Here is a 57,671-nt window from a genome sequence, read left to right on the forward strand (position 1 = left end):
TAATCATCCTTTCCCCTTCGGGGTAAAATGGCGGCCGCCGGCCCCACGGGCGGGCGGTTTTCTGTTCATGCTTCCCAGGCGGTTTTCTGAAAAATGATTGATGTCATCGTGCTCGGCTCCGCGGCCGGCGGTGGTTTCCCCCAATGGAACTCCGCAGCGCCGGGTTGTGTTGCCGCCCGCACGCGACAGGGCGCACGCCCTCGCACTCAGGCCTCCATTGCCGTGAGTGCTGATGGAGAACACTGGTTTGTTCTCAACGCCTCCCCTGATCTCCGGCAGCAGATTATCGAGACTCCGGCCCTTCACCATCAGGGCAGTCTGCGCGGGACGCCGATCCAGAGTGTCATTCTCACCTGCGGCGAAATCGACGCCATTACGGGTTTGTTGACCCTGCGGGAACGTGAGCCTTTCACGCTCATGGCGAGTGACTCCACACTGGAGCAACTGGCGGCCAATCCGATCTTCGGTGCGCTCGATCCTGCGATTGTCCCTCGCGTTCCTCTGACGCTTGATGCGCCTACCGCTTTAAAGCTGAAGGATGGCAGCCAATCCGGCCTGACGCTGACGGCCTTCGCGGTTCCGGGGAAAGCCCCGCTTTACGCTGAGGCTGAAGGGTCGCGGCCTGATGAAACTTTGGGTGTTTCGATCACGGATGGGACTCAGACGGTTCTGTTCATCCCCGGCTGCGCCCACATCACACCAGAAATCATCGAACGTGCCTCTCAAGCGGATCTGCTGTTTTTTGACGGCACCCTATGGCGTGATGATGAAATGATACGTGCGGGACTGAGCCCCAAGACAGGTCAGCGTATGGGGCATGTTTCCGTCCGGGATAGTGGTGGGCCGGTGGAGTGCTTCGCGTCCTGCTCAAAACCGCGTAAAGTCTTGATTCACATCAACAACTCGAACCCGGTTCTGATGGAAGACAGTCCGGAACGCAAAGACGTCGAGAGCGCGGGGTGGACCGTGTCCGAAGACGGCATGACTTTCAGACTGGAAACACCATGACACTCCTGACCCCTGACCAGCTCGAAGCTCGCCTCCGCCAGATCGGGGCTGAGCGCTACCACAACCGTCATCCGTTCCACCGCAAGCTGCATGACGGTCTGCTGACGAAGCAGCAGGTGCAGGCCTGGGCCCTGAACCGCTACTATTATCAGGCGAAGATCCCGGCCAAGGACGCCACGCTTCTTGCCCGCCTCCCGACCGCCGAGCTGCGCCGCGAATGGCGTCGCCGCATCGAGGATCATGATGGTACAGAGCCGGGAACAGGCGGTGTCGCCCGGTGGCTCGTACTCACGGATGGTCTGGGTCTTGATCGGGACTACGTGGAGAGCACGGACGGCCTGTTGCCCGCGACGCGCTTTGCCGTGGATGCGTATGTGAATTTCGTGCGGGATCAGTCCATTCTGGCCGCTATCGCATCATCCCTGACCGAGTTGTTCTCCCCCACGATCATCAGCGAACGTGTCTCGGGGATGCTGCGGCACTACGACTTCATTTCTGAAGAAACGCTGGCCTATTTCACCCCACGCCTTACGCAGGCTCCTCGGGATTCCGATTTCGCGCTGGCCTACGTGCGGGAGAATGCTCGAACGCCAGAACAGCAGCGCGAAGTTTTGGGTGCTCTGGAGTTCAAGTGCTCCGTTCTGTGGTCCATGCTGGATGCGCTGGATTACGCGTATGTGGAAGGGCACATCCCGCCGGGCGCTTTCGTCCCATGAGCATGACGGAAGAGACCGTCCTGTCCTTTGCGCGTGGTCATCGGTTGCAACATGACCGTGTTCGGGATGTCTGGCTTGTTCAGGCTCCCGAAAAGGCTTTCATTATCGAAGGCGCCGCCCCACATATCCTGGGTCTTGTGGACGGGGAGCTGCCTGTTGGCTCTATTATAGAGAAGCTGACGGAACAGTTCTCCGCCCCGCGCGAAGTCATCTCCACGGATGTTCTCGCGCTTCTTTCTGATCTGACGGAAAAGGGCGTTCTGCGCGCATGACCTTGCCCCAGCCACCGATGAGCCTTCTGGCTGAACTGACCCATCGTTGTCCGCTTGCCTGCCCCTATTGCTCCAATCCGCTAGATCTGGAACGCAAGGCGGCAGAGCTGGATACGGCTGGATGGAGGCGGGTGCTTGAACAGGCGGCGGAGATGGGCGTCCTGCAGGTTCACTTCTCGGGCGGTGAGCCAATGGCCCGGCCAGATCTGGTCGAACTGGTGATGCTGGCGCGCAAGCTGAATCTTTATACAAACCTCATCACGTCCGGCGTCCTGCTGGATGAAGCCAAACTTGATGCGCTGGATAAGGCCGGACTGGATCATATCCAGCTTTCTTTCCAGGATGTGACGGAAGAGGGCGCCGAACGCATTGGCGGCCTGAAGGGCGCCCAGCCTCGCAAGCTTAAAGCCGCCCGGCTGATTCAGGCGTCCGGGATTCCCATGACGTTGAACTTTGTTGTCCACCGGGAAAATGTCGAGCGCATTCCGCAGATGTTGGAGTTGGCACGGCAGCTTGGGGCTGGCCGCGTCGAAATTGCTCATACCCAGTATTATGGCTGGGGCCTCAAAAACCGCGATGCTCTGCTTCCCAGCAGAGAACAGCTCGAAGAGTCCACGCGTGCTGTAGAAGCCGAGCGTGAGAAGGGAGGTCTGGCCATTGATTATGTCACGCCAGATTATCATGCAGACCGTCCCAAGCCCTGTATGGGCGGCTGGGGGCAGCGGTTCGTGAACATCTCCCCGTCTGGTCGCGTTCTTCCCTGCCATGCTGCGGAAATCATTCCGAATGTGACCTTCCCGAACGTCCGGGATGAATCACTGGCCGAGATCTGGAACAATTCCCACCTGTTCAACATGTTCCGTGGAACGGAGTGGATGCCGGAAGCCTGCCGGGCTTGTGACCGCAAGGAGATCGACTGGGGAGGCTGTCGTTGTCAGGCGCTGGCTCTGACAGGGAATGCCGCCAACATGGACCCGGTTTGCAGCCGCTCACCATTTCATGACATCGTCGAGAAGGCGGTGGAGCAGGCAGAAACGCCTGAACTGGTTTACCGCCGCTTCTGAAGTTTTGTACCGAGTTTCCCATGCCCGTTCCGGACATTGACCAGTTTCACGCTATCTCCATTAGTGCGCTTGCTCACGAGCTTGCGGCGGAGGGGCGAAGCATCATTCATATGGAGTTTGGTCAGCCTTCCACTGGTGCACCAAAGGAAGCCATTGAACGGGCACAGCATATTCTGGCGACAGATCCCATGGGATACTGGGAAAGCCAGCCGCTCAAGGAGCGTATTGCGCTGCATTACCAGGAGACCTACGGCGTCACGGTAATGCCAGAGCAGGTGATCCTGACCTGCGGCGCCTCCCCGGCGCTTGTCCTGGCTTTGACGAGTTGTTTTGTGCCTGGGCAGCGTATTGCGCTCGCACGACCGGGTTATGTTGCTTACCGCAATACGCTCCGCACACTTCATATGGTGCCGGTGGAAATGCCTTGCGGAGAAGCTGAACGCTTCCAGTTGACGGCAAAAGCGGTGGCCGAACTGGAGCCTGCTCCAGACGGTCTTATTATTGCCAGCCCTGCCAATCCAACGGGAACAATTCTTCCAGACAGTGAATTGCAGGCTATCATTGATGTCTGCAAGGCCCGTGGAATCAGAATTGTATCAGACGAGATTTATCATGGTCTGAGCTACGGGGAGCCCGCCCATAGTGTTCTGGAGCATGACCCGCATGCGCTGGTGGTCAACAGCTTTTCAAAATACTTCAGTATGGCTCCGTGGCGTCTGGGGTGGCTGATTGTGCCATCGGACAAGATAGATGCTGCCCGGGCGCGCATGGGAAATCTTTTCCTCACACCGTCGGCATTGAGTCAGCATGCAGGACTGGTCGCTTTTGATTGTCGGCAGGAGCTCGATGGCCATATTGAGACCTATCGGCGAAACCGCGATCTGCTTCTTGAAGCTCTGCCCGCGCTTGGCCTGACGCATATCGCACCACCGGACGGTGCATTTTATATTTATGCGGATATTGGGCATCTCACAGAAGATAGCCTGTCGTTCTGTCGTAAGCTTCTTCTGGAAACGGGGGTCACGACGGCGCCTGGTGTAGACTTCGACCCAGTCAATGGTAATCGCTTCATGCGGTTCAGTTTTGCCGTTTCCACTGATCGGATTGAAGAGGCTGTGCGTCGCATGACGCCTTGGTTTCGGCAGCAGGCCAACGAGAGGGCTTTAAGCCAAGACGACTGAGACCGTCTTGGCTTATTCGAGTTAGGCTACCGGCACGTTCCGAAGGAAAGCTACGCTTTCCACGCAGGCCGCGGCAGCTTCACGGCCTTTGTTCTCAGCGTCTTCGCGTGAACGGGCAACAGCCTGTGCTTCGGTGTAAGTTGTCAGGATACCGAACGCGACTGGTACTTCCGTTGCGAGCTGAGCCTGCATGATACCGATGGTTGCACCCAAGGAGATAAACTCAAAGTGCGCGGTGTCTCCCTTGATGACGCAGCCGAGGCAGATCACGCCTTCATATTTGCCCGATTTAGCCAGTCGCTGAGCAAGAAGCGGCAGCTCAAACGCACCCGGAGCATCATAGACGTCCACATCCGTGATGCCGCGCTCTTCCATCCATTCGAGCGCCCCATTCTTCAGGCCACCTGTAATGCCAGTGTTAAAACGGCTGACGATGATCGCCATTTTGGGGGCTGGAGAAAGGCGCAGGTCAGGGGCGACGGGGATATGCTTGCTCATGCGGGCTGTTCCTGAAGGAAATGGCCCATCCGCGTCCGCTTGGTGGCGAGATAGGCCCGGTTAAAAGGGTTGGCTTCAATTTCCAGTCGCTCGCGGGACTGCACATCAAAACCGAAGCGAACAAGATTGGATTCCTTGTCCGGATTGTTCGTCAGAAGGCGAAGGGACGTGACGCCCAGATGCCGGAGCAGGTCAGCGGCTGCATCCCATTCACGGGCATCCGCGGGCAGGCCCAGAGCCTCGTTTGCCTCCACTGTGTCCATGCCACCATCCTGAAGCTCATAGGCCCGGATCTTGTTGGCAAGGCCAATGCCCCGGCCCTCATGACCGCGCATATAAATCAGCACGCCACATTCAGACGCCGAGATCCGCTCAAGAGCCTCCCGAAGCTGAGCGCCGCAATCGCACCGCAAAGACCCCAATGCGTCACCCGTGACACATTCTGAGTGCAGTCGAACCAGCGGGGTTCCCTGAGACGGATCTCCCTTCACGAGGGCCACGTGTTCGACACCGTCTACGGCCCGGAAGGCATGAATCTTCAGATCATGGCCACCGAAAATGCTGGGAAGAGCAGACACAGCCACCATTTCACCGGCAGCAGGGACTGGTGTGCTGATCAGTTGAGCATCATCCACGGAGCCACGCCCGTGCTCGCGGCACCACTCCTGCAAGTCCGCAATACTGACGACTGGCATTCCATGCTTTGCGGCGAAGCGGCGTAATTCGGGCAGGCGCATCATGCTCCCGTCGTCCGCCATGATTTCGCAGATCACACCAGCAGGCTCGAGGCCAGCGAGGCGCGCAATATCGATCGACCCTTCGGTGTGGCCGTTACGGGCGATTACACCCTCTGGGTGCGCGCGCAGAGGAAAGATGTGGCCCGGCGAAATGACATCGGCTGCTGTTGCGTCAGGGCTGGCAGCAACAACGATTGTCCGGGCACGGTCTGCGGCCGAAATGCCAGTGGTTACGCCTGTGGCCGCCTCAATGGAGACCGTGAAGGCCGTGCCGCGCGGGTCACGGTTGCGGCTAACCATGGGGGGTAGACCAAGACGGTCCACCTGCTCAGCTTCCAAAGGAAGGCAGACCAGACCCCGCGCTTCACGCACCATGAAATTGATGGCTTCCGGAGTAGCGAACTGTGCCGCCATGACCAGATCGCCTTCATTTTCACGGTTCTCGTCATCAACCATGACGACCATGCCACCTGCGCGAATGGCTTCGATGGCAGCTTTCAGGGATGGCTTCATGACGCAACCTTTCCAAGTGTAGGCGAGAAGCGCAGCAGGTTTTCGACGTACTTGGAGAGTACATCGACCTCCACGTTCATGCGTGTTCCGACTGTGAGGGACGAGAGGTTGGTATGGTCCCAGGTATGTGGGATGATTGTCAGACCAACCTCAAATCCGGACTGGTTTCCCCGAACAACATCATCATGCAGTTCGTTAACCGTCAGGCTGATCCCATCGAACGTGATGGAGCCTTTTTCCACGACATACTGGCGCAGGGCCTGTGGGACGAAAATGCGGAGGGCGTAAGAATCTCCGGATTTTTCGACACTGGCAAACGTCGCAACATTATCGACATGTCCCTGCACGATATGCCCGGACAATCGGGTATTGGCTGCGACCGCACGTTCCAGATTAACGCGGGAACCGGCTTTGAGCTGCTCGAGAGGCGTCCGGGAGAGAGTTTCGCCGCTCAGATGAAATGTTGCCACCCCAGCCGCATCGAACGTTTCAACCGTCAGACAGACGCCATTCACTGCGACGCTTTCGCCTAGCTCAAGATCAGGAAAGCCTGTCTCGACAGTCAGGTCCATGGCCTTGTCACGGAGGGAGACGGCTTTGACAGTACCCAGACGCTCTATGATTCCAGAGAACATGCGCTTTCCCTCAGCAGTCGTAGCGGGCTCTCGTCCCGCGATTGAAGTTCGATGTGATCAGTGTCGCCGTCTTTGCGGATGGTCAGCCAGTCGTCCCATAGACCAGCGTCGGACACTGTTTTCAGAAGGGATGGACCGGCTTCCACCATGGCCCAGTTCACGCCGCGCTCGGCCAGCATGGCAGGGACGGAGAGAAGGTCAGGAGTGACCAGAACCGTGAACCCGGCCTGTTCCATCCCGTTTTTCCAGTCTGCGGGCAGGCGCCCTTTCCGGTCACACACCACAAGAAGGCGTGGGCCTCGATCCGCGTGATCCGCTACCCGACGCACTGTAAAGCGCGGCTTGTCAGCCAGAACCGTACCAATGCCCGTGATGATGGCATCGGTAGCGCGGCGAAGACGATGAGCCAGCGTCAGTGAGGCTTCGGACGTGAACGTCGTCTGTCCCATCGGCGGAATCATCGTACCATTTGAATCCAGAGCCTGCTTGACGCTGATCCACGGACGATGACGAACGACGCGGCTCAGGAAAGGCGCCAGAAGGGCACGGCAATCGCGCTCAAGATCAGCCATTTCCGGGACATCCGAAAGGAATGTCACGCTGCGCCCGTTTGGCATCTCCCGCAGCCGCTCTGCGCCGCCCGCAGCCTGCGGATTAGGATCAGCAACGCCGATCCAGACATGCTCGACGGGACTATTGCGGAGCGCTTCACTGCAGGGAGGTGTACGCCCCGTGTGATTGCAGGGCTCAAGCGTCACAATCGCGGTGCGCACATCGCCCAGAACGCCGGCATCGCGAGCCTGTGCAAGAGCCATTGCTTCTGCATGAGGCTGCCCGACCCTCGGATGAACGCCGATGGTGAGAACACGACCTTCTGCATCGAGCAGTGCGCATCCGACAGACGGATTGGGAGATGTTGCTCCCAATGTGTCGGCCGCACGGTCAATAGCCATCCGAAATCCTGCTCGGATCTGGCTGGCACTGACGGCACTGGAAAAGGCGGTTTGTTTCAACAAGGCTGCGGTCACGGTCCCATTATTCGGGACGTTCGCAGGGCGCACGCCACCCTTAACCGATGTTCGCAGTGGGAGAGTGCGAAAATGCACGGTCCTCCCACCCGAGCAATCGGGCAAGTGCTGCGTTCTCTCTCATCCGGACTATGACCGTCGGCTCCGGAGTCTCACCGGATCTGCTTGACCCTTCCTATCCGTGGATAAGAAGGCGCTCGCGGGCTTAGGAGGGACCGAAATCCCTTCAATACCGCCGGTGGGGAGTTTCACCCCGCCCCGAGAACGTCTGTTCAGTCAGGAATATGAGACCGGGAAATCACAGATTACAAGTGGAATCGCACACAAAGAGACGTGAAAACCGCTTATGTGTCATATTTCGTAATCTTGTAGGTTTCCTTAAGCACCATAGAAAAAGCCGCCAGAGAAGACTCTGGCGGCTTTTTCTGACTGTTCTCCCTGAAGAGAGACAGCAATCAGTGCGTGGAGGCATCCGTGTGACGCTGAATGGCATCCTGCGTTGCGTTCGCACCGCGAGACACATTGTGGCCCACGGAACTGACGTCCTGACCAGCACCCCGAACAGTGTTGCAGGCCGAGAGAGAGACGGCGGCACCAGACAGTAGCGTCAGGGAAAGTGCAACACGGGCGACGGACTTGATGGACATTGGGTATAACTCCTTGAAGAAGCGTTCGTTATCGAAACGCTATTCGCGGAGGAAAGTTCATCCGCGACAAGACGTTTGTGTGGCCCGATTGTTTCAAAATGAAACAGAAATCGAACATGCCTTCGAGGGGCTGATCCGGTTAACCCAGCGTAAAGTCCGCCAGTTCATCTGCAAGTTTCTCGGGGTCAGGAATCCGGTAGTTCATATGAAAGCCACTTCCTGCGCCAACCGGCTCCAGACCGGCGCTATCATACAGATAGCGGGCGTGATTGTTGTTCGTCTTATCGACCAGGCACTGGTTGACCCACATATCCGGACCATGTGCCAGTGTGACAACCCTTCGCCGAGGGAAGAAGAGGCTCGTATGCAGATAGGCGTCATTATACCCGATCACGAGGGGATTTGACGCCCAGAGCTTGAGCTGATCCCGGAAAGTCATTTCACTTGGATAAACGGTTCCAATTCCCTTCGCTCTCAACGCGGACGTCAAAAGGCTTTCATTTTCCACCCTGACATTGCCCTCGCGCAGCTTCTCTTGCGAGAGAAAGAGCACGCGCCCCGGGTGGTTCTGTTCGCCTTCGGGCAAAATCTTTCGCCCAATGCTGTGCGCCAGATCTGCAAAGACATCATAAATGAAGGAAAGCTCTTCAAATGCCGCTGCCGCAACAGTGATCCTTGGAAAGCGGACTGGGGATAAAACCTGCAGGAAATGATCTGCCGTCAGATCAAGGGCCGTCATGATCGTCCGAAAGTAGCTCTGCGCCATCAACTGAGCCACAGGCTGCGGACTGCTAAATACCAGTTTCAGGCGTGATCGTGCGTAAGGAGGAAGACCCCACAGGCGAGAGAAGACGTTGGCGAAGAAATAAGGATATGACGGATTCAGGTTCCCAAGGAAAAAATAATCAAACTCATTACTCAGAACCGGGCATGCCGGAATATCCGCACAATCTCTGGAACAGAGTGGTGTGTGAAGCGCACCTGCGCCGGTATAGAGCATTCCCTCAGGAACACTTCGGCCCGAGGGTTCGAAAAGTCCCCACTGTGGGGCAGTTCCAGGCGGGATAAAGACAGCATTTCTGACGTCCCGCTGGTTTGGGAGGTCCTGAATCAGAAGTCTCCGACCAACGAAACCCGTACAGTCTTTCAGGGCCATATCCCGACCTTTCCTGAAGCTTGAAGCAGCCTCCAGCAGGCCGCGCAGACAGTTCTTGAATGTGTTTCGCTTGCATCGGTCAGCACATCAAGCCCAACTTCCGTGCAAAGAATGGCTCAGAACTGATGACAGCAGGGGGGTGCGCTGTTAGAAAGCGCGCAATTCTCCCCCTGACGGATACCAGACGAGGCCGTTTCATGAAGATCGTTGCCTGCAACAGTAATCTGCCGCTGGCTCGTGCGGTGGCGAGTGAACTACGGCTGCCCGTGTGCAAAACCGTGGTCAAGCGCTTCGCGGATGGCGAAGTCTTTGTCGAAATTCAGGAGAACGTCCGCGGTGAGGACGTTTTCGTGGTGCAGAGCACCTGCATGCCGACAAACGATCACCTCATGGAACTGCTGGTGATGCTCGACGCGCTGCGTCGTGGGTCTGCCCGCCGGGTAACGGCTGTCATGCCGTATTTTGGATATGCCCGACAGGATCGTAAGTCCGGCCCCCGTACGCCCATTAGTGCAAAGCTGGTTGCCAATCTGCTGACAGAAGCGGGTGCGAACCGTATCCTGACAATGGATCTGCACGCCATGCAGATTCAGGGATTCTTCGATATTCCGACGGACAACCTGTATGCGGCTCCGCTCTTCGTGCGTGATCTTAAAACGCGCCTTCCGGACCGGGAACTCATGATCGTGTCTCCTGATGTTGGTGGTGTTGTTCGTGCCCGTCAGCTTGCACAGCGTCTGAACGTTGACCTGGCCATCATCGACAAGCGCCGTGAACGCGCCGGCGTGTCGGAAGTCATGAACGTGATTGGCGATGTCTCAGGACGGTATTGTGTGCTGGTAGACGACATTGTGGACAGTGGTGGATCACTCTGCAACGCGGCCAATGCTCTTATGAGCCGGGGTGCCGAAGGCGTGGAAGCGTATGTCACTCACGGCGTTCTGACTGGTAATGCCTGCGAGCGCGTGAAAAACAGTCCCTTGAACATGCTGACCCTGACGGACAGCATCCCTGCTACTCAGGCGCTGCTCGATACGCCAAACATTCGCCAGATTACGACTGCTAATCTTCTGGCTCGCGCAATGAGCGCTGTTGCAGACGAAAGCTCGGTTTCCTCACTCTTCGACTGAGCTTTCCCACTTCTGGAGGTTTCATCCATGCCGAAGATCCTGACCAAGCCTTACTGGTATCTCCGGCACGGTGAAACGGATTGGAACCTCAGAGGTCTCTCCCAAGGGCGGACGGACATTCCTTTGAATGCCACGGGGCTGACACAGGCGATCCGTGCAGGTCAGATTTTTGCGGACCTGTTCCAGAAGGGAGAAACACCCTTCGACCGGATTATTGCCTCCCCCCTCTGCCGCGCCCTTGTCACCGCAGAACACACTCGTGATGCCATTCGTGACAGCGGGGGCCCTGATCTTCCTCTGATCATTGATCCGGAACTCAAGGAAGTCTGCTTCGGGGTGCAGGAGGGGCAACCCATGGGAGAATGGTATGACCCATGGATCGAAGATGGCTATACGCCCGAAGGGGCTGAAAGCTTTGCAACCCTTCAGGCGCGTGCTGTTGGAGCGGTTAACCGCTCCCTGCAAACTGACGGAACACCCCTCTTTGTCGCACATGGCGCCTTGTTCAGAAGCCTGCGGGCGGGAATGAGTCTACCCGTCAATGTTCGTTTGCCAAATGCAACCCCGCTTTATCTGTCACCCTCAGAGGCGGGATGGTCCATTCTCCCTTACATTCCAGAAGACGCGTAATCTTCCTCTACCGCTTGGGTTCTTCATGGAATGGACCCCTGTTTCAACGAATGTTATGGTCTAGCTGAACCATAACTGTGCTACAGGCCATGAAGAATTTTACAATCAGAGTATCTCTGTACGGAAATACCGGGAACATCATGATGATGTATCTTTCGGCTCTGAAGCTTCAGTCGGATCTTGGTTATGGTACCATCTGCAATGTAAGAATTCCGCTTTTCGATATTTCAATTCCAGACATCGACACCAGAAATCAATTTGGCTTGCATGACACAGAGGTTATCAACTCTCGGGTTCATGGACGTGTCTCAACAGATGGTTACTGCCATATTGTCCCCCGCTCCAATGCGGCGTTTATCAGTCTGGAAGGGTATAGCCAGCATATCGACAATTTTCCTGATCGCAGAATTACGGACTATGATAAAATTTTCCCATACTGCTCCGATAATGAGCAGTATGGGGGGCCTGATGATCTTGTCATTAATATCCGTGGCGGAGAGGTTCTTACGGGTCTGCATCCGGATTATACAATGCTCCCTCCGGAATTCTATGAACACCTCATTCAGAAAACCGGTAAGAAACCAATTTTCTATGGTCAACTGACGCCATCACCTTATCTGGATGAACTGAAACAGCGCTTTCCAGATGCACGTTTTATTTCCTCCCGCGGGGAGGCGCTTGATTTTGATTATATTCGTCGATCACACTACATCGTTCCAGCATTGAGTACGTTCTCCTGGCTCGCTGCGTGGCTTTCAGATGCCAGAAAAATCTTTTTTCCGGTCGCAGGCGTGATGTCACCGCAGCAGCATCCTTCATCAATGCTGCTGCCTTTGGATGACCCCCGATACGAATTTTATGTCTTTCCTATTTATCACTCGCGAGCCATCGCGAACTATCGGGACTATCTCGATCCCGTACGAAGAACATGGCAATATGTTCCAGCAGCATCCATATTACAGAAACGCCAGAGCAACCGCCCCACACTGAATGACGCGCTCAGTGTTTTCAGTGTGGCAGATTACCTTGGAATGTACGGAGATATAGGGCTGTTTGGAACTTATGGAGCTGTAGGGTCAATCAACCATTTCTGTAGCGCCGGTTTCTGGGAAGGAAAACATCCCGTTCATTTGGACAACAAATACTACGCTACCGCTTACCCCGCTGCTGCCATGGATGTCGCAATGGGGCGCTACGATACGCTTCTGGATCACTATATTCTTGTAGGATCCAAGATGGGCTACACGCCACGAGCCTGAAAACCCGTTCGACACTATTACCCCTTGTGCATGCCTGCGAGGGCAATTAGGGCAGGAAGGACTTTGATTTACAAATCGGAACCTTCCTTATGATGCGTATGCGCTTTCTGGTGGCATTGACTGCATTTAGCAGCCTGGTTGCCCCAGCCTTTGCTCAGCCTCAGCCAGAACCGCTTCCTCTCCCTGCCGCCATCCCTGATCCGCAGGACAAACCTTTCCCGGGCGCTCTGACCGTTGCTGTGGATGCGACCGACACGGCCCACCACGTCATGTCCATCCATGAGACAGTACCTGTTCCGAAAGAGGCTGTAGAGAAAGGCGAACTGATCCTTCTGTATCCCATGTGGATCCCGGGCGATCATTCCCCAACGGGCGTCATTGAGCAGCTTGCCAGCCTGAAAATTCAATCGGGTGGCAAGACAATTCCCTGGAAGCGCGACACGGTAAATATCGCTGCGTTTCATATTCCCGTTTCGGCCACGACCCCCACGCTCGACGTCCATTTCCAGCTTCTGTCTCCGGTTACGCCGGGTCAGGGTCGTGTCGTCATGACGCCATCCATCGTTAATGTTCAGTGGGATCAGGTTTCTCTATATCCAGCTGGGTATTTCACGCGGGATATTACGGTCGAGCCAAGCGTTCTGGTGCCGCATGGATGGCAGATTGGCTCCGCTTTGCGCGCCTCTGCCTATGGCGATGAAACCCACTTCAATGCAACGACCTATAATACGCTGGTCGACTCCCCGATTTATGCGGGCCGGTATTTCCGTAAGTTTGATCTGACCGGACCGGATCATGTCCCTGTCGCGCTCAATGTTGTTGCAGACGATGCAGAATCCCTGAATGCAACGCCGCAGCAGATTGAAGCCCATAAGAACCTCGTCAAACAGGCTACGGCTCTGTTCGGCTCCCATCATTATGACCATTACGACTTCCTGCTCGCTCTGACGGAAGAGTTGGGCATGATCGGGCTGGAGCATCATCAATCCAGCGAGAACGCCGCTGCTCCGGGATATTTCACGGAATGGGACAAAACGTTCCCTGAGCGTGATCTGCTCGCGCATGAGTATACGCATTCCTGGAACGGCAAGTATCGTCGCCCGGCTGATATGTGGGCTCCGAACTTCAATGTGCCACAACGCGGGTCTCTACTCTGGGTGTATGAAGGTCAGACCCAGTATTGGGGAAATGTCCTTGCAGCCCGTTCAGGGCTTGTAACGAAGGATCAGGGCTTCGAAGCGCTGGCCTATATGGCAGCAACCTACGAAAACCAGACAGGCCGTCTGTGGCGCCCGCTGGAAGACACCACCAATGATCCCGTTATTGCTCAGCGTGCTCCTCTGTCATGGCGCGACTGGCAGCGTTCGGAGGACTATTATGTGGAAGGTCAGCTTGTCTGGCTCGACGCAGATACGCTGATCCGCAAGCTTTCCAACGGGCAGAAATCTCTGAACGATTTCGCGAAGGCCTTTTTCGGCACGAATAATGGAAGCTTTATCGTCAGCCCCTATCAGTTCGATGAGGTGGCTTCGACCCTGAACAGCATCCAACCCTATGACTGGGCCAAATTCCTGCATGATCGTCTGGACACTATCCGACCGCACGCTCCGCTGGATGGCCTGACAAACGGTGGGTACAAGCTTGTTTACACAGACAAGCCAACATCATTCATCAAAGCATCAGAAGCTGTTCGTCACAGTGTGGATTTGACGTTCTCGCTCGGTATGAGTGTCACACGTGATGGTAAAACAGCACGTGTTCACTGGATGAGCCCTGCATACAAGGCGGGTCTGGCGTCAGGAGAGACAATCCTGGCTGTTAATGACATGGCCTACACAGGGGATCGTTTGCGTCATGCCATCGCGGACGCACAAAAAGACCCGAAACAGCCGATCAGACTTGTCGTGAAATCTGGCGAGCACATCAGCACGATTTCTATCCCATATCATGATGGCCTGCGTTACCCGCGTCTGGATCGCGTGAGTGGCACCCCCGATTATCTGGGAGCAATTTACGCACCACTGTAATGCAAACTGTTGAACAGCCCCGTATTCCTCTAGCGGGGCTGCCAGTTTGTTAGATACGTGTTTAAATGCGTTGGAAAGTTTAATTGATTCAGAACGCGCAATATGGTAGAAGAAAAGAAGATAGCCGACATATGTAACGGCTGTTTCAAGTAAAAATAGCAATAAATTCACGGTGATGGCCTTTTCCTCTTCTGGGGGAAGGGCTTTTTTTGTGTCTCGTCGTTACAGAAAATCTAATTAACAGAGAATTCGATGACGAAAAAAAATCTCCTAATAATTTCATCATTACTAATTCCTCTGCATTCTTTTGCTGCGTCTCCTGCGGCTTACAAAGGAACTGATGGCAGCTACCAGCCGCTTAAAGTGGTGTCAGCCGTGGGAAACAACGAGAAACCTGTCGTTCCGGCATATAAAGGAACAGATAATCAATGGCATGCCACAACAGTGGTCATGATGACATGTGGGTTGGATGATGCAGGTCATCCTGTTCCGTGCCAGGCTCCTACGGGCGTAGAATCCAATGCCGTGGTACTGGACAGTTCAGGGTACATCACGGCACCGGTCAGTGGTTCTATCGACAAGGGTACTGTCGGAGGCACACAGCTTTCAGGTCTTCTGAATACGCTTTCCACAACAATGGATGCCTTTCAGGCGAGCAATCAGAAAGACGTTCCTAACGGGGTGGTCGGGCGCGACGCCGTTGGGAATATTCTTTTTGCACAGCAGCAAAATAATAGCGGACAGACGGAGGCAATTCACTTCCATCCGGGTAATCCCTATATCGCAAATAATGATGTCTTTATCTGGTGTGACACTGCCACTGGCAGCGACGGCCAGGGGCATTGTCATTTCGATAATTTATCATATGGAAATACCTGGGAGTTTAATAACAGAATTTCCACCGGGACGGGAATTTTTGGTGCAGACGTCACGGTTAATGGGCAAAGCGTTGCTGACGCACTTGCAAAGCTGGATCGAACTCTGGAAGTTGGATACGAAGGACAGTCTGTTTATCAGAGCGCGACCACTACTCCTTTTATTACCATGTCCCGCAATCACTGGGATGCAGTAAACCAAAACCCTAATACACTGATGTTGGGTGGATCTACGGCAAATTCTCTTGTGCATCTGAAAGCCTCGTGTGCAAACACCAGCGGTGGAGATGAAGGCGGGTCCTGCTATCAGTTCACGGATATGGGGGGGCCAGAAATCAACAACCGTTCCGGCGCAGGTATTACGGACGGAATTAATATTGATGCCCGGTCCAGCGATGTTTCCCCACTGGATGCCTTGGGAGGAAATACTCTGGCTACAGAAAGTGACGGATCCTATCGTGTTGTAGGAACCTCATACAGCATCGGGACAGATGCTGCTGCCGGCGCCTCAAGCTTTACGCTGGTCGGTGCTCTAGGGTGTGGAGTTCAGGCGGCGAATAGTTTGGCGGGCTGCCAGATTTCAGGCCTCTCGCTGGCAGGAGCATCCGGCACTGTGTCTTCTGAAACTGCAAAAATTACGCAGGCGGCTTATAACCCTTCGACCAACCTTACAACAGTCACTCTGCCATCCGGGTACACGTTGGCCTCCGCAGTTGCAGCCAACACAGGTGTAACGGCCCAGTATCTGGCATCTGACGGAATTGCTCATGCCATAAGGTTCCTTGGGGCGAACGAAGTGTCTGTGTATCCAGCGCTTAATACGCTTGAAATGAATTTGTTTCAAAATCGTATGGCTATTTGGACAAATTACGCAAAAGGAATGAATAGCACGGAAGGGGGGTACAATCCTGATGCTACGAATGTGGATCTCCCGAACTACTATCTGGCCTATTTTTCTGGTTGGGATGCGGCGAACACTGATAGTGCGCACAGCACATTTTTCGTAGAGAGCGGATACTATCCAGGGACATCGTCCGCCCAGCCAGGCTGGTGCACTGTTGGTGAATGGGGTGCCGCTGCTACCGCAGCTCCAGGGCAAAATAGTGGAGACCAGATAGACAATCAGATTACTTATACCCACCCTGCTACCGGACAGGAAACCCACACTAGCCAGTATCATAATTATAGCCAGCCCACGCTTTTTCTGGGCATGAACAACAAGAATTTCAACAACTACAACCTTCAGTATCGCGTCGGAAAAACCGATAGCGTTACCCGTTCCTTCGATAATGAGTGGGACTTCTGGGCAAACCAGGATCATCCAGGCGAAGTGTCCATGAAGGGGCTCACCCTTGCCTATAATGGCACCTCGGGACCCTTGGCTAATGACAGCTATATGCTGAGACTGTCAGGGGCCAATACTCTTGGTATCGGTCTTTGGGTAGGTGGCGTTATTCCAGGAGGCGAAACGATCAAGTCAGATAGTGGGTTCTTTGACGTCCGCAATCAGGCCAACATGTCTGCAGACGTTAATGCAACACAGCCAATCTCTATGATGGGTAATGGTGTTGTAAATGGGAAATACACAGAACTTTCGTTCTATGGTTCGCAGGATGGATCATCAGGAAACGGCTCCTTGCATCTTGGTGCGCTGGAAAGCAGTAACCCCAGTCTCCAGTACAACGCTGCTCCTCTTTGCGATGGAACGGCTTATATGCTGGATTCTGGAATCAGTGCCTCACAATGTGTGCAGGCTGGCCAGATCGTATTTGATCCTAGTGGGTATACCGGCGGTGTCGCTCTTGCTGTTGGCCAGGGCAGCAATACCAAGCTGGGACTTGTGACGGAATCTGATGGTACTGCGCGTGCCCCGGCCGGGCTTAGAGTTGGTGCAGGGAACGCTCCCAGCTTTTCTCAGGTAGACTCTCAGACGATCAGTCTGACCAATCAGGCAGGAGATACCAATGGGTTTCTGCGCCTTGCTGGTATCGTAACAACCGGGGTCAGCACGTTTGGTGGAGATACTGTTACGGCGACCACGGCAACAGCCAAGGCCTTCAGGGAAACGCTTTCAACACCATCATCCTCAACGGCGGATTGCACGCCTGGCGACTTCACAGATGACGCAAACTATCATTATGTCTGTGTTGCTTCGAATAGCTGGAAGCGCGTTGAACTTCAGAGCTGGTAACTGATTAACACCCCCTTTGCAGGGGATAAGGAAAATTGGGCTGTATTGTCATGCCTAATTTTTTATTGGCCAGTCATTGTGTGTGAGCAGATAGTCCCTGTCTGCCATACACAATGCTGAGCTCCCGTCGGTTAAACGGAAGCAATTCCAAAAGCGAGTTCCATGGAAATGGATGTTCTGAGGAATGCAGGAATTCCAATCCAGATTTCGCCCTTATGGTTCTGCGGACGCAGGAAATAGAAGTGGCGCATATTGCCTTCATCTTCCTGCATGATCAGCGGCCATGCAAAATTGGACCGCCCATCAGACCGCCTGACATTATGCATGAGTTGTTCATGGGCGTGTTCAAAAGGCCGGCGCAACGAAAGACGGAACACCTGAGCTTTTTCTCCTGCCAAGGGAGAAAGAAACAGAATAGCCCGTGTATCTCCCCACTCGTGCCGTCCAAAACCTTCGCCTTCTCGGCTCACCTGAAGAGAAAGGGTCGTATTGGAAGGCTCTTCTGCAACGACGGCTTCATATTGCAGACCATCGTGCATGGGGTCTGCGGAGAGAACCCACGCAGATGAGATTCCATCCTCCTGCATAGGGGTGCCCGGAAATGCGGGAGATACCTTTGTTTTTTCGCCCTGTGGAAGCAGAGAAGAGTAAATCCACTGAACGCGGCCCCACCGTGCATCGGAGCGCCAAAGGCGTGTCAAAGGCGTATAAACTTCATTTTTACGAACGGCATCAGAAAAGCTCTGGGTCAAAACACGGTTCAGAAACCGGTCATGATAAGCCTCCGGGGTCTCTTCATTGGAGAGTGTTTCCAGAAGAGCTCGGCTCCATGCGTGAGAAAGTGCGGCCGTTGGCGTGGAATCAGGATCCCGACTGAACCACTTGACCTGACACATATGAATAGGAAGTTTTCTCACAAATTCGAGAAGTTCCGGGAAGGCTACCTCTCGAATTGGCTCCCAAAGCATGTGGCAGATATTTGTAAATCTTCCCGAACCGAAGCTTCGGAAAAAAGTAACTGGCAAGAATTCTTCTAATGCAAGTGTCTTTTGGGTTGGATTTAAAAAGTATTCATCACATCTTTTTAAGATATTAATGCGTTCGTATAATGTGCCCCATTCTTCACTAGGGGCGAAAAGACCTTCAATCTGGTTAATGGACATGAAGAGAACATCCGCTTCCTTAATCAGATATTCTCTAAAATTTTCGGCTTCCTGAAGGTTGTCCCATACCCAGGCTTCTCCACGGGGAACGTCGTCTAGGGGAACGTCTATTAAATAGTGACGCGTCATGCCGACGGGCGCCTCGTCTTTTAATTCCAGACGTCGGACAGCTGCCGTGAAATCGAACGGGCGTACAAATAACCCGTTTGACGCGCAGGTGCAGAAATAATCAATTTTCCCCAGCGTGCGCAGTGCTTCGCCATAAGATTCCATATGGCCCAGCAAGAGGGTGCCACCCCATTTCTTGCGTTCAATGACACCATTAAAAACGTGGACACGTGGATTTGGTGTTAGAAGGTCAGTTGGTATCTGGCGTGATTTTGGAAAATTGATAAATATATGACAATTTTCAGAAGTAAAATTCAGAAAATTATAGATATAAACCGGTAGGAATCTGTCTTCTTCGTTGTAGTTGGTCGCGAATACTACGACCCCTTCAGGAGAAGATAAAAGCGTTTCAGGTGTGTTGGTAGACAGGGTTGCTCGACATGGCTCCCCATAAACGCGGACACTTTTCAGATGGAGATGGTCCCAGTTATCCAGTCGAACTCTTACGAAGCGTCCGATAACGGGCTCTGGAAACACGACCTTGTAAGCAGTGTCGTCGTTGTCACCGAAAACGCTGTGATCCGTTTTCGAAAAGACGTCTTTCCAGGTCTGGCCGTCTTGTGAGACCAGAATTGAAAACATGCGGGCCCGGCCCGGCCAGAAAGATGAATTGTACAACACTACATTTGAAATGATGCAGAGTTCTTCGAGATCAACCTGCCACCAGGGAAACCACTCTGCAGCCGTTTGGAAATGAGCATCAGAGCGATCTGGCCGATTTGCATTGGCAGCATCAACGGTCAGTGGCAGCAGAATATCTGGATGCTTGGAACTCTGGGTAGCTGGTTTGCCGAGCGCGAGGTCAATCATATCAGTGTCAGATCTCAGACGGATAAGCTGCGGTTGGTGCGATAGTCCGGGCCTACTGAGAGGCCGACTTCTACTGTGGCGTTGCAGTGAATAGGAAGACCAAGCCAGACCTGCCCCTCTGCTCCGCGCGCTTTGCGCACAAAATAACGTTTTTCAACATCATCAAAATGCTCAATACGATCGGCGTAATCGACCGTGTAACCGTGTTCATCATGAAAAACGGTTCGAGCCAGCGCATCATGTGGAAAACATTTCCCACGAGGGATGGAGAGACAAAAGACAGTGTCTCCCTGCAGGCCGGAAAGATAGAGATAGCCTTGCAGATGCACCCCTGAAACGGGCGCGCCGTCTTCTGTCAACGCGCTGCAGGATAGCCGTAAAATGGTTTCGGCCTCTGCAGTTTCCCGTACATTCAAGGCCACAGAGATACGTTGGTTTGTGGCTTCCATGAACAGATATGCTGGAGCCACCCGGGAAGGGGACCGCTCAGGGATATCCAATTCAATATGCTGGCGGTTGCATATCAGATCCCTGACGGACCAGTTAAAGCCCTTTTTCCCTTGTGCATCGGTCGGCCACCAACGGTTTGTCAGTGGTCCGAAATGTTCTGCTTCATACGCTTTTGCAAGCAGGGTTTTGGCAAGGGTAACTTTCTGGAACTGTTCGATATCACTGTGTTGGCTTTGACCCATTTCCAGAAGGCTGCGGCCCCAAGGTGTTGTCACCGCAACAGTGGATTGGGCAATCCGGGAGCGGTCAAACCACTTCAGTGCACAGAAATGATCCGGCATAGTGGGGACCATTTCCAGAAGGTCTGAAACCGTTGTCTGGCGGGTGCCTGACCAGAGAACACGACAGATATGCGTGTATTGGCCCGTTCCAAATCGATCGAAAATGGACGTTGGAAGCACTTCCTCGATAGCCATATAGTTTTCGAAGGAAATGAAGTCTTCCAGCCCTTCAATCAGGCTTTTGCGTGCATGGAGCTGGTCCCAGTCCTGCCTGCGCGCGAAAAGACCTTCGATCTGCGTCGCAGAGACCTTTTCTACGGCCAGTTTCTCCCGGAGATAATTTCCCAAACCGGTAGAGTTGCGAAAATGATGCCACATCCATGTCCCATGGTATGTCGGCTCCAGCACATCTACATCGAGATCTCTCTCATAGGCCCGCTCGCAGGCGACAGGAACACGACAGGCCAGCGGAAGCTGCTCGATTGCGGCGGCAACGTCCATTTTTCGGACCATGAGCCCATTGGAGGCCATGGTGGCGAAATAATCAAAATTGGGAAAAGCGGTTTGTGCTTCTTCAAAGGCTTCCAGATGCCCCAGAAGAAGCGTGTGCCCCCATTTCTCACGACGGATTTTCCCGTTGAAAACATGTACACGGGGGCTGATCGTCTTGATGTGGGGAGGAATTGCACGTTCAGAAGGAAAATTTAGCGCTACACAGACATTCTCAGGGGTGTAGGCCAGAAAATTGTCAATGTATTGTTCAAGGAACTCATCGCTTTCGTTGAAAAGCGTTGAAAGTACGACCTGTGAGTTTGCGGCAGTTTTTTTATAGCCGCGTAATGCCTCTTCAACTGTTTGTTCATGCCCTGTGAAAGCAGAAGTCTCAAAAACAGCTTTTTTAAAACTCAGGACGCCGAACGCATCATACCGAAGGCGGATGTGGCGAGCAGAAAATACCTGCTGAAAAGAGACTGAGGTTATTGCGCGAGTGTCAGGCTCGTAGAGAGGTTGTGTCCAGACAGGAAGCCAGTTTTGTCCGTCGTCTGAAATAAGAACCGTCATGAGAGGAGGCTGGTCCGTGCCTTCCAGAAAGCCTTCAAGCCTTATGCCTTCAACGCGAACGGGCTCTTTGAGGCTGATCTGCCACCAAGGAAACCATTCGCGCTGAGAGGAAAATTCTTCGTTTACCTGTGGAGAGGTCTGTGAGCTCGAAAGAATGCTGAATCCGGTAGTGATATTGCCCACGAAACTTGCTCCACCTTACCAAACGTCAGTACACGCGCCTGAAAGCATTATGCCTATTTTGACTATTCTTAAAGCGTCCAGCCAAAATAGGAAGAGGAGATCAGGGGGTAGAGACAGTTTTGATCTGCGTCTCCACATTCACGCTGCCATCAATCAATTTATCAACTGTATTGGGCAGAATGGCTGAAACAACGCAGTCTCCGGTCTCTAAAGAGACTGGCAATGTCTGTATGCCATTAGCCTGCTTCATTACTGAATCAATCCCGTTACCATCCAGAACAATATCGAGTATTTTCTGTGCTGTGGGCTTTAGCGCACGAGAAGGATTGGGTTCAGTGCCATTGCCGCTATGGTCATTCCACATAAACTTGTTTTCCGAATGGTGAGGAAAGGCTTGGTTACAGCTGCCCCGGCGGTAAACAGAGACAATTTCCCGAATGCTCCAGCGACCCGATTTTACAGGGGCTCCGGAAAATCCACTGGATGATGTGGCTGAGACGTTTCCGTAAACATCCAGGAGGAGCCCGGGGTGTAAGGGGCCCTTTTCTGAAACGGGAAGAACAGTATAGGCGTTGAGAACTGGGCCGCGTGCGGTGCTGGGCGTAACCACGAACTCTGCATCCAGTCCGTTGACGCTGTAAGACGGCCATTTTGGGGGCTGCGTGTCGTAAAGCAACGAGAGATTGCTGGTCATTGTATAAGGACGATTGGCAAAATCTGTTCCGTCAAAGCTCATGAACAGGCACCCGCCGGGTGGTAGGCGCATTGGAAGACCGGTGGGTAGTTTGATGGCCACAGGGATTGTCACGGTTCCTGGACCCGACTGTTTAACAATCAGCCCCGCCAGCCCCTGGCTTGGGAAACTGGAGAAAATTTCAGAATAGCTACCAATCTTCTGGCCAGATAACGGGCATACTGACCGTGTTGTATACGCCAGCCCAAAGAGCGTTTCTGACCAAACCGGCTTATGTGTTGTCTTGTCCGGGCTCGTGGTTGTGGAAAGTGTTCCAATCAGCCCGCGAAAGTTTGCGGGTGCGGGAAGGTTGGCGGGTAACTGGAACGAAAAAAGATTCTTGACCTGGAATGACGGGGTACTTTTCGTCAGTGTTGCCTTGAGCGGAAGAATTGATAGTTCTTCAGCACGGCTGGTGGGAAAGCAGGCAAAACTGCTGCCTGCAATCATGACTGCCGCAAAGAGTCTACCTGCCTTCAATACCGTTTTCCCACCTTTGATAGAGTAGCTGGACGTTCTCTGGTGTCAGTTCAGCGTCTCATGTCATAGTCTCTCTCGCAATAGACAATTGCGGTCACGACAGGGAGACGTTCTGTGTCCAGGTACTTATTAACCGATGCGTTACCTGCACGGCTATCACGCCGGTCTCTCATGGTTTCTACGGCGGCCGCTCTGTTTGGGTATTCTGCTCGTGCGTTGGGGAAAACGGGGCATTCCCCCCCAGCCTATCTTCTGATGTCTGATCCTTTCAGACCGCAATCCCATCTGCTACCACCTCATGGCTGGATGAACGATCCCTGTGGACCCGTCTTTGCAAATGGCACCTACCACCTTTTCTATCAGTGGAATCCTGATGCTGCCGTATGGGGTAATATGCATTGGGGACATGCGACCAGCCGTGATCTGGTGAGGTGGGAGAATCAGGTCGTTGCTTTGTCGCCACAGCCTGATGGTCCGGATTCAAGCGGTGTCTTCACAGGAGATGTCGTGCTGGATGGACAGCAGGCAATCGCTGTTTACACCGGTCTGAAGACAGGGCGGGCGCCGGATCAGGTTCAATGTATCGCTACATCTGATCTCACCATGACGCACTGGCGTCAGGAAGCTCATCCCGTACTGCCAGTTGGGCCGCCTGGATTGAAGATCCGTGGCTTTCGAGACCCGAAAATCTGGCGTGAAGGCGATACCTGGGTCATGCTTGTTGGAAGCAGCATTGAGAACCAGGGGGGCGTCATCTTACGCTATGAAGGCCGTGATCTTCGAGACTGGTCTTATAAAGGAATTTTTTACGGCCCATCGGATTTGCGGGGGGGGGATGATGCGCTGGAGTGTCCGGATTTCTTTCGTGTGGGCGCCCGACATGCTCTGATGTTTTCCATTAACTGGGTCGTGCATGTTGCAACGGGTGACTATGTGAATGGGAATTTTCACCCCTTAACGCTGGATGCGCTAGGCTACGGTAATTTCTACGCAGCTCGCAGTATGCTTGATGCTCAAGGGCGGCGTACGCTCTTTGGTTGGATTACTGAAAAGCCCTGGCAGGCAGGCGCTGCCGCGGATCGTGGTTGGAGCGGCGTCATGTCTTTTCCTCGGCTGCTTGTCGCCGGGCCAGATGGAAAGGTCCGTTCTCATCTTCATCCCTCGGTTGAGGCACTTCACGGTGAGATTCTGTTCTCCGGATCTCTCAAGGAACCTGTAACGCTTCCAGGGCCATGTGTTCGGATACGTGTCAGATTCGATGCGAGCTCAGCGGGCGAATTGGTCTTCAGTCGAACTGATCGTTTTCTGCACCTTGACTACAATCCGCAGAAAACCGGAGCGGAAGTGTCCTGCAATGAAGATACAGTTCCGTTATCCAGTTCACGCACGGCAGAGCTAGATATTTATGTGGATGCATCGGTCATCGAAATTTTCACATCTGATGGCTCTGCCCTTAATACAAGGGCTTATGGCGATCCGGGCGGCCCTTTTACGCTAAAAAACTCCGGATGTTTTCAAAATGCCGATTATGAAATCTGTCTCTTGAAGCCTGTATCAGGCAATCGGCTTACTGGTATTCTCTAGAAACCCAAGATAAAAGTGAAACTCAAATCCTCGGAGGCTGTGCTGAACTATGAAGCGTCTAGTTGTTGATCTTGATGATACTCTTACGAAAAACAACCCTGACCTCTCTTACAGTGATAAAGAGCCCAATCTTCCCCTGATCGAGAAGCTTCGGGAGTACAAGTCTGAGGGTTTCGAAATTCTGATCCAGACAGCGCGTAACATGCGCACCTATCAGGGGGCTGTTGGTAAGATCAACGCCAATACACTGCCTATCATCATCGAATGGCTGAAAAAGCATGACGTACCGTACGATGAGATTTATGTTGGCAAGCCGTGGTGTGGGACGGAAGGGTTCTATATTGATGACCGTGCCGTGCGCCCGTCCGAATTTCTCTCTTTGTCGCTTGAAGAGATCAATACGCTGATTGAGACGCACAAATGAGTGCCCCCTCCTCCATTGGTCTGATCACATCAGGCGCCTTCGTCGATCAAGAACTGGTTGCGGAGTTCGGCCTTTTACCCCCTTCATTTCTGCCGCTGGGCGTAGGCCGTCTGTATGACATGCAGATAGACTGTCTTCGGAAAAACTTCACCGAGACATTCCCTCTGTACATGACGGTTCCCGAGAGTTTTGACGTTCCGGCCTACGATACTCAGCGTCTGAATGAAAAGGGAGTTACCCTTCTTCCCGTTCCAGATGACATGCAACTCGGCGAAGCGATTGTTTACGCCATCAATGTGATCAACGCCTACAATACAGGCGTCCGCATTTTGCACGGTGACACCGTTCTGAGCCAGATCCCAACCCAGCTGGACGTGATTGCCAGTCACGCGGAAGGGGATGACTATTCGTGGGCTGCGATCAAACATAGCGACAATGTTATCGTCAGTCTGCAAACGTTTGAGGCCACAAGCGAGCAGAATACCGAAAATCCCGTTGCCTGCGGCTATTTCGCATTCTCCAATGGTGCAGAGCTTGTTCGCTCCATCAGCCAGGTGCGCGGTCGTTTCATTGACGGCATAAACAACTACTTGCAGCGCCGTCCTATGAAGATGGAGGAAATTCAGGACTGGTATGACTTTGGTCATATCCAGACTTATTTCCGCTCTCGTCGGCTCGTAACGACAGCGCGCGCGTTCAACTCCCTTCAGATTACCCGCAATACGGTTCGTAAGCTTTCGGCTGACACCTTCAAGATGAAAGCTGAAGCTGAATGGTTTGAGAGTGTTCCACCAAAGGTACAGCCCTACGCGGCGAGATTGCTGGACAAGGGGGACCAAGGGCAAAGGGCCTTCTATTCAACTGAATACCAGTACGCGCCGAATCTGTCGGAACTCTATGTTTTCTCTGCAATCGGCCGTGTCTCCTGGAAGAAGATCCTAACCTCCTGCGCAGAATTTCTGGAAATCTGTGCAGCGACACCTGGGGACAAGCCGAGAGACGATTACTCGCGGCAGCTTATGGGCAGCAAGACGGTCGAACGGCTGGAGCGGTTCGCTAAGGAAACCGGCTTCGATATAGAGCATGAACTGGTTTACAAGGGACGGAAGATGCCGTCTCTCTTAGAAATCAGCCGCCAGCTGGAAACGATGGTATCGTTTGATCCTGCGGCTTCATCTACCATGATGCATGGCGATTTCTGCTTCAGCAATATCCTTTACAACTCCAGAAACAGTCGTATCTCTGTCATTGATCCCCGTGGGTATGTCTTCAGCGAAAAACGCGAAATCTACGGTGATTGCCGATATGATATCGCAAAATATTCCCACTCAGTTGACGGGCTGTATGACTTCATTCTTGCCGGTCGGTATGACCTGAAGCAGGATGGACTTTACAATTTCGACCTGAATTTCGATACGTCCTCTCATCGTCAGTGGCTGCAAAGCGCGTTCTCTGAAATGAGCATTGCTGGTATTTCTGTTTCCAGCGCAGAAATTCGAGCAATCACGACGTCCCTGTTCATTTCCATGCTGCCTTTGCATTCCGACAGACCAGATCGACAAAAGGCGTTCATCGCCAATGCCTTGCGTCTGTATTCGACTCTTGAAGGAAAAATCTGATGATCGTCATCCCGATGGCTGGTCTATCCAGCCGTTTTACAAAAGCCGGGTATACCAAGCCGAAGTATATGCTGCCCCTGGCTGGGAAAAGCGTGTTTGCGCATTCCATCGAGAGCTTTTCAGCCTATTTCGAGACGATGCCATTCATCTTCATCGCTCGGACTGTGGCAGATACAGAAGCTTTCATCAGGGAAGAAACAGCCAAGCTTGGCATCAAGGATGTGCGTATCATCATTCTTGATCATGAAACGGCTGGGCAGGCTGAGACAGTTGAATTTGGCGTTAGGAAAGCCGGGCTGGATTTGGAAACGCCACTGACAATCTTCAACATTGATACATTTCGCAAGGACTTCCGGTTTCCGGATGCACCATGGTTCAAGACATCTGACGGGTATCTGGAAGTTTTCAAAGGCGAAGGGGCCAACTGGTCTTACGTTGGACCTGAAGAAAACAGCAATGAGCCCCTAGCAGCCAGAACAACCGAAAAGCAGCCTATTTCAGATCTGTGCTGTGATGGGCTTTATCACTTTGCTCGCGCTAGCGATTTTCTGAATGCTCTCGTGCAGGAGCGTCTGACGCCTTCCTCTCCGGAGCTCTATGTCGCACCGCTTTATAATCACCTGATCAACGAAGGGCGCAAGATCCACTACGATCTCGTGCCTCAGGACGTGATTACGTTCTGTGGTGTCCCTGCCGAATACACAGCTCTTCTGGATGCTGTGAAGGACTGAACGATTTCCCCTCTGTGGCGTACCCTAGAGGTACGCCACAGAAGATCGTCATATCAAAAACGACCTGAGTGGCGCTTCGTCACCATGGTAGCAACGATTTCCCGAGAGCTTTCTGTGCTGCAGGAGTCATCCCCAGGTCATTACGGTTCCACCAGCCGCCGCCAAGGGATTGGAACAGACCCACACTATCAGAGAACCTTGCGCCCTGTGCCTGAACATAGGCCAGGCGCGCCTGAGCATGAGATTGCTGGGCTTGAAGCACCATCAGCTCACTGACATCTCCCAAGCGAAGCTGAGCCTGAGCAATCTTCAGACTCTTCCCCGTAGCAGTATAGGCACTCTCATTCGCCATCAGCGCATCAGCATCAAAGTCCAGCGCATGAAGGCTGTCTGCGACGTCCTGAATGGCACTCAGGACTGTGGCCTTATAGGTCTCGTTGGCCTGTAGCAGGTTGTCGCGTGCCTGCCGCTCGGCATGCAGGAGGGAGCCGCCCTGGAAAATTGGCTGCATGACAGTCGCAGCGATCGTCCAGTTTCCATATCCCGGCTTGAAGAAGTCGCTCATGGTCCCGACGGCCTGCCCTGGGAGGGCACTAAGCTGCACGTTGGGCAGGCGATTGGCGATCGCCACACCAATCTGCGCGCTTGCAGACTGGATTTGTGCCTGTGCCGCCCGAATATCCGGGCGTTGATTCAGAAGATCTGAGGGCAGGGAGACCGGCAATGTCTGCGGAAGCGTAAACTGTTCCAGCCTGAAGGTCGGCAGCGGAGTATTGGGTGCCACCCCAACCAGAACAGCTAACTGATCCCGGGTTTGAGCCAACTGAAGATTCAGAGAGGGAAGGGTAGCTTCAAGCTGCGCCACCGAAGCAAGCTGCGCCACCATGTCCTGCTCGGACGCGTCTCCGAATTTCTGCCGGGCCGTAATCAGCTTGAGAGCCGATTTCTGGCTGGCAATCAGATCCTGTGTCGCTTCGAACTGCGCACGCAGCGTGGCCTCGTCAATTGTAGCGCTCACCAGATCGGAGATCAGGGTAAGAGCGGTAGCTTCAAGCTGAAATTTCTGAATTTCAGCCTGCGCGCCCGCGGCCTCAATCGCTCGCCGCGTCCCACCCCAGAGATCCGGAACATATCCGATCGTCAGCTGAGCGGTATGAACATTATACAGCCAGCTGTTGTTGTTCGGCACCGGAGAGTAGACGCGTGAGGTCTTATTGCGTGTTGGGTTGAAAGAGGCCGAGATCGTCGGATACAGACCCGCCCCTTCAATCCGCCGTTGCTCCCATGCAGACTTCAACCCTGTCTGCATGGCTTTCATGGACTGGTTGTTGGCCAGAGCCTGCTCAACAAGCGTATTGAGCTGCGGATTGCGGAAGACTTCCCACCACTTTCCAGGAATGTCCACGCCACTCTGGAAGTGTTGAGCCACTCCTGTCCCGCTTTGGGCATTGCCAACCGTTCCGGCGAGCGGCGTAGCTTGATAGTTCACATCCTTTGGAAGGTCCGGACGATGAAAGTCCGGACCGACTGCGCAGGCTGATATCAGAACCGATCCCAGAAGGGCGGTCGTATTTTTAAGAACCCGCTTCATGTCGGGGCTCCATTCTCTTCAGACGGGCGCGGACGACGGGCATCCCGACGCTCCACCCACATTTCAAGCTCACTGAAATAGACGGGCAATGCAAAGAGGGTCAGCAGTGTGGCAATCCCAAGCCCGCCTACGACGACTGTTGCAAGCCCACGCTGCACGTCCGTGCCAACGCCGGTTGCCAGTGCTGCCGGGAGCATGCCTGCACTGGCAACGGTTGCCGTCATAAGAACCGGTCGGAAACGCTCACCCGCTCCCATAATCGTAGCATCCCGCACAGAACGGCCTTCGGCACGGTGCCGGTTGATGCTGGAAATCATGATGATGCCATTCTGCACAGCCACACCGAAAAGCGCGATAAAGCCTACAGCTGTAGCGATATTCAGGGTCTCTCCACGCACATGCAGCGCAATCAGGCCACCCAGCGTCGCGAGCGGAACAACGCTGAGAATGAGCAGTGCCTGGCGGATTTTGCCGAATTCGATGAATAACAGAACCAGCATCATGGCAAACATGACGGCCAGAGCAACGGCAAGACGCTTCTGCGCGCGTTCCTGCTGCTGGAATGTGCCTGCCCATTCCAAAGTGTACTTCTGCTTGTCGTAATGCACCGATTGCTCAATGCGGGCCTGAGCATCAGCAAGATACTGTGACAGGGGACGCTGGCCATTATCGACCCGGATGGTGATCTGACGATGGCTCATCTCGTGAGCGATATTGCTCTCACCCATGCGCAGACCGACCTGGGCCACCTGGGAGAGCGGCACAAAAGCGCCCTGTGCAGTCAGTAGTGGAAGCTGCGAAAGACTTTGGAGATCCTGCGCGTCTTTCCGGGGAATCCGCAGTGTTGCGTCATAGAAGCGATCATCTTCATAGACTGTGGAAATAGGGGCATCCCCGATTGCGTAGGACACGATATCCGAAATATCGGAAATATTGATTCCGTAGCGGGCAGCCGCAAGCCGATCAGCCGTTACGTCGATCTGGGGAATTCTGGGCTCCTGAAAGATCGAAGCCTCAGCCGTACCAGGAACCTTATGGAGGACATCCACAATCTGCTGTCCAACGTGGCGAAGTTCCTGAAAGTCATTGCCATAGACACGAAGGACCAGCGGGCTGTGCGCCCCGCCAACAAGATCACTCATCTGATCTTCAATCGGCTGGCTGATACCGAAATCGATGCTTGGTATCTTCTGCAGCCGATCATGTAGCCGCTGGACGAATTGTGCCTTCGTTTCTCCCGAAGGCCATTGGTCATAAGGCTTCAGGCCAACTGGCATTTCGATGTGAGATGGCGTCCACGGATCCGTGCCGTCGTCAGAGCGACCCAACTGAGTGATGGCATAAGAGGTTTCCGGGAACTCTCTCACGGCATCCCGCAGTTCATTGGCGATCTGTTCGCCCTTCTCCATCGAAATCCCGGTCGGCATCTGGACCTGTAGCCACAGGGCGCCTTCATCAAGATCAGGCAGGAACTCACGGCCGATTGTTGCCCCCAGGAAGACCACAGCCACCAGAGCGCCCAGACCGGCTCCATAAGCAAAGAGGGGGCGATCAATGAAATGACCGAGCCAGTAGCTGTAACGACCATGCAGCCATTCGAGCGGGCGATTGCGCCAGATATGACGGGGTTTCTGAAGTGCCAGAAAGCTCAGCGACGGGATCAGGGCCAGTGCGCAGAGCAGCGCCCCCAGTAGTGCGAAACTGACCGTATAAGCCATGGGCCGGAACAGCTTCCCTTCGCTTCCTTCGAAAGCAAAGAGCGGGCTGTATGCCAGAATAATCACGAGCGTGGATGAGAAGATGGCATGCCCGGCTCGCTTGGCTACCGTCAGAACTTCAGAAGAGTCCAATGCTTCGGTGGGCTTTTCCTCACGAACACGCAGAATGGTCTCGGTAATGACGATGGCGCCATCCACGATCACGCCAAAGTCGACGGCACCGAGCGAAAACAGATTGGCGGACATGCCAAGGAAATGCATGAGCGTGAAGACGACGGACAGCGCAAGTGGAATGGTGATGGCCGTGACAACGGCGCTGCGCGGACTTCCCAGAAAGAGCGTCAGGATCACGACAACCAGCAGAATACCCTCAATCATGGTTTCCGTGACCTTGTGGGTCGTGGAGAGAACCAGATTGTCTCGGTCGATATAGGGAACGACGCGGATATGCTGGGGGGCAAGCTGCGTCTGAAGCTTCGCAACCGTCTGGTGCAGGTTTTCCAGAACTACGGAAGGGTTTTCACCACTCAGCATGGTGACGACACCCTCAATGGTATCGGGATTATGATCCTTCCCTAGAATGCCTTCGCGAACCTGATGCCCGAACTGCACCGTTCCGAGGTCCCGCACCAGCACGGGGACACCATTTCGCTGGGCTACGGCGATGTTACCCATATCTGCAAGTGAATGGATCATGCCGACACCACGAACGATGTAGGATTGCTCCCCTCGTGTGACGCGACCACCACCGGCATTGATGTTGTTATTGCGGATGGCTGTCAGAACATCTTCCAGGCCAATATTATAGCGGAACAGCGCGGAGGGATTGAGGACAAGCTGATATTCCCTCGTGAACCCGCCGAAATTATCAACGCTGACCACTCCTGGTACGTGAAGCAGGGCAGGAATAACCGTCCATTTCTGGACGTCCGACAACTGCATCAGGTTTTTGTCGTCTGACTCCAGCGTATAGCGATAGATCTCGCCCGTCGGGCCGGAAATTGGCCCTAGGGAAGGCTGCGCGCCATTGGAAAGCGGGTTGCTGGCAAGGATGGTTTCAACCTGCTGTCGGGCCCAGAACACATCTGTCCCATCCCGGAAAATCAGCGTGATGAGAGACAGCCCAAATGTGCTGGTGGAGCGACTGTCCGAAACACCGGGAACGCTGGCAAGCATGCGCTCCAGAGGAATCGTGACCTGCTGCTCCATTTCCTCCGCAGCCAGACCGGACTGCTGGGTCGTTACAAGAACGCTGACAGATCCAAGGTCCGGATAGGCTTCAACAGGCAGGACACGCCACGCAATGCTTCCCATGACGGCAAGCAGGACGGCGGCAAAGAAGACGATGTTCCGGCGCACGAAGCACCAGGAGATAAAACGTTCGATCATGATGGCTGGCCCGTTCCGGTCAGTCGTCGTTCAGCAGGATGGCGCCGCTGGTCACAACACGCTCACCCGCTGACAGGCCGGAGAGAACAAGTACATCGTCACCTTCGTCGTAATTGATGGTGACCTCACGCCGACGAAAAGTCCCGGGAGCAGTTTCGACGAAAACCGAAACCTGGTCGTTGTTCATCAGCAACGCGGATTTTGGCACCTGAACAGCATCGTTTTCCGAAACACTCAGATTGGCCGAAGCGAATATACCCGGGCGCAGCTGGGCGTTCCTATTGGGGCAAACAACGTAAACGTTGAGCCGCCGTGTATCAGGCTTCAATTCCGGGTCCAGTGTTGCAACCGGGCCGGAGCAGGTCTGACCGGGGAGGGCCGGGAACGTGACATCCAGTGTGGCTCCTGCCGTGATGTCAGCTATGCGGCTTTCCGGCACGGCCGCAGCGACCCACACGGAAGAGAGATCCAGCAGCGTCATCTGAATGGCCGTTGAGTCCGTGATGTTCTGCCCCACAGCCATGTTGGCTGCGGAAACAACACCATCAACGGGCGATACGAGAGGGACCTGCCCCTTCGCAGCATAATCGGAGCGCGCGCCCAGAACCTGTAGCCGCTGATGGGTTCTTAGGGCTTCTGCTTCTGCCTGAGCCAGATCATTGCGTGCAGATTCGAGGTCTTTCACGGCATTTCCGCCAGCAGCGAGCACGCCGCGCGCACGGTCATAGGCACGTTTGGAGAAATCCAGTGCAGCACGGGCCCGACGATCGTCGGCCCAGGCCTGATCCAGATCGCTGGCTGCAATTGTCGCCAGGACCTGCCCACGTGAAACATGCTGACCGAGCTGAACCGCCACACTCATGATCCGGCCTGTTGCTGGTGCCAGCACATTGACCTGATGATCGGGTATGGCAACCACCTGCGCAGGCAGAGTCACCCCGGCCATGGCATGCGACAGGGAAACCGGAGCGATCACAAGGCGTTTCTGCAAAGGGCTGCCATCCCGCAAGACGAGACTACCATTCTGCCGGGCAAACATAGGTTGCTCGGGGATAGCCGCATGAGGCGGAGCGAAGAAATAGGTTCTCAAGAAAAGAACAAGGAAAACCAGACCCAGCAGGCCGAGAGCCAGAGCGCTGGCGCGCGCAACACGCATACTTTTTGAAAACCCCGTATCTGCCAGACGACCAATGCCGCAAATGCGGCAGAAGCATGAACCGTCCTGCTACTTCAGAACCCCGACGATTTCATGGCAAGCGCTACGTGACATAATCATCGGTCAGCATCACTAGAAGCTGAAAACTTGGATTTTCTAAAGGCTTCCAGCAACATATTGCAAAAATTTTATCGTTTTGACCCAAAAATTACATAAAAAAAGCAGCTCACCCCCGGGGGATGAACTGCTTTGGCCGTCTTGAACTGCTGGAGCAGATCAGAAGCGGTATTCAATACCGGCTGCAACCGTGGTCGGGTTCAGGCTGTCACGGGCATGGATGTATGGGCCAGAAGTCCCGCCGCGCTCGTTGATGAAGGCCGGAACGGACAGCCACATCTGCTTGGCGTCAAAGTTGAAGAACCAGTTGCCGACGAGCTGATAATCAAAACCAACATTGGCAGCCGGACCAACCGTCGTACGCAGATCAAGCTTCTGAACCGCACCACCAGCCGGGCTGATGTTGTGGAAGAACGCCAGCGTCAGGCCGACACCCACATATGGGTTGAAGCGCTTGTGCGGGCGGAAGTGCCAGGCCAGCGTCAGCGTCGGCGGCAGAACCCACGTGCTACCCAGATCAACCTTGCCCAGTGCCGTGTCTTCAGCGGCAAGTTCATGACGGGTGCTGGCTGCGATCAGATCCAGAGAGATATGATCCGTGAAGAAATATTCGAACGTGAATTCAGGAGCCACCTGATTGGTTGCTTTTACGCGGCCACCGATCACCTTCACGCGGGAAGACGTATCCTGCGGAAGAACACCCAGAGCAGACAGACGGATCAGGAAGTCACCCTTGCCCAGACCGATCTTTGTGTTCGCGCAGGTCTCAAACAGACCGCAGTGGCCGGATGACGGGGGAATGATGTTGACCTGTGGTACCGGAGCCGCCGTCATCGGAGCGGAAACAGTAGCCTGAGGAGCAACGACAGGGGCCGTTGTCTGAGCGAAAGCAGGTGATGCCACCAGACCTAGGGCGGCGACCAGCGCAAGAGCTGAAGTCTTCATGTTAAAGAGGTTCCATCAACAATAGTTGACCTCACAAAGCACTCCTCCTCACGCCTCACCTTGACCTGGATCAAGTCTGGGGAATTATGTGCTATGGGTGTGGCGGCACAGCAAATGTTACAGGCCGGGAGAGTTCCAATCATCATGACATCAACGCGTATCCCGGACGAAGTCCACGATCGCTGTGCCCACTGCATTGGTCGCGAACATAGTATCTGTAGTGCAATAGACGATTGTGATCTTGCTATACTTGCCAGTGAATCTTCAAAAATGACTGTTCCGGATGGACGTTCATTTATAGAAGAGGGCGAGCCAGCCCATGATTTTTTCGTTGTGACTGGTGGGCGCGTTAAACTTTTTACACTTCTTCCAGACGGACGCCGCCAGATTACCGGTTTTGCTGAAGGTGGAGATTTCCTTGGGCTTGCAGCGTCCACGAGCTATGCATTCGGTGCAGAGGCGCTCGGCACTGCGGTTCTGTGTCGTTTTCCCCATGCGTCGATGCAGCGACTCACAAGTCGCTTTCCCAATCTGGAGCATCGGCTGCGTCAGGAAGCGTCCCGTGAACTGACCCTGATGCAGGCTCGTATGACCCTGTTGGGCCGAAAGACGGCCCGCGAGCGTCTTGCAACCTTCCTGATGGAGCGCGCCCGGCTGCTCTCAGCGCCAGTACCAGAACCTCATGCGCCGATTGAGCTGGATCTACCCATGCCGCGGACCGATATCGCTGATTATCTTGGACTGACTATTGAAACAGTCAGCCGTGTTCTGAGCGCCTTTAAACGGGAAGGTCTGATAAGCATTCGTGGCATTACTCACATTACAATTATGCAACCTGACCGCATCGCTATAATTGCGGAAGGCCTCGAATAGAAGTTTATTTACCGGGAAGCCACATTCCCGCCACGAAGTGCTGGTGTCTTCCTGCAAGATGATTACAGGAGACTTCATGAAAAACCGTATTTTCTTCCGTTCGCTTCTTGCTGTCAGCCTGCTGACCGGTTCGGTTTCAGTAGCCTCCAAGGCCTACGCAGCCGATCCGGCTGCAGCTACGCAGAGTACTCAGAATGACTTCCTTGGGAATCTTGCCCAGAAAGAAGACAATCTCAACAACCGCGTGAAGAACTACCAGACGCAATCTGCTGCGGCCCAAGCTGAACGCACCCAGAAAATCCAGGCACTCAAAGACAAGTACGCGAATGCACCGGCTAACGAAAAAGCCAACATTCAGAACAAGATCAACAGCGAGCGTGACAAGCTGAATACAGCCCGTACCGCACAGACGGAAAAGCTTCAGAAGCTGCGCAATGCGCCGCAGGAACAGAAGAACCGTCTGAATGCACTGGGCAAGAAGAGCCGCAGCGATGCGACGAACTTCCTGAACGGCGGTCTCTGAGACAGCCTCACCAGCCGGATTACTCCGGCTGGCATTCTTTCTTACGTTACAGAGAGCGAAACGCTTTCATAGCCCGGTCCCGACCGTCTTGAAGCTCGACGATCGGATGTGGGTAAGTCTTTCCCAAAATGACGCCAGCGTGGCGCAGTTCATCTTCCCGCGCGTTCCAAGGCTCGAGCAGTGCCTTTCCTGAGAGCTTTTTCAGCTCCGGCACCCATTGACGGATATAATCGCCGTCAGGATCAAATTTCACACCCTGTCTGGTCGGATTAAAAATCCGGAAGAACGGCGCAGCATCAATGCCCGTCCCAGCAACCCACTGCCAGTTCATGGCATTACTCGCCCAGTCCGCGTCGACCAAGGTGTCACGGAACCAGGCTTCTCCTTCACGCCAGTCAATCAGCAGATGCTTCGTCAAAAATGATCCGACGATCATTCTCGCCCGATTATGCATCCATCCCGTCACCCAAAGCTGTCGCATGCCAGCATCCACAACAGGAATGCCGGTACGTCCCTGTTGCCACGCCTCTAAATCTGTCTGGCTCGTGCGCCACGACATGGATGAAAATTTCTGATTCAGGCTGGCTTCGGGAAGAAGAGGCTGATGGAAAAGGGTGTATTTCGCGAACTCCCGCCACCCGATCTCAGAGAGAAAAATTCGCGCGCCTTCTTCAGAAGCCCCTTTACGCTGAATGGCAGCCCAGACCTGCCGCGGAGAGACCGCCCCGGATGCCAGATAAGGGGACAGCCGCGAGGTTCCTTCACGCCCTAACTCGTCCCGGCCGGTTCCATAACGGGTACAGTCGTGCTTCAGGAAGTCCTCCAGGTGCTCCTGTCCCTCCGTTTCCCCCGGCTCCCAGTTAGACCGCAACCCGGCGGCCCAGTCAGGCTGGGTGGGAAGGAGAGCCTGCTCATTAAGACGGTGATCTGAAAGCAGGTCGCTCTCAATAAAATAGAACGACAGGTGGGATGGCGCATCTACAGGATCCGGAACGTCCTGAAGCTGAAACGCTTTCCAGAAGGCCGTGAAAACGCGATAGAATTTTTCTTCCTTCGTGCGGATCCGTTCAGGATCCAGCAGGACTGTTCCCCATTCTGCCTTCGCCGAGACGCCATTTTTACTGAGCGCATCAGCAATACGGTCGTCCTGCTGCCGCTCTTTGGCATGAAACCGGTGATGCCAGAAAACGCAGTTAGACCCAGTTTCTTTCGCAAGCGCAGGGATCAGCGTCTCTGCGGAGCCATGAAGCGTCAGGAGCGCTCCATGGTGTTGAGCCAGAGATTTTCTTAGCTCGGCCAGTGCGCCATGAAGCCACCACCGGGATGCCGCTCCCAGACGGTGGAGTGCAGGTGTCTCATCATCAAGAACATAAACGCAGATCAGCGGTCGCCCGGTTTTCACAGCAGCCTGTAGGGCGGGGTGATCTGCTAGGCGAAGGTCATCCCTGAACCAGACGATGACAGGGGATTCTTTAGTCTGTGACGCGCGGGCAAGCATTCGGCTCTCTTTCCGAGGGCATGAAGGGCAGAGGATGAAAACCTCGAAAACAGGGCTCACAGAATGCGTGAGCTGAAATTAAGCGTGCTTTGCGTCAGATGGTTTCACAGTTTGTGTCGACGCGGGCAGCGGCTTGTGCTCCCGGCCAGAATAATTGGTGATGATGGTGCGTACAGCGCCTGCGGCTTCTTCAGCAGCCATGATCGCCGTATCACCCCACGCATTATCCAGCGAATGAGCCGGTACATCGTGAAGCTGTGTTGCTGCCCCGGCTTCCTTGCCGTCTGGTGTGATGACATGCCAGACGATTTCGATGTGCTGCATCAAAGTTTTATCGACTGTCCCCGCAGTTGTGACCTTCACGACGCCCTGAACCGTAAAATCCGCGTTCTTGGCGTTGGTCTGCACAGAGTTTGTTTTGTCAGGCAGCGATGCATAGAACGCCCGGGCTAGAGAGGTATTTCCGTCGCCGGGCGCTCCTTTAACGCCTTCAAAATAGATATGAGCGGCACGGCGCATGAGGCTGTGAGGGTCCTGCTGCATCATATCCGCCTGGATACCTGTCAGGAGATTGGCCAGTTCAGGAGCCTCCTGCATGGCGGCGCCCTTAATGGCCAACGGATCTCCCGCACTCCAGCCTGCCATATCAACCGGCGCGCCATCGCCTTCAGCACGTGCTTTCCCCTCAGGCGTCATGATGACGTAGTGCGGCACCACCGCTCCGTTGCGAGTGCTTGCGCTCAGTTTCAGCCACCAGTCACCAGGCTTTTTCGGTTGGGCAATAGCCGGAACCGACTGCGCCACCATGGCTTCCGCAACGTCATGAGCCCACAGCTTTGCAGCATCATCGGACAACAGGGACTCAGAAGATGTTGGAACGGCCAGTCGGGCAGGAGGCAGGTTTGCCGTTGCGAGCTGCCGGGCCTGTTGTCCCGGGTCCGAGAAGGGGCGGGGCATGCTGAAGCAGCCGGCCAGACAGAGGGGCAGCAGAACAGGCAGGAAACGGCGCATCAGGGCTCCGGAACAGTGATAAAGAGACCGGCGAAGTGTAAGGGATCACTTCGCCGATGTCGAAACTGCGGATCAGCGGCGGATCAGAATGTAATTGATCGTCACATCGATATCGAAGTGGTCGCCCTTCATGTCAGGCGGCACGGGCGGCAGTTTGGCCCCCTGGAACATGCCCGTCGTGGCAGCATCCAGTGAGTAGGAGCCGGACTGGCCCGTTAGCCGGACTGTTTTCACATGCCCGAATCTGTCCAGAACAACATGGACAGAAGACGGACCATCCTCTCCGGCGCGGGCGGCATCTTCCGGATAATACATGTGAGACCGGATCCAGCGATCAATCTCGCTGCCGTAGTCTTCACTGACGCCCTTCACGCTGGTGCGTGTCTGATAAGGCGCGTTAATGGCGCCATTCATGCTGAGCGGCCCTAGCGACATGTCAATCGGCCCGCCCGAGCCTGCCGCACGTCCACGACGATGCCGGTAGGGTGACGGCTGTTCACCGAAGGACAGATCCATCGGATGGGCGAGCGGATTGTTGTTCTGCGATCGGTTCGAGCGATGGGCACGATGACTGTGCGACGTCGTCTGCGTGCTTCGCTGGCTGGGTGCGGCGCCCGGCGTAACCTGCTGAGACGGCGTGGTCTTGGGAAGCTCGGACGACGACTCTTCGGGCACGGGCGGGGCCGACGGCGTTTCAGGCGTCGGTACGGCAGGTGTCGGGGCAGATTGCTGTTGCTCTGGCTGCTGCTGTTCCTGCTGGGTTTCTTCCTGGCTCTGGGCAGGTGGCGGTGGCGGAGCGCCCCCCTGATCATTGGCGCGCGGTCCCTGCATGCTGCTTTTTGAGGGGGGCTGGTCAAAGACCATCTCAACCTGTGGCTGCTCACTTCCTGCAGGTGAACCATGCACGCCCTGATGCTGCGTAAGCAGCAGGGCGAGGACTGCCGCATGAAGGCCAGCAGAAATGCAGAACGGAACAGTCGGCCCCGGTTCCACAATGGTCTGTGGGCGCATCATGGGCGTCAGGACGGGACGAACCGGGCTTTTCGCAGGTGGGACATAATCCTTCAGTCGGGACCGGAATCCCTTCGGTGACTGAAGATGTGCATTCACAGGGCGTAAGGACGCAGCGAACAGCTTTGGCTCGCGACGCTCCACCTTGCCATTGGCAGACGGCATTTTCCCGCTCATACGTTGCGGGCCTGCTCAAAAGAGGAAAGGTGGCGGCAAGTCATCGCCAGGCTTTATGCACCAGGGCGGGCGGGTTCGTCATCCGGCAGGCTGGTATCCGGTCTGGGGGTGGGCATTGCGTCTGTCACTATCATGGCAGTAATGGGCAGTTCACGAAAGAGACAAAGCGCCATGTTCCTGGCAGGAAAAACAGCTTCATGACAGGCAGTCTCATATCGTGTCTTTCCGTTGATCCGGATGTTGCAGCCGCAGTTCGCAGGATTGGTCCCTGTCGCCTTCAGGGAAGAGGCGATCAGGAGCCATATGACGCCCTCCTCCGTGCCATCGCCGGGCAACAGCTCCATGGTGTGGCTGCGCGCCGTATCTTCGGGCGGCTATGCCTTCTTGGCCCTGAGGCGTCCGAGGATGGCACGCCCCCATCGCCTGATGCCCTTCTTGCTTTGTCCGAAGATGCTTTGCGTGCCTGCGGCCTGTCTGCCAGCAAGCAGAGTGCCATGCGGGGCGTTGCGCAGGCTCGCTTGGATGGGCTTGTGCCCAGCCGACAAGACGCTGATGCACTGGAAGACGAGGACCTGATCCAGCGGCTCATAACCCTTCGTGGTGTCGGACGATGGACCGTCGAGATGCTGCTGATGCTGACGTTGAACCGGCCCGATGTGATGCCGGTGGATGACTTTGGTGTCCGGGAAGGCTGGCGCCGGATTAAAGGGCTGGACATTGCTCCGAAGCCCAAAGCCCTGAAAATTGAAACGCTTCCCTTTTCCCCACATCGCTCCGCGCTGGCCTGGTATTGCTGGCGCGTGGCGGAAGGAGGGCGAAAAACTGCTCCCAACGTGTTGACGGGTTAGTCTGGAGAGTTGGCCGGTTCGCTGAGGAACGCCATCATTTCAGCAATGAAAGGGCGGGGTTGCTCCGCATGCAGCCAGTGACCTGCGCCCTCCAGAGTTTGTATCCGGGCATGGGGAAACAGTGCCATGATCAGGGGATGGTGCTCCGGCCTGACATAGTCGGAATTGCCACCACGAAGGAACAGAGCAGGCCCTTCATAAGGAATAGCCTGAATTTCAGGCCAATCTTCGATCAGACGTATCCCGTGCGTAATATCATCAAACCCAATGGCCCAGCCCGGCGTGCCATCGAGGTGAACATTCTGAGCCATCAGTTCCGCAACGGCTCTGCTGCCTGTGACGGGTTCCAGCAAGTCCAGCGCACCACTCCGGGTCAGCTCTGGCGGAAACGTGATGGCATCCAGCCGGGTAATCATGTCGCCATGGCCCTGCTGGGTCCGCGCGGGGGCCATATCAGCGACCATCAGGCGGGCTACACGGTCTGGCTCTGCCAGAGCGAGCATCATTGCAACCTTCCCACCCATGGAATGTCCGACGACCGAAAAGGAATCGACCCCGAGATCATCAAGGGTTTCCAGAACATCCTGCGCCATCGCAGCGTAGCTAACGGGGCCGTGCGGACTGTCTCCGTGATTGCGAAGGTCCAGGGCAATCGTCCGAAATGTCTGGGCTGCCTCACGCTGAAGAAAACCAAGATTACGGGCGCGTCCAAACAGTCCGTGCAGGAAAACGACCGGTTCCTGTCCGTCTCCGCGTTCGATGGCGTTGAGTTTCATGCATGATCCTTCCATGACAGCGGTTGATCGCAAGCAGCGTTCCAGCCAAACAGAACTACACCTGCCGCCGGGGAGACCTCTTGTCCACCAGTCCCACCCGTAACGAATTGCGTTTTCGCGTGAATCGCCATCTGCGCGAGCTCGTTCGTCACCCCACCCAGGCTCCCGTGACGCTGCGTGCGATGGTGCGCGCTGACGAGATCTGGCTGACTGTTCTGGCTGCCGTGGTCGGGGGACTGTCTGGGCTGTGTGTTGTGATTGTTACAACCGTCACCCTGTTTCTTCACAGCGCACTATTCGGTCGCGGGAACACGGTGGACGGTCACCTTTCCGGCCTGACATGGCTCCCTCCATGGCGTCTCCTCCTCGTCCTGACACTGGGCGGCCTTGTCCTTGGAATATTCGGTGCGGTGGTTTCAAAAGTTATGCCACGCCGTCCGGTCGATCCCATTGAAGCCAATGCTCTGCATGGTGGTCGCATGTCTGTGCGAGACAGCATCTTCGTTGCACTTCAAACGATCCTGTCCAATGGCATAGGGGGCTCAATCGGCCTCGAAGCAGGTTTTACACAGATTGCCTCTGCTCTTGGGTCCCGCATTGGCCAGTCTTTCCGGGTCCGTCGTGAAGATCTGCGCGTTTTGGTGGGTGCGGCTGCTGGCGCGGCGATCGGTGCTGCATTCAACGCGCCCGTAGCGGGAGCTTTTTACGCCTTTGAACTCGTGATCGGCTCTTACTCTCTTGTCAGTTTGTCACCCGTCGCTGTTGCGGCTCTTGCCGGTGTGGGTGTGGCGCATCTGTTTGGTCACATGCCTGCCGCGGTTGTGATTGCAGATCCGGGGACCCTGACGTGGGATGGGAGTGTCAGTGTTGTTGTCATCAGCATTCTGTCTGCTCTGACCGCCATCGGCGTGATGTATTGTGTGACCCAGACCGAGGTTCTGTTTCGCAAGCTCCCTGGCCCCGTGTGGCTGAAGCCTGCTGTCGGCGGACTGATGGTTGGTGGGTTAGCAGTTATTCACCCGTCAGTCCTGTCGGCGGGACATGACGCCATGCGAGTGGTTTTTGCGGGATGGATTACGCCCCGTCTGGCTCTCGGCCTGCTGATACTGAAAGCGCTGGCCTCCTGCATTTCCATCGGCTCCGGATTCCGCGGGGGGCTATTCTTTGCATCTCTGTACCTCGGTAGCCTGGCCGGGACAGTGTATGGCGCGCTGCTTGAATGGGTCGGCTTGGCGCCAGTGTCCCTGACAGCTTGTGCTTTGATTGGCATGAGCGCCATGGCCGTGGCCATCATCGGTAGCCCCATGACCATGGTGTGCCTGCTTCTGGAACTGACAGGCAGTATTTCCATGAGTGGTGCAACATTCGTAGCCGCTGTTCTGTCGCTCCTCACTGTGAGACGTCTGTTCGGCTACAGCTTCGCCACATGGCGCTTTCATCTGCGCGGTGAATCCATTCGCTCTGCCGTGGATATCGGATGGATGCGCTCTCTGAACGTTCGGCGCATGATGCGTGGACAGGTACGAACCATCTCTTCTGACACCCCCCTGAACCGGGCACAGGCTCTTTTTCCGTTGGGCTCCGCGCAGAGAATTGTCCTACTGGATCGGGACAGCCGCTATGTGGGAATGGTTAATGTGGCAGAGCTCCAAGCCGTTCCTGCGGCCTCAACGCCCGTGCAGAGCCTCGCCCATTTCGAAAACGCCATGTTGACGCCTTTGCTGACAGTTCGTGAAGCCGTGGAACTGTTCGAACGTGCAGAAGCCGATGCCCTCGTTGTCGTGGAAGATCTTCAGTCCCGTCAGGTGGTTGGTATCCTGACGGAACAGCACGCTCTGCGTCGCTATGCCGAAGAGCTTGAGCGCAGTCGCCGAACACTTGCCGGCGAAGAGGGATCAGCCGTGTGACGGTTCACCCTTGGCATCGACGTCTATGCGCTTCAACATGACAGTCCATTCACAGGAGAACACTCATGTCCAACACCCCTGAAGATCGTCTCGCCGCCCTTGAAATCACACTGCCGGAAGCTGCTGCACCGGTTGCGAATTACGTTACGACTGTCCTGACAGGCAATCTGCTGGTCGTTTCGGGTCAGCTTCCTCTCGTGGATGGTAAGCTGCTCATTACCGGCAAGCTGGGCGACGAAGTCTCCAATCATGCAGGTGTAGCCTGTGCACGCGCATGCCTCATCAACGTCATTTCCCAGGCCAAGGCCGCTCTGGGCGGTGATCTGTCCCGCATCAAGCGGGTTGTGCGTCTCGGCGGTTTCATTGCCTGCACACCTGAATTCACGGAACATGCTGTTGTCATGAACGGTGCGTCCGATCTCGCGGTTGAAGTCTTCGGAGATGCAGGTCGTCACGCCCGTTCCACAATCGGCGTTCCAAGCCTGCCAGTGAATGCACCGGTTGAAGTGGAAGCCCTGTTCGAAGTCGTCTGATTTCACCGGACTGGATGGGCTTCTTTCCCATCCAACTTCATGGAAAAGACAGCAAAACGTTGTCTTTTCCATGCCTGATCAACACGTTTGCCCTATGGGTTATGTACGTTTGCAGGATCAGCCGTCATGAGCGCCTCTACTCCCCTACCATCAGAAACGACTGAGTGGACGCTGACGCTTCATGCGTCCATCCATGAAATCGGCCCGGCTGAATGGAATGCATGCGCCGGCGACGAAAATCCGTTTGTGTCCTTCGGGTTTCTTTCGGCTCTGGAAGACAGTGGATCCGTCGCAGACCGAACCGGATGGCTTGTCAGGCATGCTGCACTACGCGCTCCCAATGGAACAATTGCAGCGCTCGCTCCTCTTTATGGAAAAGCCCATTCCATGGGTGAATATGTCTTCGATCAGTCCTGGGCCCGGGCCTATGAGGCGGCTGGAGGGCACTATTATCCCAAGTTCCAGTGCGCGGTTCCGTTTTCTCCAGTCCCCGGTCCACGCCTTCTTGTCCGGCCTGATCAGGTGGAACCACAGGCCGTCGCACGAGCGCTGGCATCGGCTTTAATGCAAGCAGCCGGGCAACTAGGTCTGTCCTCCGTGCATGCGACATTTTGCGATGACGCCTCGATGGAGGCATTTGAAAGCGCCGGATACCTCAAGCGCTTGGGCATTCAGTATCACTGGCAAAATCAGGGATACGCGTCTTTCGAGGATTTCCTGAATGCCCTGTCATCCCGTAAGCGCAAGGCCATTCGCAAGGAACGAAAAACAGCCCAGACCGCTGGCCTTACATTCGTGACAAGGCAAGGCGCAGACATTACCGCTGCGGACTGGAAAGCCTTTTATCGGTTCTATCAGTCTACGGTCGATCGAAAATGGGGGAGTGCTTACCTGTCTGAAAGCTTCTTCCCGATGCTTTCAGAGCGCTTGGGCAATAGCGTCGTCCTGATGCTCGCGCAGCATGAAGGACGCCCTGTGGCTGGGGCCCTGAATTTGATGGGAAAAGATACTCTCTTCGGGCGGAACTGGGGATGTGACGGTGAGTGGCCCTTCCTCCATTTTGAGCTGTGCTACTATCAGGCCATCGATTTTGCCATTGCCCATGGGTTGACCCGTGTGGAAGCTGGCGCGCAGGGGGAACACAAGATCCAGCGCGGCTATCTGCCAGCTCTTACGCGCTCGGCGCACGCCTTTTTGGATCCGGGACTGGGAAGAGCTGTTGCGGCTTTTCTTGAGGAAGAGCGGAGCGCTCTTCTGGATGAAGCCGAAGCCCTGGCAGCAGGCTCTCCATACCGTCAGGACGACTCGTCCTGACTGGTGCAGTTAACGATTGGGAAAGGGTCTGACAGTTAAGCTTCCTCCATGACAGTGGAATGCCGGAGCTTCAGCCGTGGAGAACAGCACCTATATTGCCCTTTCGCGCATGGATGCTCAGCAACGCGCCATGTCGGTGGTGGCAGACAACATGTCCAATGCTTCCACGGTTGGTTACAAACGCGAAAACGTTCTGTTCAGTGACTACCTTTCCCGGCAGCACAGAAGTACCCAGCCCACAGGCGCTGAGACCCAGGCCTATACTCAGGATCGCGCAACCTATCGTGACTTCCAGCAGGGCGACATGCAGCAGACGGGAAACCCGCTCGATCTTGCCTTGGGTGGAGAGGGGTATTTCCAGGTGCAAACCGCCAACGGTGTGCGACTGACGCGCGCTGGCCGTTTTGAGAAGCAGCAGGACGGAACGGTAGTTGACGAAAGTGGTAACGCCCTTCTGGACCGGGAAGGGCAGCCCATCGTGCTGCCAGTAACGGATCATCAACTCACCATTTCTTCGGACGGTGTCATAACCACTGAAACCGGTGAAGCCGGGCAGATCGGTATCGTCACTGCACGGGACAATAATACCCTCCAGGCTGAGGGCAGTCATCTTCTCCGATCAGACCAGCCAACCGATGCCGTGGACAGGCCTTCGATCCTGCAAGGTATGGTCGAGGGCAGTAATGTGCAGATGATGTCCGAGGTCACGAAGATGATGGATATCCAGCGCAATTTCGATTTCATGGCGCAGTTCGTCAACGCCGAGGCGACACGTCAGCAGAACGCCATCGATAAAATCGTTCAGGTCTCCGCCTGATAGACGTCCTGACGGGACAAGGATAAAGCCACATGCGCGCACTCGACATCGCTGGAACGGGCATGCAGGCCCAACAGACCAACGTTGAAACCATTTCCAACAATATCGCGAACATGAGTACGACCGGATACAAACGGTCCCGTGCTGAGTTTCAGGATCTTATTTACCAGAATATCCGCCGGGTCGGCACGAGTTCGTCTGATACAGGCACGACTGTGCCTGCTGGTGCACAGGTTGGTCTGGGCGTGAAAACAGCCGCTATTTATCGCATCAACGATCAGGGTAGTCTTGAACAGACCAGTAACTCTCTGGATCTAGCCGTGCAGGGCAAGGGATACTTCCAGATCCAGCTGCCCTCCGGACAGTTGGCTTACACGCGAGATGGCACCTTCTCGATGGACAATACGGGATCGCTCGTCACAGCTGATGGCTACCAGCTAAGCCCGACCATCACGATCCCCAATAACGCCCAGAGTGTCAGCATTGATCAGTCCGGGCAGGTCAGCGTAACCGTCGCCGGGCAGAACAATTCAACTGTTGTCGGTCAGCTCCAGCTGGCGACCTTCACGAATGAAAATGGCTTGGACGCGATGGGCCAGAACCTGTTCACGCCTACCACAGCTTCTGGCGATGCGATGCTCGGAACCCCGAATACAACGGGCTATGGCAGTGTCATGCAAGGCTATGTTGAGAACTCGAACGTCAATGTTGTGACGGAAATTACAGATCTCATTACGGCGCAGCGTGCATACGAAATGAACAGCAAGGTCATTACGTCAGCAGACGACATGATGCAGACGCTCAACAACCTTGGCGGCCGCTGAGCGTGAAAGGAAGGTGGTGGCAAGTCGGACTGCTGGTGTTTTCAGTTGTCGCAACGGGTTCCGTCCATGCGGCCACGCTCCGCACGAATATCAGTATCGATCACGCCCGTGTTCACCTTTCCGATCTGTTTTCAGGCCTGACGTTAGCGCAGGACGCCGATATCGGAGACGCTCCTGCGCTCGGTACAAGCTATGTTGTGGGTGGCCCACAGCTGACAGCCATTGCCGCACAGTTTGGTGTGGACTGGCCCGATGCATCTCCTTTGGTCTCCACGACCGTGACGCGGGCAACACGTTTAATCGGGGAAGATGATATTCTACCGGTTTTGCGTCAGGGGCTGGATTCGCCTCAGGACGCTCATGTTGAAATTACCCTGAGTGGTTTTCGGTCTGTGCCAGTTCCTGCGCAGGATCAGGCGGCTCCAGTTCTTCTGCATCTGGAGCGTCCACCACGAGGGGGTGGCCATTTCAATGCCCGGATGGAGGTTCCAGCTACATCGGGTGGGAAAGCAACATCCTTTTCGGTGAATGGCTCCGTGACCATGGAGGTCCGGGCCGTGACGCTTCGTCATGGGCTTCATCCTGGGCAGCCTGTGCTGCCTGAAGATGTGAGTGTTACTTTGGTCCGGTCATCCGATGTGCCTGAAGACGCGTTGCAGACCGTTGATGATGCAGTTGGCTTGGAAGCAAGAGGCAGTCTGTCTACGGGACAGGTTCTGGCGTCCTCGCAACTTGTGCACCCTCAATTAGTGCGGCGGGGATCACCCGTGGTTCTGTCATACACCCTGCCGGGAGTTCGCCTGACAGTGTCAGGAACTGTTCTGGAGGCAGGCGGCAAGGGCGATACTGTTCATATTTACAATGCTAACAGCCACATGGTTTTGACGGGGCGCGTCACCGGACGAACTGAAGTAGAGGTCATCCCGGACATTGCCCCTCTTTCTGCTGACAGCCGAAACCGTCCCGCAGCCATGAGCTTGCCGACGTTATAAAGAAGCCTGAAACGCTGATACATTTCAGGCTCAAAAATGAAAAGCAGTTCGCTCGTCTGGCTTAACTCTGGTTCTGCACGCTGTTGGGCATCGCGCGGTGCTGGAAGAGCTTTCCAATGCGGAGCATCATTCGCCGGACCCATTTTCCAATCGCATCCATCCAAAGATAGACGATCGGGGTGGTATAAAGCGTGAGCAACTGACTTACGATCATGCCTCCAAGCACAGAGACGCCCAGCGGGGCACGCATCTCGCTCCCGTAACCATGCCCGATGATAAGCGGCACAGCACCGAGGGCCGCAGCGAGAGAGGTCATGAGAATTGGGCGGAAACGCGTGATTGATGCCTTGAAAATGGCATCCTTGGGCGACAATCCATCATGGCGCTCTGCGTGAATGGCAAAGTCGATCACCAGAATGGCGTTCTTTTTCACGATGCCTGTCAGCAGGATGATGCCAATAACAGCAACAACGCTGAAGGGCATTCCAAAACACCATAGCCCTATGATAGCGCCAATGCCGGCAGAGGGCAGCGTGGAGAGAATGGTGATGGGATGAATCAGGCTCTCATACAGAATGCCAAGCACAATATACATGACGGCAATGGCTGCTGCGAACGCCAGCAGTGCATTGATCATGACTTTGGTTGTATCGCCCGCTGTCCCTGTGAACTCGCCCAGAACACCCTCTGGAGCATGGGTGCTTTTCAGTGTGTCCTGAATGAGCTGCACGCCCTGAGCATAGGTAACGCCGGGCGCCAGATCGAATGAAATGGCCGTTGAATAATACCCCGAACGATGGGTGACATCGAGCGGCTGCTGTTTCCAGAGAATTGAGGCCACGTTTTCAAGCGGAATCATCTTTTCTGTCGAAGACGATACAGCGGCACCGCTGGAACTGTTTCCGGAAATCTGGTTGGCCAGTGAGTTCTGAATAGATGCCGTTGCAAGAGATGCAAACGTGCTTTCAGTCCCGCTGGTGGAGGCTTTGGCTCTAATCAGGTTGGACGCCACACCGCCCGCTGCTGTGCCAGCAGAGGTTGAAATCCAGACCTGATGCAGCATGTTGGGATCAGTTCGATACTGCGGGCCCAGAACCATGACGACCCGGTGTGTCGTGAGGGGAAGGTGGATCGTGGAGACGATGGTCTGGCCGTAGGAATCATACAGAACATTCTGGATCAGCTGCGGTGTAATGCCATAGCGCGCTTCCGTATCGCGATGGACCGTGACGTAAGCGGCGACGGACTGGCTTTCTGTCGCAGAAGAAAGGTTGACCAGCTTTCCTGAGGCCCGCAGCGCCCCCAGCATTTTGGGAAGATAGCCCGTGAGGCTGGCAATATCTTCACTGCGCAGAACATAGCGGTAAGCACCGGTGTTCTTCTGGCTGCTTCCCCCCTGACTGTTGCCCCCCACATTCCAGAACATCACGTCTGCCCCTGGTTCGATGGGGACAGCCTTGCGGATACGTGCCAATACTGTCGCGACTGGAGCGCGCTCGCTTTTCTCTTTCAAATGCAGATAGAGCTGACCAGAGTTTTTATCGTTACTGAAAATGGTTGTGGATGTTACGTCCGGGTCGCGCTGTACAATCGCACCGACAGCCCGCAGCCTGCGGTCAATTTCATCAAAGGACATGGTCGCATCGCCTTGGATGCGACTGCCAATCAGGGAAATATCCTGCTCGGGGATAAATTCCTTGGGCATGACGATTACTGAACCGACGAGCAGGATAAAGCTTAATGGAAGGGTCAGACCCATAAGGATCGTGTGCCTCAGGCACCAGTGCATGGAGCGGGCGTAAAGACGTACAAGGCCATCCAGCCCTGCCTCAGTAATGCGGATGATGACGCCTGTCAGGCCTTTGCGTGGCGTAGTTCCATGATCAATTTCAAGCATGCGAGCGCACATCATGGGCGTCAGGGTAAGGGACAGCCACATTGAAATTACGATGGCAGAAATCATCGTCATGCAGAACTCGAACATGATCGAGCCTGCAGTTCCCGGCAAAAACAGCAGAGGAATAAACACCGCAACAAGCGAGGCGCTGATGGACAGGACCGTGAAGCCGATTTCCGACGAGCCAACAATGCTGGCTTCGTAATGATCCATCCCATCTTCAATGTGCCGCGCAATGTTCTCAAGCACCACAATGGCATCATCGACAACGAACCCGACAGCAATCGTCAGGGACATCAGAGATAGAACGTCCAGAGTGAAGTTGAAGTAAGCCATCGCAGCTAGTGTGCCGGACAGGGCAATCGGAACAGTGACGGCCGGGATGACAGTGGTCATGACCCTGCGGAAGAAAAGCAGGATGACCAAGACCACCAGAATGACGGAAATGATGAGGGCGTCTCTCGCATCGTCAAGGGCAGCGCGAACGGAGCGGGATGTATCCAGGCCAACGGTCAGTTTGACGCTACCCGGCAGACCCTCTCGCAGTTTGTCCAGATTAGCGTTGATCCCGTCCACGATCGCCACGGTGTTGGCATGAGGCTGACCAGAAACGATGAGCGTAATAGCCCGGTGACCATTGATGTAGCTCGTTTGATAAACGTCCTGCACACCATCGTAGACGTTTGCGACGTCCTTGAGGCGAACGGGATACAGTCCGTTTCGGTACCCGACGATCAGATCCCTGTATTCGCTTGCTTTGACGGCCTGGTCGTTGGTCGACAGCAGCATTCGTGTGCCATGACTGTCGATGAAACCCTTTGGCGTGAAGGCATTGGCAGAGGCGAGCGCCGAGCGGATATTCTCAAGCCCGATGCCCCACTTATACAAAGGCCCCGGATTAAGCTCTACGCGAACGGCTGGGTTCGATGAACCAACGACCTCGACGCGCCCTACCCCTTTGACCTTGGCCAGATAGGGTTTGACCTGAATATTGGCCACATCATAGAGCTCGGCCTGTGTCAGTTGGTCTGTCGTGACACTGAGCAGGTAAACCGGGAAACCACTGCCATCCAGTTTGAAGGCCTGCGGATCATCGTCCAGCGTGCCGGTAGGAAGATCGCTGCGGGCAGCTCGAAGAGCGGCCTGTACGTCTCGCAGGGCACCGTCAATGTTCCGGGAGGACGAGAACTCAATGAAAATCTGCGCCTGACCCTGACTGGTGTCAGACTCAATGCTCTTCACATCGGCAATGGAGCCAAGACGCCGCTCCAGCGGGGTCGTGACAGAGGTTGCCATCTGCTGCGGGTCCGCACCCGGCTGTGATGCCACGACCATGATGTTGGTTGTGGTGGCATCAGGCATCGTCGCAACAGGCAGAAGAGGATAGCAGATGACGCCGGCCATGAAGATGGCAAGAGACATCAGGATTGTTGCGACGGGGCGGTCAATGAAAAAGCGGCAGAAATTCATGCCGACAGCTTATCCCCGATTATGGTCTTTGGGTCATTACTATTAGGACACGAAAAGTCATTTTCGTACCGTGAGAGTGGTCAGTAATCGGGCATTCCGCCTGGTTGGGATGAAGGCTGCCTGCAATAATAAAGTTCAGCTAGGCGCGGCGGCAAAAGGTCTGTCAGGCGCGCTCCTAACCCCAGCCAGAAGGGAAACATAATTCGCCTCTGACCGCGCAGGGTTCCGCGTAAAATGCGACGGACGGCCTTGTCCGTGGAGACCAGCCCCGGCATGGGAAAACGATTGGCCTGTACCATCGGGGTTTCCACAAAACCGCAACAGACGCTTGTAAGTGAAATGCCCTGTCGCTCCAGATTGGGCGCACTGGCAACAATAAAGCGATCAATTGCAGCTTTGGACGCTGAATAAGACGGTGTGCCGGGATAAGAGACGAAGCTCGCGACCGAAGACATCACACAGATGCGGCCTCGCTGGCCATTTGCATCTGGTTTCTGCTGTCGCATCTGCTCGATAGCGGGAAAAACGGTATTGAGGGCACCTGTCAGATTCGTCTCGAAAATGGCTCTGGCATGCTGTTCCCGTTCCGCGACCAACGGAATATCCCCGGCGGTAGGAGGAAGGCCGCCAGTCAGGCCCGCGCAGGCAAAGACCATGTCCAGTCTGGAGGACGCAGACTTCTTGATCCAGTCCTCCATTTCTGGTCGGTCTCGAACGTCTAGAGTGCGCGTGTGAACCGTTGAGCCCAGGGGCTCACACTGGGACTTGGTGAGCGCCAGACCTTCCGGATGGATATCGCCCAGAGACAGGAACTGCCCAGGCCGGGAAAGGCGCTGTGCCAGTCCCTGACCAATTCCAGAACCGGCTCCTGTAATAAGGATCGTCATTGTGCGAGGCAGTTATTCGCGGGCTTCTGTCCGGCAAGAAGGGTCCGCGCGAAACTATGGGCGTCTGTCGTGACGGCAGACAGGGTGCCGCTGTGGCTGGCTCCGCCATAGGTTGTGTGGCTGACGGAGGTGCCTGCTGCACACAGCACATTCACCAGACGACGTTGCTCGGTTGGGGAGGAATGCAGATCCTGCGCGCCCGTCGCAATCATGACAGGCGTTGAGAGCGACAGGGACGGATATTCAGCCCATTTCAGTGCTGGCGCCAATACAGCATCGGCGCCGGGCTTGAGCATCGTCGCGGGGGTCAGGCCTGAACGATGAACCAGCGGAAAAAAATCCGAGCTGCATGTGTTTGCTGCGTCGTGCATGAGGGCAAGAGCCCGGTCTGTGAAAACAGCGTTGGCGTCAAAGGCTGGGTCAGCTTGAGCCAGAGACGCGCCAAGAGACAGGAGTTCCGGAACGACCGGTGAGAAGTTGTGCGGATTACGAGGGTGCAGAAGATCCTGAACGCCCTGCGCATCCAGATAGGGCGGTGCGACAGCGATCGTTCCCAGAATATGCAATTGGGGCGCGTAGGACGCCGCCATTGCAGAGGCTGCCAGAGCAGCCTGAGCGCCTTGCGAATGACCACTGAGAAGCACTGTCGTTGAGATCGAAGGAAGGCGTTCGTGAGCAGCTCGCACGGAATCCAGGACGCTCATCCCTTCTGAACGGGCATTGAGAAGCAATGCCTCGCCGGGCTCCCCAAGACCCGGATAGTCTGTGGCAACGATCGCAAAGCCCTGTCGCAGCCAGGGACCATAAAAGCGTTCCTGCACAGTCCCGAGGCCCATAACAGAAGGCGCACATGTCAGATGCAGGCCACTTTCTCCATGAGCCCAGGCCAAGACAGGCCACCCACCAACGGGCGGCTTGCCCGCGGGAACCAGAACTTCCGCTGACACCCGAACAAGCTGCTTCGGATTACGGGCATCTGCGCTGCGATAAGTGAGACGCCACGCCTGACCTGGAACATGAGAAATCATGTGATCCAGACGCATCGCCTGCCCCGCTGCCACCGGGACGCTGACGGAATAGGAGTCTCCGTCATCCTGCGATGCACAACCGGACAGGGCGGCACCGAGAGAGGTAAGGCTGAGAAGTGTAGCGCCCATCGTTCGGCGGAAGCGAATGAATGTCATGGTAACTCATGGTCTCCTGAGGAGGAAAACGCATCATAGCAGCGCCGGTTGTCTCCGGGGAGCCATCCTGACTTGGAGGTGAGGCCATCCGGCGCTACAGAAGATGCCACAGAAGACAGAAAGGAACCGATTATGAGCGATACCCCTCCCGACCGCCTGTGCGCCAGCCCGGACAGCCCATACTACAATGAAGACGTGCTGAACCGCGGCGTTGGTGTCCGCCTCAAGGGTGAAGAGAAGACCAATGTTGAGGAATACTGCATCAGCGAGGGCTGGGCACGTCTGTCTGTTGGCAAGGCCGTGGACCGCAAAGGCCGTCCGATGACGCTGAAGGTCACGGGGACGGTTGAAGCCTGGTTCAAGGACGACGAAAAGGACGCATGATGACGCAGGTCAGCCCCCGCCGGATTATTATCGACACGGATCCCGGTCAGGACGATGCCGTGGCGATCCTGCTGGCGCTGGCCTCGCCAGAACTGCAGGTCGAAGCGATCATGACCGTTGCTGGCAACGTGTCACTCGCTCAGACCACGAAAAACGCCTGCGCCCTGCTCGAACTGGCAGGGCGTGAGGATGTACCGGTTTTTGCCGGTGCCGCACGGCCTCTTCATAAGGCGCCGATCAGTGCGGAATACGTGCACGGTGAAACCGGAATGGGGGGCGCTAACCTGCCAACCCCCCGTCTCCGTGAGCAGCCGATGGACGCCGCTACCCATCTGATCGATGTGCTGCGGAAGGAGCCGAAAGGCGCCATCACGCTGGTTTGCCTGGGGCCTCTGACCAATCTTGCACACGCCCTGACGCACGCCCCGGATATTGCGCCCAAAATTTCCCGGATTGTCGCAATGGGTGGCGCGCAGCGCGAAGGTGGAAACATCACACCAACTGCGGAATTCAACTTCTTCGTTGATCCCCACGCTGCGAAAAACGTGATGGGTGCAGGTATTCCTGTCACGCTGCTCCCCCTCGATGTGACCCATCGCGCCATCGCAACTCCAGTTCGGCTGGCACCGATTGCTGCGCTCGGAACCCCTGTGGGCGATATGGTTGTCCGCATGCTGGGTGCTGAAGACCGCTTTGAGAAGCTGAAATACGGATGGGAAGGCGGTGCACTCCATGACCCGCTGACGATTGGCTGGCTGCTTCGGCCAGACCTGTTCTCCGGACGGGAATGTAACGTCGAGATCGAGATTGAAGCACCGCTTTGTCTGGGACAGAGCGTTGTCGATCTTTGGAAGATAACCGATCGCCTCCCTAATGCGTTATGGATTGATCACATTGATTCCGACGCGTTCTACACTCTTCTTACCGAAAGACTGGCCCGTCTGGTTTAGGGTCTTCTTTTGTCAGCCTATGACTCTGGAGCATCGAACATGACAGATTCCAACCCGCAGGATCGCTTCTCCGTCGTCATCGTTGGTGGGGGTGCTGCAGGTATCACCATTGCAGCGCAGCTTCGACATCAGCGACCCAACCTGTCGATTGCAATCATCGAACCGTCTACGACGCACGCCTACCAGCCGGGCTGGACGCTGGTTGGGGCCGGCGTAATGACGCTGGCGGAAACGCTCCGTCAGGAAGGTGGCCTGATTCCGAAAGACGTGACCTGGCTGCGAGACAGTGTGGTGTCTTTCGATCCTGACGTGAACACGGTGACGCTCGAAAGTGGCCGTGTGGTGGAATATCGTCGGCTGGTTGTATGCCCCGGCCTTCAGTTGGACTGGGATAAAATCGAGGGACTACCCGAGACGCTGGGCCGTAATGGCGTGACGTCCAACTATTCCCGTGAAACGGCTGCCTACACGTGGGAATGCATTCGTCATCTTGATGGTGGAAAGGCGCTCTTTACACAGCCTCCTATGCCCATCAAGTGTGCTGGGGCACCGCAGAAGATTGTCTATCTGGCGAGCGATCACTGGCGCAAGGAAGGGTCGCTTCATCGCACGGAAGTCGATTTCTGCATGGCGGGCGACGCGCTGTTTGGCGTGGCATACTACGTGCCTTCCCTCCAGAAGCAGATCGATTTTTATGGGGTCAATCTTCATAAGAAAGAGAACCTCATCAAGGTCGATGGGGAGAAACGTGAAGCCACCTTCCAGATTGTTGGCACGGACGAAACTGTTGTTCGGTCGTTCGACATGCTGCACGTTGTTCCGCCACAGTCCGCCCCGGACTTCGTCAAGAAAAGCTCCCTTGCCAATGCCGCTGGCTGGCTGGATGTAGACCCTACAAGTCTGCGTCATGTGAAGTACGATACCGTTTTCGGCGCTGGAGATGTTCTGGGCACAAGTAATGCCAAGACAGCTGCTGCCGCGCGCGAGCAGGCTCCCGTTGTGGTCGCGAACCTGCTGGCCTCTCTCGACGGCCGCCCTCAAACAGGGGCGTATGATGGATATGGTGCCTGCCCACTGACAGTGTCTTACGGCAAAGTCGTGTTGGCAGAGTTCCTGTATGGCGGGAAGGTTGCTCCGAGCTTTCCGTATGATCAGCGGAAACCCAGCCGCTTTGCTTGGCTCCTGAAAACCGAAGTTTTCCCCCGCCTGTACTGGCATGGAATGCTCAAGGGGCATGATGTCAAGGTCAAGCACAAGGTCAAAGAAAGCGCCTGACCATATGGGTTGATAGAGGAATAAAAACAGGCCGGGAGAATATCCCGGCCTGTTTTTATTTTTTCAAGAAGGGTAGGCTTATTTAATAGGCCCCCCTCTTAAATTTACGCCTTAGAGAGACACATTCACACCGAAATGGAACGATCGCAACACAAGTCCCTTCTGGCTCCATGCGGAGTTGTACAGATAGGAGCCATACGTCGCGAAGTCGTATGGGGCTCTGAAACCAAGCAGGTTATAAACGTTCGCGTAGACGCTCCAACGACTATTGATCCGGTAGTTGACGTTCAAATCAACATCCCAGAATGCCTTGGTATGGCACTGGCTAGGCGTATAAGCCTGCTGGATGGAACTGAAGCTGGAGCAGGTATTGCGGGTTCCTGGGCCCGTTTGATCTTCAGCCACCGTCTTGTAGCCGCTGGTGTAATAGACCGTCGGCGTAACAGCGAGGCTTTTGTAAATGAAGGTGTTTGACCAGTTTGCGCGCCAGCGAGGCGTTCCCGACGCTGAAACGGCACCATAAGGACCAATTGTTCCAGCATAATGCTGCACCTGCCCGTCAGGCGTTGTCAGATTAAAGCTGTGAACATACGTAGCGCTGCCAGTGCTGATCCAGCGCACATCATGCAGGACACCTGGCAGACGGGATGTTGCAGAAACTTTGAAATCTACACCATCTGTGACGACCTTATTGGTGTTCAGGTAGCCAAGATTAATGAGGGCAGGGCGTGGCGGCGCATCCGGATGCTGTGCGTCGACGATTTCAGGAGTAACGCTGACGCCAGCCGGAAGACTTTCACCGGCCAGATAGGCTTCAGCAACGGAGGTGGTGCTGACTGGGTTTGGTGCGATGTAATTTGATTTCTTGATGTAATAGTAATCGAAGCTAAAGTTTAGCCAGTCGGTTGGCTTGATTAGCGCACCACCAGTGAAATTGGTGGCAATTTCTGGTTTCAGGTTCGGGTTGCCAGCAACATTTGATCCGATGCTGTATGATTGAGCATAGGTATCCGGTGTCCCGTTCGGGTTTAGATGCTGGTTAATCCAGGCCTGATTGCGGGGCTGATAGGTCGTGTAACCGACGTTGGAACCGCCCGTTTCTGCAAAGCTTGGAACGCGGAAACCACGGGAGAATGTGCCGCGTAGTGAGAACTGCTTGACGGGAGTAAAGATCAGGCCAGCCTTCGGCGTGTAGTGGCTAAAGCCTTCTGAATAATGATCGTATCGGCCAGCAATGTTGCCAGACAGCATTTTGTGAAACGGAAGACCGAGTTCGAAAAAGCCGGATTCAACCCAACGGCTGCCCTGCGCATTGAACGGATTGATCGCACCTGTGTACTGCGCTGTTGGATCGGACGGATCGTAAGGGTTGGCACTGGGGTCGTTGAGAGATTCGTAACGAACGTTGCCACCAATCGCGAGATCGACCGTTCCGCCAGGCAGTTTGAACAGGCCTTTGCTAAGCGACATTTCTCCAGAATATTCCTGCGTGCGCGCATTCATGACGTTAGGCGGCGCAATGGCTTTGCGAACGGCATTGGTATTTTTGGACGGGTCGATGAAGTTGTAGGTGCCATTGGTGATGGCATCCTGAATTCCGCGAATTGTCGGAACGCCCAGAATAGTCTGTTCAAGCGTTGTGTTCATGCCAACGAAATTAACGTCGTAATTCCAGTCAGAGCCCCAGTTGGATGCGGCGGAGCCATTGTAACGTGCGGAGCCGCGGAAATTCTGGCTCAGCTGGGTGTTCACGCGCTGAATATCGCTGAACATACCAATAACCTGCGCAGGTACATTGAATGGATTGTTGGGATTACGTGTTCCGTCAGGCAGGTATACCGGCAGAGGAGTGCTGAGGGTATTCGCTGCACGAGCCTGCGACTGCGCGCGGATACTGACAGGTGTCCCTGTGTAAGTAGAAAGAGCCTGAGAATAGGTGAACATCGCGGTCAACTGGGAACGCGGGGTGACCTGCACTGTTGTATGGATTGTGGCGTTAATACGACGCAGGGACGGAGAAACCTGTGAATAATCGCCCACAGAATTCTGGGTGCAGGCCTGACTAACAGAACCTGTGGGTGTTCCAGCTACATATCCGCTGACAAGCGAACCAAAAGAGCCACATCCGGCAGATGTGTTCAATAGCTGATAAGGTCCAACACCACTGGTGCTACCGTTACTTGGACGTACTACAGTTGCAGGAGTTGCACCGAAATTCGAGATGGAGCCATCAGCCCCAAGAACGTTGGTGTTTCCGTTCTCGCCACCGAGTTTGGTCAGGTCGCCTGTTTTATACGGATATCCAAGTTGACGGTTATAAAGGGCATCGTCCTGCTGGTATTCGGAGTT

47 protein-coding genes and 1 riboswitch (1 of these 48 only partly in view) are annotated in these 57,671 nt (G+C 55.1%); of the genes, 26 read left to right on the forward strand and 21 right to left on the reverse strand.

Annotation, left to right across the window (positions count from 1 at the left end):
• Positions 1-93 precede the first annotated feature (93 nt).
• The 5 genes from pqqB to ABF979_RS02485 are packed head-to-tail and all read left to right on the forward strand — an operon-like array spanning position 94 to position 4,241.
• Positions 94-1,008, forward strand: a complete 915-nt coding sequence (gene pqqB, locus ABF979_RS02465) for a pyrroloquinoline quinone biosynthesis protein PqqB (RefSeq protein WP_415557583.1) — start codon at positions 94-96, stop codon at positions 1,006-1,008.
• A complete protein-coding gene (gene pqqC, locus ABF979_RS02470) occupies positions 1,005-1,724 on the forward strand; it encodes a pyrroloquinoline-quinone synthase PqqC (protein ID WP_064275209.1) in 720 nt (239 codons plus the stop codon). Before pqqB ends, pqqC begins: the two co-directional genes overlap by 4 nt.
• The gene (gene pqqD / locus ABF979_RS02475) at positions 1,721-1,996 is read left to right on the forward strand and encodes a pyrroloquinoline quinone biosynthesis peptide chaperone PqqD (protein ID WP_415557584.1); all 276 of its coding nucleotides are present in this window, start codon (positions 1,721-1,723) and stop codon (positions 1,994-1,996) included. Before pqqC ends, pqqD begins: the two co-directional genes overlap by 4 nt.
• Positions 1,993-3,060: a pyrroloquinoline quinone biosynthesis protein PqqE gene (pqqE, locus tag ABF979_RS02480; protein WP_415557585.1), complete on the forward strand. Its 1,068-nt coding sequence runs from the start codon at positions 1,993-1,995 to the stop codon at positions 3,058-3,060. The genes pqqD and pqqE overlap by 4 nt, the downstream gene beginning before the upstream one ends.
• A gap of 20 nt (positions 3,061-3,080) precedes the next feature.
• On the forward strand, positions 3,081-4,241 hold the full coding sequence (locus ABF979_RS02485) for a pyridoxal phosphate-dependent aminotransferase (protein WP_415557586.1): 1,161 nt from the start codon (positions 3,081-3,083) through the stop codon (positions 4,239-4,241).
• A gap of 21 nt (positions 4,242-4,262) precedes the next feature.
• Here ABF979_RS02485 and ribH read toward each other — a convergent pair whose 3' ends face one another.
• The 6 genes from ribH to ABF979_RS02515 all read right to left on the reverse strand — a co-directional run bounded on the left by ribH (position 4,263) and on the right by ABF979_RS02515 (position 9,455).
• A complete protein-coding gene (gene ribH / locus ABF979_RS02490) occupies positions 4,263-4,739 on the reverse strand; it encodes a 6,7-dimethyl-8-ribityllumazine synthase (protein ID WP_202206914.1) in 477 nt (158 codons plus the stop codon).
• The gene (ribB, locus tag ABF979_RS02495; protein ID WP_202206915.1) at positions 4,736-5,989 is read right to left on the reverse strand and encodes a 3,4-dihydroxy-2-butanone-4-phosphate synthase; all 1,254 of its coding nucleotides are present in this window, start codon (positions 5,987-5,989) and stop codon (positions 4,736-4,738) included. The genes ribH and ribB overlap by 4 nt, the downstream gene beginning before the upstream one ends.
• Complete coding sequence (locus ABF979_RS02500; RefSeq protein ID WP_064275216.1) at positions 5,986-6,624, reverse strand: riboflavin synthase; 639 nt, start codon at positions 6,622-6,624, stop codon at positions 5,986-5,988. Before ABF979_RS02500 ends, ribB begins: the two co-directional genes overlap by 4 nt.
• Positions 6,606-7,577: a bifunctional diaminohydroxyphosphoribosylaminopyrimidine deaminase/5-amino-6-(5-phosphoribosylamino)uracil reductase RibD gene (gene ribD / locus ABF979_RS02505; protein WP_252348572.1), complete on the reverse strand. Its 972-nt coding sequence runs from the start codon at positions 7,575-7,577 to the stop codon at positions 6,606-6,608. The genes ABF979_RS02500 and ribD overlap by 19 nt, the downstream gene beginning before the upstream one ends.
• A 183-nt stretch (positions 7,578-7,760) precedes the next feature.
• A riboswitch (FMN riboswitch) is annotated at positions 7,761-7,922 on the reverse strand.
• Between the two features lie 185 nt (positions 7,923-8,107).
• Positions 8,108-8,299, reverse strand: a complete 192-nt coding sequence (locus ABF979_RS02510; RefSeq protein WP_046900458.1) for an entericidin A/B family lipoprotein — start codon at positions 8,297-8,299, stop codon at positions 8,108-8,110.
• A gap of 139 nt (positions 8,300-8,438) precedes the next feature.
• The gene (locus ABF979_RS02515) at positions 8,439-9,455 is read right to left on the reverse strand and encodes a glycosyltransferase family 61 protein (protein WP_415557587.1); all 1,017 of its coding nucleotides are present in this window, start codon (positions 9,453-9,455) and stop codon (positions 8,439-8,441) included.
• 197 nt (positions 9,456-9,652) lie between these two features.
• Between ABF979_RS02515 and ABF979_RS02520 the strand changes: the two genes are divergently transcribed.
• From ABF979_RS02520 to ABF979_RS02540, 5 genes are all read left to right on the forward strand, one after another.
• Complete coding sequence (locus tag ABF979_RS02520; RefSeq protein WP_046900960.1) at positions 9,653-10,585, forward strand: ribose-phosphate pyrophosphokinase; 933 nt, start codon at positions 9,653-9,655, stop codon at positions 10,583-10,585.
• A 27-nt stretch (positions 10,586-10,612) separates the two neighbouring features.
• Positions 10,613-11,215, forward strand: coding sequence for a histidine phosphatase family protein (locus tag ABF979_RS02525; RefSeq protein ID WP_415557588.1), 603 nt, complete (start codon positions 10,613-10,615; stop codon positions 11,213-11,215).
• A 140-nt stretch (positions 11,216-11,355) separates the two neighbouring features.
• Positions 11,356-12,474 carry a hypothetical protein gene (locus ABF979_RS02530; protein WP_415557589.1) on the forward strand — a complete coding sequence of 373 codons (1,119 nt, stop codon included), beginning with the start codon at positions 11,356-11,358 and terminating at the stop codon, positions 12,472-12,474.
• 89 nt (positions 12,475-12,563) lie between these two features.
• The gene (locus ABF979_RS02535; RefSeq protein WP_415557590.1) at positions 12,564-14,501 is read left to right on the forward strand and encodes a M61 family metallopeptidase; all 1,938 of its coding nucleotides are present in this window, start codon (positions 12,564-12,566) and stop codon (positions 14,499-14,501) included.
• 252 nt (positions 14,502-14,753) lie between these two features.
• On the forward strand, positions 14,754-17,567 hold the full coding sequence (locus ABF979_RS02540) for a hypothetical protein (protein ID WP_415557591.1): 2,814 nt from the start codon (positions 14,754-14,756) through the stop codon (positions 17,565-17,567).
• 131 nt (positions 17,568-17,698) lie between these two features.
• Here ABF979_RS02540 and ABF979_RS02545 read toward each other — a convergent pair whose 3' ends face one another.
• From ABF979_RS02545 to ABF979_RS02555, 3 genes are all read right to left on the reverse strand, one after another.
• Positions 17,699-19,708, reverse strand: a complete 2,010-nt coding sequence (locus tag ABF979_RS02545; protein ID WP_415557592.1) for a discoidin domain-containing protein — start codon at positions 19,706-19,708, stop codon at positions 17,699-17,701.
• 14 nt (positions 19,709-19,722) lie between these two features.
• On the reverse strand, positions 19,723-21,684 hold the full coding sequence (locus ABF979_RS02550) for a discoidin domain-containing protein (protein WP_202206922.1): 1,962 nt from the start codon (positions 21,682-21,684) through the stop codon (positions 19,723-19,725).
• 100 nt (positions 21,685-21,784) lie between these two features.
• Positions 21,785-22,897 carry a hypothetical protein gene (locus ABF979_RS02555; RefSeq protein ID WP_415557593.1) on the reverse strand — a complete coding sequence of 371 codons (1,113 nt, stop codon included), beginning with the start codon at positions 22,895-22,897 and terminating at the stop codon, positions 21,785-21,787.
• Between the two features lie 114 nt (positions 22,898-23,011).
• On the opposite strand from ABF979_RS02555, the gene ABF979_RS02560 reads away from it, so the two are divergent.
• Genes ABF979_RS02560 through ABF979_RS02575 form a run of 4 tightly spaced genes read left to right on the forward strand, consistent with a single transcriptional unit; the run spans position 23,012 to position 27,255 of the window.
• The gene (locus tag ABF979_RS02560) at positions 23,012-24,481 is read left to right on the forward strand and encodes a glycoside hydrolase family 32 protein (RefSeq protein WP_415557594.1); all 1,470 of its coding nucleotides are present in this window, start codon (positions 23,012-23,014) and stop codon (positions 24,479-24,481) included.
• A gap of 49 nt (positions 24,482-24,530) precedes the next feature.
• The gene (locus ABF979_RS02565; protein WP_202206925.1) at positions 24,531-24,905 is read left to right on the forward strand and encodes a capsular biosynthesis protein; all 375 of its coding nucleotides are present in this window, start codon (positions 24,531-24,533) and stop codon (positions 24,903-24,905) included.
• Positions 24,902-26,524, forward strand: coding sequence for a capsular biosynthesis protein (locus ABF979_RS02570; RefSeq protein ID WP_415557595.1), 1,623 nt, complete (start codon positions 24,902-24,904; stop codon positions 26,522-26,524). Before ABF979_RS02565 ends, ABF979_RS02570 begins: the two co-directional genes overlap by 4 nt.
• Positions 26,524-27,255, forward strand: coding sequence for a glycosyltransferase family 2 protein (locus ABF979_RS02575; protein ID WP_415557596.1), 732 nt, complete (start codon positions 26,524-26,526; stop codon positions 27,253-27,255). The genes ABF979_RS02570 and ABF979_RS02575 overlap by 1 nt, the downstream gene beginning before the upstream one ends.
• Before the next feature lie 79 nt (positions 27,256-27,334).
• Here the strand turns inward: ABF979_RS02575 and ABF979_RS02580 are convergent, their stop codons facing one another.
• The 4 genes from ABF979_RS02580 to ABF979_RS02595 all read right to left on the reverse strand — a co-directional run bounded on the left by ABF979_RS02580 (position 27,335) and on the right by ABF979_RS02595 (position 34,171).
• Entirely contained in the window at positions 27,335-28,846 is a 1,512-nt protein-coding gene (locus ABF979_RS02580) for an efflux transporter outer membrane subunit (protein ID WP_415557597.1), read from the reverse strand.
• Positions 28,843-31,953, reverse strand: coding sequence for an efflux RND transporter permease subunit (locus ABF979_RS02585; RefSeq protein WP_215749696.1), 3,111 nt, complete (start codon positions 31,951-31,953; stop codon positions 28,843-28,845). Before ABF979_RS02585 ends, ABF979_RS02580 begins: the two co-directional genes overlap by 4 nt.
• Positions 31,954-31,972: 19 nt before the next feature.
• Complete coding sequence (locus ABF979_RS02590) at positions 31,973-33,109, reverse strand: efflux RND transporter periplasmic adaptor subunit (protein ID WP_415557598.1); 1,137 nt, start codon at positions 33,107-33,109, stop codon at positions 31,973-31,975.
• 276 nt (positions 33,110-33,385) lie between these two features.
• Positions 33,386-34,171 carry an OmpW/AlkL family protein gene (locus ABF979_RS02595; protein WP_415557599.1) on the reverse strand — a complete coding sequence of 262 codons (786 nt, stop codon included), beginning with the start codon at positions 34,169-34,171 and terminating at the stop codon, positions 33,386-33,388.
• Between the two features lie 270 nt (positions 34,172-34,441).
• On the opposite strand from ABF979_RS02595, the gene ABF979_RS02600 reads away from it, so the two are divergent.
• Together ABF979_RS02600 and ABF979_RS02605 are read left to right on the forward strand one after the other, a co-directional pair.
• Positions 34,442-35,044, forward strand: a complete 603-nt coding sequence (locus ABF979_RS02600; RefSeq protein WP_306795930.1) for a Crp/Fnr family transcriptional regulator — start codon at positions 34,442-34,444, stop codon at positions 35,042-35,044.
• 76 nt (positions 35,045-35,120) lie between these two features.
• Positions 35,121-35,567: a hypothetical protein gene (locus ABF979_RS02605; protein WP_202206933.1), complete on the forward strand. Its 447-nt coding sequence runs from the start codon at positions 35,121-35,123 to the stop codon at positions 35,565-35,567.
• A 46-nt stretch (positions 35,568-35,613) separates the two neighbouring features.
• On the opposite strand, the gene ABF979_RS02610 is transcribed toward ABF979_RS02605, so the two are convergent.
• From ABF979_RS02610 to ABF979_RS02620, 3 genes are all read right to left on the reverse strand, one after another.
• A complete protein-coding gene (locus ABF979_RS02610) occupies positions 35,614-37,065 on the reverse strand; it encodes a cryptochrome/photolyase family protein (protein WP_415557600.1) in 1,452 nt (483 codons plus the stop codon).
• A gap of 78 nt (positions 37,066-37,143) precedes the next feature.
• Complete coding sequence (locus ABF979_RS02615) at positions 37,144-38,076, reverse strand: hypothetical protein (protein ID WP_211500353.1); 933 nt, start codon at positions 38,074-38,076, stop codon at positions 37,144-37,146.
• A gap of 72 nt (positions 38,077-38,148) precedes the next feature.
• A complete protein-coding gene (locus ABF979_RS02620; protein WP_415557601.1) occupies positions 38,149-39,252 on the reverse strand; it encodes an energy transducer TonB in 1,104 nt (367 codons plus the stop codon).
• Between the two features lie 209 nt (positions 39,253-39,461).
• On the opposite strand from ABF979_RS02620, the gene ABF979_RS02625 reads away from it, so the two are divergent.
• Positions 39,462-40,112 carry a DNA-3-methyladenine glycosylase family protein gene (locus tag ABF979_RS02625; protein ID WP_415557602.1) on the forward strand — a complete coding sequence of 217 codons (651 nt, stop codon included), beginning with the start codon at positions 39,462-39,464 and terminating at the stop codon, positions 40,110-40,112.
• Here ABF979_RS02625 and ABF979_RS02630 read toward each other — a convergent pair.
• Entirely contained in the window at positions 40,109-40,888 is a 780-nt protein-coding gene (locus tag ABF979_RS02630) for an alpha/beta fold hydrolase (protein ID WP_415557603.1), read from the reverse strand. The genes ABF979_RS02625 and ABF979_RS02630 overlap by 4 nt on opposite strands.
• A 131-nt stretch (positions 40,889-41,019) precedes the next feature.
• Between ABF979_RS02630 and ABF979_RS02635 the strand changes: the two genes are divergently transcribed.
• The 6 genes from ABF979_RS02635 to flgA all read left to right on the forward strand — a co-directional run bounded on the left by ABF979_RS02635 (position 41,020) and on the right by flgA (position 47,275).
• Positions 41,020-42,795 carry a chloride channel protein gene (locus ABF979_RS02635; protein WP_415557692.1) on the forward strand — a complete coding sequence of 592 codons (1,776 nt, stop codon included), beginning with the start codon at positions 41,020-41,022 and terminating at the stop codon, positions 42,793-42,795.
• 65 nt (positions 42,796-42,860) lie between these two features.
• Positions 42,861-43,328 (forward strand): RidA family protein, encoded by a 468-nt coding sequence (locus ABF979_RS02640; protein ID WP_010503058.1) that lies wholly within the window; start codon positions 42,861-42,863, stop codon positions 43,326-43,328.
• Between the two features lie 126 nt (positions 43,329-43,454).
• Positions 43,455-44,642: a GNAT family N-acetyltransferase gene (locus ABF979_RS02645; protein WP_415557604.1), complete on the forward strand. Its 1,188-nt coding sequence runs from the start codon at positions 43,455-43,457 to the stop codon at positions 44,640-44,642.
• A gap of 76 nt (positions 44,643-44,718) precedes the next feature.
• Positions 44,719-45,459 carry a flagellar basal-body rod protein FlgF gene (gene flgF, locus ABF979_RS02650; protein ID WP_415557605.1) on the forward strand — a complete coding sequence of 247 codons (741 nt, stop codon included), beginning with the start codon at positions 44,719-44,721 and terminating at the stop codon, positions 45,457-45,459.
• 32 nt (positions 45,460-45,491) lie between these two features.
• Positions 45,492-46,283, forward strand: a complete 792-nt coding sequence (gene flgG, locus ABF979_RS02655; RefSeq protein ID WP_046900475.1) for a flagellar basal-body rod protein FlgG — start codon at positions 45,492-45,494, stop codon at positions 46,281-46,283.
• 35 nt (positions 46,284-46,318) lie between these two features.
• Positions 46,319-47,275, forward strand: coding sequence for a flagellar basal body P-ring formation chaperone FlgA (gene flgA, locus ABF979_RS02660; protein WP_415557606.1), 957 nt, complete (start codon positions 46,319-46,321; stop codon positions 47,273-47,275).
• 61 nt (positions 47,276-47,336) lie between these two features.
• Here flgA and ABF979_RS02665 read toward each other — a convergent pair whose 3' ends face one another.
• The 3 genes from ABF979_RS02665 to ABF979_RS02675 all read right to left on the reverse strand — a co-directional run bounded on the left by ABF979_RS02665 (position 47,337) and on the right by ABF979_RS02675 (position 52,713).
• On the reverse strand, positions 47,337-50,642 hold the full coding sequence (locus ABF979_RS02665; protein WP_415557607.1) for an efflux RND transporter permease subunit: 3,306 nt from the start codon (positions 50,640-50,642) through the stop codon (positions 47,337-47,339).
• A gap of 80 nt (positions 50,643-50,722) precedes the next feature.
• The gene (locus ABF979_RS02670; protein ID WP_415557608.1) at positions 50,723-51,529 is read right to left on the reverse strand and encodes an SDR family NAD(P)-dependent oxidoreductase; all 807 of its coding nucleotides are present in this window, start codon (positions 51,527-51,529) and stop codon (positions 50,723-50,725) included.
• Entirely contained in the window at positions 51,526-52,713 is a 1,188-nt protein-coding gene (locus ABF979_RS02675; protein ID WP_415557609.1) for a lipase family protein, read from the reverse strand. Before ABF979_RS02675 ends, ABF979_RS02670 begins: the two co-directional genes overlap by 4 nt.
• Positions 52,714-52,845: 132 nt before the next feature.
• Between ABF979_RS02675 and ABF979_RS02680 the strand changes: the two genes are divergently transcribed.
• Genes ABF979_RS02680 through ABF979_RS02690 form a run of 3 tightly spaced genes read left to right on the forward strand, consistent with a single transcriptional unit; the run spans position 52,846 to position 55,322 of the window.
• A complete protein-coding gene (locus ABF979_RS02680) occupies positions 52,846-53,097 on the forward strand; it encodes a DUF3297 family protein (protein WP_046900479.1) in 252 nt (83 codons plus the stop codon).
• Positions 53,094-54,047: a nucleoside hydrolase gene (locus ABF979_RS02685; protein ID WP_415557610.1), complete on the forward strand. Its 954-nt coding sequence runs from the start codon at positions 53,094-53,096 to the stop codon at positions 54,045-54,047. Before ABF979_RS02680 ends, ABF979_RS02685 begins: the two co-directional genes overlap by 4 nt.
• Before the next feature lie 39 nt (positions 54,048-54,086).
• Entirely contained in the window at positions 54,087-55,322 is a 1,236-nt protein-coding gene (locus ABF979_RS02690) for an FAD/NAD(P)-binding oxidoreductase (RefSeq protein WP_415557611.1), read from the forward strand.
• Positions 55,323-55,433: 111 nt separating this feature from the next.
• On the opposite strand, the gene ABF979_RS02695 is transcribed toward ABF979_RS02690, so the two are convergent.
• A protein-coding gene (locus tag ABF979_RS02695; protein ID WP_415557612.1) for a TonB-dependent receptor plug domain-containing protein crosses the window boundary here: on the reverse strand, positions 55,434-57,671 show its 3' portion. 843 nt of this gene lie beyond the right edge of the window; 2,238 of the gene's 3,081 nt are visible here — the last part of the coding sequence; the start codon falls outside the window, past its right edge; the stop codon is at positions 55,434-55,436.

This window comes from Gluconobacter sp., from assembly GCF_047723935.1.
Lineage (GTDB): Bacteria > Pseudomonadota > Alphaproteobacteria > Acetobacterales > Acetobacteraceae > Gluconobacter.

What these genes read in the sequence shown, in the direction of transcription:
- ABF979_RS02590 (WP_415557598.1), bottom strand. Translation starts at nt 33,109, where the DNA reads ATGCGTGTTGCGCGCGCCAGCGCTCTGGCTCTCGGCCTGCTGGGTCTG.
- ABF979_RS02610 (WP_415557600.1), bottom strand. Translation starts at nt 37,065, where the DNA reads ATGCTTGCCCGCGCGTCACAGACTAAAGAATCCCCTGTCATCGTCTGG.
- ABF979_RS02670 (WP_415557608.1), bottom strand. Translation starts at nt 51,529, where the DNA reads ATGACGATCCTTATTACAGGAGCCGGTTCTGGAATTGGTCAGGGACTG.
- ribD (WP_252348572.1), bottom strand. Translation starts at nt 7,577, where the DNA reads ATGGCTATTGACCGTGCGGCCGACACATTGGGAGCAACATCTCCCAAT.
- ABF979_RS02645 (WP_415557604.1), top strand. Translation starts at nt 43,455, where the DNA reads ATGAGCGCCTCTACTCCCCTACCATCAGAAACGACTGAGTGGACGCTG.
- ABF979_RS02530 (WP_415557589.1), top strand. Translation starts at nt 11,356, where the DNA reads ATGATGATGTATCTTTCGGCTCTGAAGCTTCAGTCGGATCTTGGTTAT.
- ABF979_RS02615 (WP_211500353.1), bottom strand. Translation starts at nt 38,076, where the DNA reads ATGCGCCGTTTCCTGCCTGTTCTGCTGCCCCTCTGTCTGGCCGGCTGC.
- ABF979_RS02640 (WP_010503058.1), top strand. Translation starts at nt 42,861, where the DNA reads ATGTCCAACACCCCTGAAGATCGTCTCGCCGCCCTTGAAATCACACTG.
- ABF979_RS02600 (WP_306795930.1), top strand. Translation starts at nt 34,442, where the DNA reads ATGACTGTTCCGGATGGACGTTCATTTATAGAAGAGGGCGAGCCAGCC.
- ABF979_RS02485 (WP_415557586.1), top strand. Translation starts at nt 3,081, where the DNA reads ATGCCCGTTCCGGACATTGACCAGTTTCACGCTATCTCCATTAGTGCG.
- ABF979_RS02675 (WP_415557609.1), bottom strand. Translation starts at nt 52,713, where the DNA reads ATGACATTCATTCGCTTCCGCCGAACGATGGGCGCTACACTTCTCAGC.
- ABF979_RS02620 (WP_415557601.1), bottom strand. Translation starts at nt 39,252, where the DNA reads ATGCCGTCTGCCAATGGCAAGGTGGAGCGTCGCGAGCCAAAGCTGTTC.
- ABF979_RS02570 (WP_415557595.1), top strand. Translation starts at nt 24,902, where the DNA reads ATGAGTGCCCCCTCCTCCATTGGTCTGATCACATCAGGCGCCTTCGTC.
- ABF979_RS02545 (WP_415557592.1), bottom strand. Translation starts at nt 19,708, where the DNA reads ATGATTGACCTCGCGCTCGGCAAACCAGCTACCCAGAGTTCCAAGCAT.
- ribB (WP_202206915.1), bottom strand. Translation starts at nt 5,989, where the DNA reads ATGAAGCCATCCCTGAAAGCTGCCATCGAAGCCATTCGCGCAGGTGGC.
- ABF979_RS02690 (WP_415557611.1), top strand. Translation starts at nt 54,087, where the DNA reads ATGACAGATTCCAACCCGCAGGATCGCTTCTCCGTCGTCATCGTTGGT.
- ABF979_RS02565 (WP_202206925.1), top strand. Translation starts at nt 24,531, where the DNA reads ATGAAGCGTCTAGTTGTTGATCTTGATGATACTCTTACGAAAAACAAC.
- ABF979_RS02540 (WP_415557591.1), top strand. Translation starts at nt 14,754, where the DNA reads ATGACGAAAAAAAATCTCCTAATAATTTCATCATTACTAATTCCTCTG.
- pqqC (WP_064275209.1), top strand. Translation starts at nt 1,005, where the DNA reads ATGACACTCCTGACCCCTGACCAGCTCGAAGCTCGCCTCCGCCAGATC.
- ABF979_RS02575 (WP_415557596.1), top strand. Translation starts at nt 26,524, where the DNA reads ATGATCGTCATCCCGATGGCTGGTCTATCCAGCCGTTTTACAAAAGCC.
- ABF979_RS02500 (WP_064275216.1), bottom strand. Translation starts at nt 6,624, where the DNA reads ATGTTCTCTGGAATCATAGAGCGTCTGGGTACTGTCAAAGCCGTCTCC.
- ABF979_RS02580 (WP_415557597.1), bottom strand. Translation starts at nt 28,846, where the DNA reads ATGAAGCGGGTTCTTAAAAATACGACCGCCCTTCTGGGATCGGTTCTG.
- ABF979_RS02665 (WP_415557607.1), bottom strand. Translation starts at nt 50,642, where the DNA reads ATGAATTTCTGCCGCTTTTTCATTGACCGCCCCGTCGCAACAATCCTG.
- ABF979_RS02585 (WP_215749696.1), bottom strand. Translation starts at nt 31,953, where the DNA reads ATGATCGAACGTTTTATCTCCTGGTGCTTCGTGCGCCGGAACATCGTC.
- ABF979_RS02595 (WP_415557599.1), bottom strand. Translation starts at nt 34,171, where the DNA reads ATGAAGACTTCAGCTCTTGCGCTGGTCGCCGCCCTAGGTCTGGTGGCA.
- ribH (WP_202206914.1), bottom strand. Translation starts at nt 4,739, where the DNA reads ATGAGCAAGCATATCCCCGTCGCCCCTGACCTGCGCCTTTCTCCAGCC.
- ABF979_RS02685 (WP_415557610.1), top strand. Translation starts at nt 53,094, where the DNA reads ATGATGACGCAGGTCAGCCCCCGCCGGATTATTATCGACACGGATCCC.
- ABF979_RS02680 (WP_046900479.1), top strand. Translation starts at nt 52,846, where the DNA reads ATGAGCGATACCCCTCCCGACCGCCTGTGCGCCAGCCCGGACAGCCCA.
- pqqE (WP_415557585.1), top strand. Translation starts at nt 1,993, where the DNA reads ATGACCTTGCCCCAGCCACCGATGAGCCTTCTGGCTGAACTGACCCAT.
- ABF979_RS02535 (WP_415557590.1), top strand. Translation starts at nt 12,564, where the DNA reads ATGATGCGTATGCGCTTTCTGGTGGCATTGACTGCATTTAGCAGCCTG.
- flgG (WP_046900475.1), top strand. Translation starts at nt 45,492, where the DNA reads ATGCGCGCACTCGACATCGCTGGAACGGGCATGCAGGCCCAACAGACC.
- ABF979_RS02515 (WP_415557587.1), bottom strand. Translation starts at nt 9,455, where the DNA reads ATGGCCCTGAAAGACTGTACGGGTTTCGTTGGTCGGAGACTTCTGATT.
- ABF979_RS02520 (WP_046900960.1), top strand. Translation starts at nt 9,653, where the DNA reads ATGAAGATCGTTGCCTGCAACAGTAATCTGCCGCTGGCTCGTGCGGTG.
- ABF979_RS02625 (WP_415557602.1), top strand. Translation starts at nt 39,462, where the DNA reads ATGACAGGCAGTCTCATATCGTGTCTTTCCGTTGATCCGGATGTTGCA.
- pqqB (WP_415557583.1), top strand. Translation starts at nt 94, where the DNA reads ATGATTGATGTCATCGTGCTCGGCTCCGCGGCCGGCGGTGGTTTCCCC.
- ABF979_RS02510 (WP_046900458.1), bottom strand. Translation starts at nt 8,299, where the DNA reads ATGTCCATCAAGTCCGTCGCCCGTGTTGCACTTTCCCTGACGCTACTG.
- pqqD (WP_415557584.1), top strand. Translation starts at nt 1,721, where the DNA reads ATGAGCATGACGGAAGAGACCGTCCTGTCCTTTGCGCGTGGTCATCGG.
- ABF979_RS02630 (WP_415557603.1), bottom strand. Translation starts at nt 40,888, where the DNA reads ATGAAACTCAACGCCATCGAACGCGGAGACGGACAGGAACCGGTCGTT.
- ABF979_RS02525 (WP_415557588.1), top strand. Translation starts at nt 10,613, where the DNA reads ATGCCGAAGATCCTGACCAAGCCTTACTGGTATCTCCGGCACGGTGAA.
- ABF979_RS02605 (WP_202206933.1), top strand. Translation starts at nt 35,121, where the DNA reads ATGAAAAACCGTATTTTCTTCCGTTCGCTTCTTGCTGTCAGCCTGCTG.